The organism is Streptomyces sp. AK08-02, from assembly GCF_033795085.1.
GTDB lineage: Bacteria > Actinomycetota > Actinomycetes > Streptomycetales > Streptomycetaceae > Streptomyces > Streptomyces echiniscabiei.
Genome location: NZ_JARAZV010000015.1, coordinates 1 through 57,671, shown reverse-complemented (window position 1 = coordinate 57,671; position 57,671 = coordinate 1). Strand labels below are relative to the sequence as shown.

47 protein-coding genes and 1 rRNA gene (1 of these 48 running past the window's edge) are annotated in these 57,671 nt (G+C 68.3%); 27 read left to right on the top strand and 21 right to left on the bottom strand.

What is annotated here, in order from left to right; genetic code table 11:
• The 4 genes from PV734_RS29715 to PV734_RS29700 form a co-directional block, all read left to right on the top strand.
• On the top strand, positions 1–994 hold the 3' portion of the coding sequence (locus tag PV734_RS29715; RefSeq protein ID WP_319097104.1) for a S1C family serine protease. The gene continues 143 nt to the left of window position 1, outside the view; 994 of the gene's 1,137 nt are visible here — the last part of the coding sequence; its start codon lies off the left edge, out of view; its stop codon occupies positions 992–994.
• Between the two features lie 28 nt (positions 995–1,022).
• The gene (locus PV734_RS29710) at positions 1,023–1,232 is read left to right on the top strand and encodes a hypothetical protein (RefSeq protein WP_319097103.1); all 210 of its coding nucleotides are present in this window, start codon (positions 1,023–1,025) and stop codon (positions 1,230–1,232) included.
• Between the two features lie 82 nt (positions 1,233–1,314).
• The gene (locus tag PV734_RS29705) at positions 1,315–2,052 is read left to right on the top strand and encodes a response regulator transcription factor (protein WP_319292735.1); all 738 of its coding nucleotides are present in this window, start codon (positions 1,315–1,317) and stop codon (positions 2,050–2,052) included.
• Positions 2,049–3,500: a HAMP domain-containing sensor histidine kinase gene (locus PV734_RS29700; protein WP_319292733.1), complete on the top strand. Its 1,452-nt coding sequence runs from the start codon at positions 2,049–2,051 to the stop codon at positions 3,498–3,500. Before PV734_RS29705 ends, PV734_RS29700 begins: the two co-directional genes overlap by 4 nt.
• A 182-nt stretch (positions 3,501–3,682) precedes the next feature.
• On the opposite strand, the gene PV734_RS29695 is transcribed toward PV734_RS29700, so the two are convergent.
• Positions 3,683–4,669 carry an AraC family transcriptional regulator gene (locus tag PV734_RS29695; protein WP_319097100.1) on the bottom strand — a complete coding sequence of 329 codons (987 nt, stop codon included), beginning with the start codon at positions 4,667–4,669 and terminating at the stop codon, positions 3,683–3,685.
• Between the two features lie 140 nt (positions 4,670–4,809).
• On the opposite strand from PV734_RS29695, the gene PV734_RS29690 reads away from it, so the two are divergent.
• Positions 4,810–6,927, top strand: a complete 2,118-nt coding sequence (locus tag PV734_RS29690; protein WP_319097099.1) for a pectinesterase family protein — start codon at positions 4,810–4,812, stop codon at positions 6,925–6,927.
• A 117-nt stretch (positions 6,928–7,044) separates the two neighbouring features.
• On the top strand, positions 7,045–7,797 hold the full coding sequence (locus PV734_RS29685; RefSeq protein WP_319097098.1) for a response regulator transcription factor: 753 nt from the start codon (positions 7,045–7,047) through the stop codon (positions 7,795–7,797).
• A gap of 26 nt (positions 7,798–7,823) precedes the next feature.
• On the opposite strand, the gene PV734_RS29680 is transcribed toward PV734_RS29685, so the two are convergent.
• Positions 7,824–9,647, bottom strand: coding sequence for a bifunctional metallophosphatase/5'-nucleotidase (locus PV734_RS29680; protein ID WP_319097097.1), 1,824 nt, complete (start codon positions 9,645–9,647; stop codon positions 7,824–7,826).
• A gap of 190 nt (positions 9,648–9,837) precedes the next feature.
• On the opposite strand from PV734_RS29680, the gene mshD reads away from it, so the two are divergent.
• The 10 genes from mshD to PV734_RS29630 all read left to right on the top strand — a co-directional run bounded on the left by mshD (position 9,838) and on the right by PV734_RS29630 (position 20,038).
• Positions 9,838–10,773: a mycothiol synthase gene (gene mshD / locus PV734_RS29675; RefSeq protein WP_319292731.1), complete on the top strand. Its 936-nt coding sequence runs from the start codon at positions 9,838–9,840 to the stop codon at positions 10,771–10,773.
• A 100-nt stretch (positions 10,774–10,873) separates the two neighbouring features.
• Entirely contained in the window at positions 10,874–11,275 is a 402-nt protein-coding gene (locus PV734_RS29670) for a GntR family transcriptional regulator (RefSeq protein ID WP_319097242.1), read from the top strand.
• Positions 11,272–12,183 (top strand): ABC transporter ATP-binding protein, encoded by a 912-nt coding sequence (locus PV734_RS29665; RefSeq protein WP_319292729.1) that lies wholly within the window; start codon positions 11,272–11,274, stop codon positions 12,181–12,183. The genes PV734_RS29670 and PV734_RS29665 overlap by 4 nt, the downstream gene beginning before the upstream one ends.
• Positions 12,180–13,187 carry an ABC transporter permease subunit gene (locus tag PV734_RS29660; RefSeq protein ID WP_319292727.1) on the top strand — a complete coding sequence of 336 codons (1,008 nt, stop codon included), beginning with the start codon at positions 12,180–12,182 and terminating at the stop codon, positions 13,185–13,187. The genes PV734_RS29665 and PV734_RS29660 overlap by 4 nt, the downstream gene beginning before the upstream one ends.
• Positions 13,184–14,197, top strand: a complete 1,014-nt coding sequence (locus PV734_RS29655) for an ABC transporter permease (protein ID WP_319292725.1) — start codon at positions 13,184–13,186, stop codon at positions 14,195–14,197. The genes PV734_RS29660 and PV734_RS29655 overlap by 4 nt, the downstream gene beginning before the upstream one ends.
• A 391-nt stretch (positions 14,198–14,588) precedes the next feature.
• Positions 14,589–16,820: an RNA degradosome polyphosphate kinase gene (locus tag PV734_RS29650; protein ID WP_319097092.1), complete on the top strand. Its 2,232-nt coding sequence runs from the start codon at positions 14,589–14,591 to the stop codon at positions 16,818–16,820.
• A complete protein-coding gene (locus PV734_RS29645; RefSeq protein ID WP_319097091.1) occupies positions 16,801–17,919 on the top strand; it encodes a CHAD domain-containing protein in 1,119 nt (372 codons plus the stop codon). The genes PV734_RS29650 and PV734_RS29645 overlap by 20 nt, the downstream gene beginning before the upstream one ends.
• On the top strand, positions 17,916–18,344 hold the full coding sequence (locus PV734_RS29640; protein ID WP_319292723.1) for an NUDIX hydrolase: 429 nt from the start codon (positions 17,916–17,918) through the stop codon (positions 18,342–18,344). Before PV734_RS29645 ends, PV734_RS29640 begins: the two co-directional genes overlap by 4 nt.
• 325 nt (positions 18,345–18,669) lie before the next feature.
• On the top strand, positions 18,670–19,521 hold the full coding sequence (locus PV734_RS29635) for a hypothetical protein (RefSeq protein ID WP_319097089.1): 852 nt from the start codon (positions 18,670–18,672) through the stop codon (positions 19,519–19,521).
• Positions 19,522–19,855: 334 nt separating this feature from the next.
• Positions 19,856–20,038, top strand: a complete 183-nt coding sequence (locus PV734_RS29630) for a hypothetical protein (RefSeq protein WP_319097088.1) — start codon at positions 19,856–19,858, stop codon at positions 20,036–20,038.
• Positions 20,039–20,064: 26 nt separating this feature from the next.
• On the opposite strand, the gene PV734_RS29625 is transcribed toward PV734_RS29630, so the two are convergent.
• Positions 20,065–20,406 (bottom strand): metal-sensitive transcriptional regulator, encoded by a 342-nt coding sequence (locus PV734_RS29625; protein WP_319097087.1) that lies wholly within the window; start codon positions 20,404–20,406, stop codon positions 20,065–20,067.
• Between the two features lie 214 nt (positions 20,407–20,620).
• Here PV734_RS29625 and PV734_RS29620 point away from each other — a divergent pair, with 214 nt between their 5' ends.
• Both PV734_RS29620 and PV734_RS29615 read left to right on the top strand, forming a co-directional pair.
• Complete coding sequence (locus PV734_RS29620) at positions 20,621–21,241, top strand: DUF47 domain-containing protein (protein WP_055525739.1); 621 nt, start codon at positions 20,621–20,623, stop codon at positions 21,239–21,241.
• Positions 21,242–21,248: 7 nt separating this feature from the next.
• Positions 21,249–22,247 carry an inorganic phosphate transporter gene (locus PV734_RS29615; protein ID WP_319097086.1) on the top strand — a complete coding sequence of 333 codons (999 nt, stop codon included), beginning with the start codon at positions 21,249–21,251 and terminating at the stop codon, positions 22,245–22,247.
• Between the two features lie 77 nt (positions 22,248–22,324).
• Here the strand turns inward: PV734_RS29615 and PV734_RS29610 are convergent, their stop codons facing one another.
• From PV734_RS29610 to pstS, 5 genes are all read right to left on the bottom strand, one after another.
• Positions 22,325–23,761 carry a glycosyltransferase family 39 protein gene (locus tag PV734_RS29610; protein ID WP_319292971.1) on the bottom strand — a complete coding sequence of 479 codons (1,437 nt, stop codon included), beginning with the start codon at positions 23,759–23,761 and terminating at the stop codon, positions 22,325–22,327.
• A gap of 350 nt (positions 23,762–24,111) precedes the next feature.
• Entirely contained in the window at positions 24,112–24,888 is a 777-nt protein-coding gene (gene pstB, locus PV734_RS29605) for a phosphate ABC transporter ATP-binding protein PstB (RefSeq protein WP_319097085.1), read from the bottom strand.
• A gap of 71 nt (positions 24,889–24,959) precedes the next feature.
• Complete coding sequence (gene pstA / locus PV734_RS29600; protein WP_319097084.1) at positions 24,960–26,018, bottom strand: phosphate ABC transporter permease PstA; 1,059 nt, start codon at positions 26,016–26,018, stop codon at positions 24,960–24,962.
• Positions 26,015–27,025, bottom strand: a complete 1,011-nt coding sequence (pstC, locus tag PV734_RS29595; RefSeq protein WP_319097083.1) for a phosphate ABC transporter permease subunit PstC — start codon at positions 27,023–27,025, stop codon at positions 26,015–26,017. The genes pstA and pstC overlap by 4 nt, the downstream gene beginning before the upstream one ends.
• A gap of 122 nt (positions 27,026–27,147) precedes the next feature.
• Positions 27,148–28,272 (bottom strand): phosphate ABC transporter substrate-binding protein PstS, encoded by a 1,125-nt coding sequence (pstS, locus tag PV734_RS29590; RefSeq protein WP_319097082.1) that lies wholly within the window; start codon positions 28,270–28,272, stop codon positions 27,148–27,150.
• A 418-nt stretch (positions 28,273–28,690) separates the two neighbouring features.
• On the opposite strand from pstS, the gene PV734_RS29585 reads away from it, so the two are divergent.
• The gene (locus PV734_RS29585) at positions 28,691–30,247 is read left to right on the top strand and encodes an FAD-binding oxidoreductase (protein WP_319097081.1); all 1,557 of its coding nucleotides are present in this window, start codon (positions 28,691–28,693) and stop codon (positions 30,245–30,247) included.
• Between the two features lie 78 nt (positions 30,248–30,325).
• Here PV734_RS29585 and PV734_RS29580 read toward each other — a convergent pair whose 3' ends face one another.
• The 4 genes from PV734_RS29580 to PV734_RS29565 all read right to left on the bottom strand — a co-directional run bounded on the left by PV734_RS29580 (position 30,326) and on the right by PV734_RS29565 (position 40,847).
• On the bottom strand, positions 30,326–30,688 hold the full coding sequence (locus tag PV734_RS29580) for a hypothetical protein (RefSeq protein WP_319097080.1): 363 nt from the start codon (positions 30,686–30,688) through the stop codon (positions 30,326–30,328).
• Positions 30,689–30,722: 34 nt separating this feature from the next.
• Positions 30,723–37,070: an RHS repeat-associated core domain-containing protein gene (locus tag PV734_RS29575; protein WP_319292721.1), complete on the bottom strand. Its 6,348-nt coding sequence runs from the start codon at positions 37,068–37,070 to the stop codon at positions 30,723–30,725.
• A gap of 92 nt (positions 37,071–37,162) precedes the next feature.
• Positions 37,163–39,430 (bottom strand): LamG domain-containing protein, encoded by a 2,268-nt coding sequence (locus PV734_RS29570; RefSeq protein WP_319292719.1) that lies wholly within the window; start codon positions 39,428–39,430, stop codon positions 37,163–37,165.
• Positions 39,321–40,847 carry a hypothetical protein gene (locus PV734_RS29565; protein WP_319292718.1) on the bottom strand — a complete coding sequence of 509 codons (1,527 nt, stop codon included), beginning with the start codon at positions 40,845–40,847 and terminating at the stop codon, positions 39,321–39,323. The genes PV734_RS29570 and PV734_RS29565 overlap by 110 nt, the downstream gene beginning before the upstream one ends.
• Before the next feature lie 486 nt (positions 40,848–41,333).
• Between PV734_RS29565 and PV734_RS29560 the strand changes: the two genes are divergently transcribed.
• Positions 41,334–42,287, top strand: coding sequence for an IS481 family transposase (locus PV734_RS29560; RefSeq protein ID WP_319098790.1), 954 nt, complete (start codon positions 41,334–41,336; stop codon positions 42,285–42,287).
• On the opposite strand, the gene PV734_RS29555 is transcribed toward PV734_RS29560, so the two are convergent.
• From PV734_RS29555 to PV734_RS29540, 4 genes are all read right to left on the bottom strand, one after another.
• Positions 42,284–43,003, bottom strand: coding sequence for a phosphatase PAP2 family protein (locus PV734_RS29555; RefSeq protein WP_319098808.1), 720 nt, complete (start codon positions 43,001–43,003; stop codon positions 42,284–42,286). The two genes, PV734_RS29560 and PV734_RS29555, sit on opposite strands and share 4 nt — an antisense overlap.
• 303 nt (positions 43,004–43,306) lie before the next feature.
• The gene (locus PV734_RS29550) at positions 43,307–44,314 is read right to left on the bottom strand and encodes a bifunctional lytic transglycosylase/C40 family peptidase (RefSeq protein ID WP_319098791.1); all 1,008 of its coding nucleotides are present in this window, start codon (positions 44,312–44,314) and stop codon (positions 43,307–43,309) included.
• Positions 44,315–44,401: 87 nt separating this feature from the next.
• Positions 44,402–45,181: a trypsin-like serine peptidase gene (locus tag PV734_RS29545; protein ID WP_319098793.1), complete on the bottom strand. Its 780-nt coding sequence runs from the start codon at positions 45,179–45,181 to the stop codon at positions 44,402–44,404.
• An 89-nt stretch (positions 45,182–45,270) separates the two neighbouring features.
• A complete protein-coding gene (locus PV734_RS29540; RefSeq protein ID WP_319098794.1) occupies positions 45,271–45,888 on the bottom strand; it encodes a hypothetical protein in 618 nt (205 codons plus the stop codon).
• 346 nt (positions 45,889–46,234) lie between these two features.
• Here PV734_RS29540 and PV734_RS29535 point away from each other — a divergent pair, with 346 nt between their 5' ends.
• From PV734_RS29535 to PV734_RS29505, 7 genes are all read left to right on the top strand, one after another.
• A complete protein-coding gene (locus tag PV734_RS29535) occupies positions 46,235–47,602 on the top strand; it encodes a S53 family peptidase (protein ID WP_319098796.1) in 1,368 nt (455 codons plus the stop codon).
• 504 nt (positions 47,603–48,106) lie between these two features.
• The gene (locus PV734_RS29530; protein ID WP_006375688.1) at positions 48,107–48,415 is read left to right on the top strand and encodes a hypothetical protein; all 309 of its coding nucleotides are present in this window, start codon (positions 48,107–48,109) and stop codon (positions 48,413–48,415) included.
• A 236-nt stretch (positions 48,416–48,651) separates the two neighbouring features.
• Positions 48,652–49,539, top strand: a complete 888-nt coding sequence (locus PV734_RS29525; protein ID WP_319098797.1) for a hypothetical protein — start codon at positions 48,652–48,654, stop codon at positions 49,537–49,539.
• Positions 49,529–50,872 carry a hypothetical protein gene (locus tag PV734_RS29520; RefSeq protein WP_319292716.1) on the top strand — a complete coding sequence of 448 codons (1,344 nt, stop codon included), beginning with the start codon at positions 49,529–49,531 and terminating at the stop codon, positions 50,870–50,872. Before PV734_RS29525 ends, PV734_RS29520 begins: the two co-directional genes overlap by 11 nt.
• 14 nt (positions 50,873–50,886) lie before the next feature.
• Positions 50,887–52,428 carry an SCO6880 family protein gene (locus PV734_RS29515; protein ID WP_415924296.1) on the top strand — a complete coding sequence of 514 codons (1,542 nt, stop codon included), beginning with the start codon at positions 50,887–50,889 and terminating at the stop codon, positions 52,426–52,428.
• 13 nt (positions 52,429–52,441) lie between these two features.
• Complete coding sequence (locus tag PV734_RS29510) at positions 52,442–53,875, top strand: ATP-binding protein (protein ID WP_319098800.1); 1,434 nt, start codon at positions 52,442–52,444, stop codon at positions 53,873–53,875.
• A 4-nt stretch (positions 53,876–53,879) separates the two neighbouring features.
• Complete coding sequence (locus PV734_RS29505; protein WP_319292715.1) at positions 53,880–55,322, top strand: type IV secretory system conjugative DNA transfer family protein; 1,443 nt, start codon at positions 53,880–53,882, stop codon at positions 55,320–55,322.
• Between the two features lie 12 nt (positions 55,323–55,334).
• On the opposite strand, the gene PV734_RS29500 is transcribed toward PV734_RS29505, so the two are convergent.
• The 5 genes from PV734_RS29500 to rrf all read right to left on the bottom strand — a co-directional run bounded on the left by PV734_RS29500 (position 55,335) and on the right by rrf (position 57,632).
• A complete protein-coding gene (locus tag PV734_RS29500; RefSeq protein ID WP_319098802.1) occupies positions 55,335–55,658 on the bottom strand; it encodes a hypothetical protein in 324 nt (107 codons plus the stop codon).
• A gap of 46 nt (positions 55,659–55,704) precedes the next feature.
• Positions 55,705–55,920, bottom strand: coding sequence for a hypothetical protein (locus tag PV734_RS29495; RefSeq protein WP_319098804.1), 216 nt, complete (start codon positions 55,918–55,920; stop codon positions 55,705–55,707).
• 78 nt (positions 55,921–55,998) lie between these two features.
• The gene (locus tag PV734_RS29490; protein WP_319292713.1) at positions 55,999–56,661 is read right to left on the bottom strand and encodes a Crp/Fnr family transcriptional regulator; all 663 of its coding nucleotides are present in this window, start codon (positions 56,659–56,661) and stop codon (positions 55,999–56,001) included.
• 173 nt (positions 56,662–56,834) lie between these two features.
• Complete coding sequence (locus PV734_RS29485) at positions 56,835–57,383, bottom strand: GNAT family N-acetyltransferase (protein ID WP_319098807.1); 549 nt, start codon at positions 57,381–57,383, stop codon at positions 56,835–56,837.
• A 132-nt stretch (positions 57,384–57,515) separates the two neighbouring features.
• Positions 57,516–57,632: ribosomal RNA gene (rrf, locus tag PV734_RS29480) — 5S ribosomal RNA — on the bottom strand.
• Positions 57,633–57,671 lie beyond the last annotated feature (39 nt).

The window sequence follows — 57,671 nt, the reverse complement described above, 5'->3', positions numbered from 1 at the left end:
CGAGCCGCCGACGGTCCAGCAGCCCACCTACCAGGACCCGGCCCAGCCCCCGCAGGCCCAGCCCGCGGCCACGGCCACCCTCCTCGCGGAGCCTCCCGCCCACCAGCGCAGGAAGCGCGCGAAGGGCCCCTTCGCCCTCCTCGCCGCCGTGGCCATCGTCGCCGCGGCGATAGGCGGCGGCACGGCCTACGGCATCCAGGAACTGACCAACTCGGACTCCGCCGTCACCTCCAGCAGCACCAGCACCAACGTGGTGCCGTCGAGTGCCAAGGGCACGGTCTCCGGGGTCGCCGCGGCGGTCAGCCCGAGCATCGTCGAGATCAACGCGACCTCGAACGCGGGTTCCTCGACCGGGTCCGGCGTGATCATCACGACCGACGGCGAGATCATCACCAACAACCACGTCATCGCCGGCGCCTCTGCCATCAAGGTGTCCACGAGCGACGGCAAGACGTACACCGCGAAGGTCGTCGGCACCGACAGCAAGAAGGACCTGGCCCTCATCAAGCTGGAGAACGCCTCCGGCCTGAAGACGGCGACCCTCGGCGACTCCGCCGGCGTCCGGGTCGGCGACCAGGTCGTGGCGATCGGCTCCCCCGAGGGCCTGACCGGCACGGTCACCAGCGGCATCGTGTCCGCCCTCAACCGTGACGTCACCGTCGCCACGGAGGAGAGCCAGGGTCAGCAGCAGCAACAGCAGGGCGGCGGAAGCGGCGGCTGGCCGTTCGAGTTCGGCGGCCAGGAGTTCAACGGCGACACCGGTACGTCCACGACGACGTACAAAGCCCTCCAGACGGACGCGTCCCTCAACCCCGGCAACTCCGGCGGCGCGCTCATCGACATGAACGGCAACATCATCGGCATCAACTCCGCGATGTACTCGGCGAGTTCGGGCTCCTCGTCGGACGCGGGCAGCGCGGGTCTTGGCTTCGCCATCCCGATCAACACGGTCAAGTCCGACCTGGCGACGCTGCGCTCGGGCTCGACCAGCTGACGCATCAGAAACAGATGAGGGGTACGTCATGATCAAGCAGGTTTCGCACAAGCTGACCGCCGGCACGGCGGCCACCGGCCCGGCCTCCCTGGACCTCGCCCTCGGCGTGGCCTTCACCCTGCACCCGCCGACGGCGACAGCGACAACGACGACCAGGGCGGCGGAGGTCGCCACGGTCGCGCATACGGCCGCCGCCCGCAGGTCGATGACGCGCGCTCGCCGCCCCGCACTGAGCTGATCCTTCTTCTCCGCAGCAGCCCGGAAACGTGCGACGCTGATGGCGTCCGACACGTCCCACCGCACCCGAGGAACCCACGCCCATGAGCCCCGCCGAAGGCGACCGTGACACCCAGCGCATCCTGATCGTCGACGACGAGCCGGCGGTGCGCGAAGCACTCCAGCGCAGCCTCGCCTTCGAGGGATACGACACGGAGGTCGCGGTCGACGGCGCGGACGCCCTGGAGAAGTCGATCGCGTACCGGCCCGACCTGGTCGTCCTCGACATCCAGATGCCGAGGATGGACGGCCTGACGGCGGCCCGACGCATGCGCGGCGCGGGCACGACCACGCCCATCCTGATGCTCACGGCCCGGGACACGGTCGGCGACCGGGTGACCGGCCTGGACGCGGGAGCGGACGACTACCTGGTCAAGCCCTTCGAGCTGGACGAGCTCTTCGCCCGGGTACGAGCACTGCTGCGCCGCAGCTCCTTCGCGGCAGCCGCGGTCGCGGGCAGCCTCCCGGAGGACGAGGCCCTCACCTTCGCCGACCTGCGCATGGACCTCGCGACCCGCGAGGTGACGCGCGGCACCCGGGCGGTGGAACTGACCCGCACGGAGTTCACCCTCCTGGAGATGTTCCTGGCCCACCCGCGCCAGGTCCTCACCCGTGAGCAGATCCTGAAGGCGGTCTGGGGCTTCGACTTCGAGCCCTCCTCCAACTCCCTCGACGTGTACGTGATGTACCTCCGCCGCAAGACAGAGGCGGGCGGCGAGCCGCGCCTGGTCCACACGGTGCGGGGTGTGGGGTACGTGCTGCGTCAGGGCGGCGCGGAATGAGCCGAGTGGGACGCCGGTTCCGTACCCTCCCGATCCGGTCCCGACTGGCTCTGCTGGTCGCCGCGGCGGTCGCGTTCGCGGTGGCGGCGGTTTCGGTGACCTGCTGGTTCATCGTGCAGGGGAAGTTGTACGACCAGGTGGACCAGGACCTGCAGAAGTCGCTGACCGTGCCAAGGCTTCGGGAGCAGGCCGAGTCCGCGGTCAACAACTGCACCCAGCAGACCTCGAAAGATCTCGGCAACGGATTCCGGAACACCTATTTCCAGGTGGTCACGGAGGACGGAAAGGCCTGTGTCCTGCCGTTCTCCGCCGGCAGCATCAAGGTCACCCAGGGCGACAAGGACCTGATCAAGACGGGCAACACCGAGCGCGGTACCTACCGGAACGGCACCGACTCCGAAGGCAGAGACGTACGGGTCCTCACCCTGCCCATGTTCACCGTCGCCGACTCGAACACACAGACCACCTCCAACGCCGGTGTCGCCGTCGCCCTCCCCCTCAAGAACACCCAGTCCACCCTCAACGACCTCGCCCTGATCCTCCTCTTCGTCTCCGGAATCGGAGTGGTGGGCGCGGGCGCGGCGGGCTTGGCGGTGGCCCGCGCCGCCCTCCGCCCCGTCGACAAACTCACCGAAGCCGTCGAACACATCGCCCGCACCGAGGACCTGAGCATCCGCATCCCGGTGGAGGAGGACAGTGACGACGAGGTCGCCCGCCTCTCGCACTCCTTCAACTCCATGACCTCTGCCCTCGCCAACTCCCATGAACTGCAACAGCAGTTGATCGCCGACGCCGGCCACGAACTCCGCACCCCCCTCACCTCCCTCCGGACGAACATCGAGCTCCTCACCCGCAGCGAGGAGACGGGCCGCCCGATCCCGGAGGCCGACCGCAAGGCGCTGCTCGCCTCGGTGAAGGCCCAGATGACCGAACTGGCCGCGCTGATCGGCGACTTGCAGGAACTGTCCCGCTCGGAGGGTCAGCGGGGCGAGCGCGTCCAGGTGGTCGCTCTGGAGGACACGGTCGAGTCGGCCCTGCGCCGAGCGCGTCTGCGCGGCCCGGAGCTGACGATCACCGCGGACATCCAGCCCTGGTTCGTCCGGGCCGAACCCTCGGCCCTGGAGCGGGCGGTGGTCAACATCCTGGACAACGCGGTGAAGTTCAGCCCCGAGGGCGGCACGATCGAGGTCCAGCTCGCGTCCGGTGTCCTCACGGTCCGCGACCACGGCCCCGGCATCCCCGTCGACGAGATCGCCCACGTCTTCGACCGCTTCTGGCGCTCCCCGAGCGCGCGGGCGCTGCCCGGTTCCGGCCTGGGCCTGTCGATCGTCGCCCGTACGGTCCAACAGGCGGGCGGCGAGGTCACGTTGGCCCGCGCGACAGGCGGCGGCACAGTGGCCACCGTACGACTGCCTGGGGCGCCCACGCCTCCGCCGGAGACGACGTAGAGAACGCGATGAGACCGGGTTTCCTCGGTCGCGGAGCAGAGCAGAGGTTCCGCTCCGCGACCGAGATTTCCCCCGTTGCGGAATCAACAATGCCGGTTCGTCGCCCTGTTGTCCTTCGCAGCCAGTCCACAGTTACTTGGCGCTGCGTCTACTTCGGGCCAGTTCTGCTCCCGCACCCCGTCCTACTCCCCTCCCGCCAGGGCCCGTTGCCGGTGCTCCCGAGGTGATGTGCCGTAGGCCGCGCGGAAAGCCCGGGTGAAGTCGGAGGGGCGGGGGTAGCCCCAGCGGGCGGCGATCGTGTGGATCGGGGTGGTGCGCAACGAGCCGTCCGCCAGGTCCCGGTGGGCGTTCTCCAGGCGTCGGCGGCGGATCCAGGCGGCGACCGGTTCTCCGTGTGTCCGTTCCTGGAAGATGCGGTGCAGATAGCTGAGCGAGATGTTGTGGGCGGCGGCTATCACCGGCGGGGTCAGGTCGGGGTCGTGGAGGTTCTGGCGGATGAACGCCTGGACGCGTTCCGCTGTGGCCCGGCCCCGGGTCTCCGGCGACAACGAGGCTTCCGCTTCCAGCAGTTGGGCGAACCAGGCCGACATGAGGTCGAGGACGACCGTGCCGAGGCGAGGTCCGTCGGAGGGCTGAAGGGTGTCGGCCTGCAGGTCCAGTCCGACGACGAAGTCCGCCAGCAGGGCGCCGACCCCCTCCAGCCCCGGCAGCCGCCGGCCCAGCAACTCCCTTACCCGGTCCGGCGGCAGGGGCAGCAGAGCCTTGGGGAAGTCCACGGCCATCCCGGTGACGATCCCGCCCTGCCGGTCGTCGGCCGACCTGACGTCGTACGGCCGCGAACTGTCGGCCAGGTGCAGGTCACGGGAGGTGAACGTGCTCGCCCGGCCCGCGTGGTCGAGCGCCAGCCCGCCCTCGATCAGCAGCGTCAGGTGGTAGAACTCGGGGTCGGCCTGCCGTACCAGTTTCTCGGTGCGTCGGTAGCGCGTCGGGAGGAACGACATCCGGCTCACGGCCACCGGCCCCAGTTCCAACAGCCGCTGCTCCGCCCAGAAATCGGCGGCGTGTGTGCTGACGAGTGCGCTGGAGCGCGTCCGGCCGACCAGTTCCTGCCAGTAGTCGAACCGGTCTCCCACAGGCACGTCGTCCGTGCGGAACACCGTCCCGATCATTCCGTTTCCTCTCCGGTCCCCGCTGTTCGTCCACGTCCTGTCGGCACGGCAACCTTTCCCCTCCCGGCTGCGACAGCCAAGTGACCTGGTTCCCCCCACCAGTTAACCCCTGTCGACCCCTCACTTGATCGGAAGCCGCCGTGAGCGAAACCCGCAGCACACCCCGTGGTCGTAGCCGTCACCGCCGCCGCAGGACCGCCCTGGTCGTCGGGGTCCCGCTGGCCCTCACCTCCGCCGGTGCCATGGCCTACGGCGCCGTCTTCGGTGTGTTCGGCGCCGACGCGCAGCCGAAGGCGGCCGCGGCCTCCGCCACGACCTCCGCCAAGGCCACTTCCTCCGCCCTCGCCGGTGTCACCGAGGTCGCGAACGGCTTCGCCTCCGTCAACGCCCTTGGCCAGAACGGGACCTACGGCGGCCGGGACGGTCAGACCGTCACCGTGAAGACGCTCGCCGACCTGGAGCGATACGCGACGGCGTCCGAGCCGTACGTCATCGTCGTCGCGGCAACCATCAACATGAACCCGGTCGGCAAGGAGATCAAGGTCCAGTCCGACAAGACCGTCATCGGGTCGGGGACCTCCGGGCAGATCGTCGGCGGCGGGTTCTTCCTCGGGCAGGGCGTCCACAACGTCATTATCCGGAACCTGACGATCCGGGACGCCTACCAGGGCGTCTGGAACGACAAGGAGCACGACTTCGACGGCATCCAGATGGACGGCGCACACCATGTGTGGATCGACCACAACGACATCCGCCACATGGCCGACGGTCTCATCGACAGCCGCAAGGACACGACCTACCTGACCGTGTCCTGGAACAAGCTGAGCCAGGAGAACAAGGCGTTCGGCATCGGCTGGACCGAGAACACCACCGCCGACATCACGATCCACCACAACTGGATCCGCGAGACCGAGCAGCGCAACCCGTCCACCGACAACGTGGCCCACGCACACCTCTACAACAACTTCCTGGAGGACGAGGCGGGGACCACCATCAAGTCCTCGTACGGGAACTACTCGCGCGGCAAAACCAACATGGTCCTGGAGAACTCCTACTTCCAGGGCATGACCAACCCCGTCGTCCGGGACGCCACCGCCACCCTCGTCCAGCGCGGCAACGTCTTCTCGGGGACGACGGGCAAGAACGAGAGCGGGGGGTCGGGCGCGGCCTGGGACCCGAAGACGTACTACGCCTACACCCCGGACAAGGCGGCCGATGTGCCCGCCCTCCTCAAGTCCGGTGCGGGGCCGCGCAGTTCGGTGGCCAAAGCGAGCAGTACCGCAACCACCACGGCCGCCGCCGCCACGACCCTCACCGTCGCCGCCGACGGCTCCGGCCAGTACCGGACCGTACAGGCCGCCGTGAACGCCGTACCCGCGAACAACGCCTCCCGGGTGGTCGTCTCCGTCAAACCGGGCACGTACCGCGAGCTGGTCAAGGTGCCCTCGAACAAGCCGCACGTCACCATCCAGGGCAGCGGCGGCAGCCGCAAGGACACCACGATCGTCTACAACAACGCGTCCGGTACGCCGAAGCCCGACGGCTCCGGCACGTACGGCACCGGTGGCAGCGCCACCGTCGCCGTCGAGGCGGACGACTTCCAGGCCCGCAACCTGACCATCTCCAACGACTTCGACGAGGGCGCGCACCAGGACATCGCGAACCAGGCGGTCGCCCTTCGCACCTCCGCCGACAAGGTGTTCCTCGACAGCGTCATCGTCACCGGCGACCAGGACACCCTGCTGGTGGACACCGCGTCCAAGGACAAGCTGGGCCGCGTCTACATCACCAACTCCTACGTCGTCGGCAACACCGACTTCATCTTCGGCCGGGCCACCGCCGTGATCGACAAGTCGGTCATCACCCTGAAGAAGCGCTGGAACGGCACCTCGGCCGGCTACGTCACGGCTCCCAGCACCGCCGCGAACCGCAAGGGCATCCTCATCGCCAACTCCACGGTGAGCGGTGACGTCTCCGACCGCAGCTTCTACCTCGGCCGCCCCTGGCACGCGGGCGGCGACGCGACCCTCGACCCGCAGACCACCATCCGCAACACGACACTGAGCGCGGCGATCAGGACCACCCCGTGGACCGACATGAGCGGCTTCTCCTGGAAGGACGACCGTTTCGCCGAGTACAAGAACACCGGCGCGGGTTCGGGCGCCGCGAGCAGCGACCGCCCACAGCTGACCGACGCCCAGGCCACCGCCCAGGAGGTCGCGGACTGGCTGGGCGACTGGACACCCACGGCCGGCTGACCGTCGTACGGACCGACCCGGCACCTCCGGCTGGGGAGCGCGAGCCGGCGCCCGCTCCCCAGCCCCCGCACACCCCTTTCCCAGGCCCAGCACAGCCCCCGGCGCCACCTTGGGCGGATGGTTGCGCGGAAGATCCTGCTGGCCGACGACGACGCGGCCGTACGTGAGGGGCTCGACCGGGTGCTCAGGTTCGAGGGGTACGAGACGCTGCTCGCCGGGGACGGCCGTGCGGCTCTCGCCCTTCTGGCGGAACCCGGCCCCGCGCCCGATCTCGTGCTCATGGACGTCACCATGCCCGGACTCGACGGGCTGGCCGCGACCCGGCGGCTGCGGGCCTCGGGGTGCACCGTCCCGATCCTGATGATCACCGGACGGGCCGCCGTCGGAGACCGCATCGTCGCGCTCGACAACGGCGCCGACGACTACCTCGTGAAACCGTTCGCCACCGAGGAACTCCTCGCGCGTGTACGGGCGTTGCTGCGCCGCAGCCCACCGCGCGAGCCTCTCCCCTCGCCGCTCGCGGGGATCGGCTTCCAGGATGTCCGGCTGGACCCGCGGACCCGTACCGTCACCCGCGCCGACCGCCGGCTCGACCTGACCAAGACGGAGTTCAACCTGCTCGAATACCTGCTGCGCCGGCCCGAGAAGGTCCTCGCCCGGGTGCAGATCCTCAAGGACGTCTGGGGCTTCGACTTCGAGCCCGCCTCCAACACCCTCGACGTGTACGTCATGTACCTGCGCCGGAAACTGGAGAGCCGGGGCGAACCCCGGCTCATCCACACCGTACGGGGGATGGGTTACACCCTGCGGGCATGTCAAAGGGCCCAGGGCGAGATGCCCCGGGCCCTTCGGCGGACAACCGCCAGGTAACAGGTGAACAGGTGTAACAGGACTGACTACTGCACGACCGTGATCCGCTTCGCCGCCGGAGGCGCGATCGGCGTCGTCGGCGTGGAGTTGGCGGTCAGGTACTCCGCCAGCACCGCGAGGTCGTCCGCGCCGACCAGGTCGTTCGTGCCCTGGCCCAGCGTCGGGAAGCCGTCGCCGCCGCCCGCGAGGAAGTTGTTCGTCGCGACGCGGTAGGAGGCGGCCGGGTCGATCGCCGCACCGTTCAGCCTGACCGAGTCGGCGACCAGGCGCGCGGCGCCGGCCTTCGTCAGGTCAAGGGTGTAGGTGAGCCCCGACGACACCTGCAGCACCTTCGGCGAGGCCGCGTTCGTGCCACTGACCTGCTCCTGGAGTACGGAGATCAGCTGGGCGCCGGTGAAGTTCTGCAGGTTCACCGTGTTGGAGAACGGCTGGACGGTGAAGCCCTCGGCGTAGGTGACGACACCGTTGCCCTCGGCGCCCTTCGCCGCGAAGGTGAGCCCCGCGCGGATACCGCCCGGGTTCATCAGCGCGAGGTCGGTCTCCGGGTCGAGCTTCTTGCCGTACGCCAGCTGCGCGTCGGCGATGAGGTCGCCCATCGGGGACTCGGTGCCGGTGTTGTTGATGTCGCCGGAGATGTAGCCGATCGCACGGTTGCCGATGGGCGCCGCGAGGGTGTTCCAGCGGGCGATCAGGTCGGTCATGTCCTGGGCCTTGGCGACGGTCCGGGTGACCACGTGGTTCGCGGAACGGACGGCCGTACGGGCGATGTCACCCGTCTTGCGGTCGTACGTCAGCGTGGTGTCCGTGTACAGGCGGCCGAAGGACGCGGCCGAGGTGACCGTGCGCGGCTTGCCCGAGGGGTCCGGGATCGTGCAGGCGTACGCGGCGTGGGTGTGGCCGGTGACCAGCGCGTCGACCTTCGGGGTGATGTTCTTCGCGATGTCGACGATCGGCCCGGAGATACCGGAGCCGCCGCCCGCCGCGTCGCAGTCGTAGTTGTAGGCCGACGAGGCCGGGAGGCCGCCCTCGTGGATCAGCGCGACGACCGACTTGACGCCCTGCTTCTCCAGCTCCTTGGCGTACTTGTTGATCGTCTCGACCTCGTCCTTGAACTTGAGGCCCTTCACGCCCTCGGCGGAGACGACACCGGGGGTGTCCTCCAGGGTCACGCCGATGAAGCCGATCTTGACGCCGTTCTTCTTCCACACCCAGTAGGGCTTGAGGATCGGCTTCCTGGTCTTCTCGTCGAGCACGTTCGCCGCGAGGTAGGGGAAGTCCGCGCCCTTGAACTTCTTGCCCTTGACGTAGCAGCCGTCGGTCGGGTGACAGCCACCGTTCTGCAGACGGCCCAGTTCCCTGGCGCCCTCGTCGAACTCGTGGTTGCCGACCGAGGTGACGTCGAGGTCGAGGCCGTTGAGCGCCTCGATGGTGGGCTCGTCGTGGAAGAGGCCCGAGATCAGCGGGGAGGCGCCGACCATGTCGCCGCCGGCCGCCGTGATCGAGTACGGGTTGTCCCCGCGCGCCTCGCGCAGGTGCGTGGCGAGGTACTCGACACCGCCCGCGTCGATCGTCTTCGTCGTGCCGTCGGCCTGGAGTTCGGTGACCCGGCCGGAGGAGCCGGACGGCGGCTCAAGGTTGCCGTGCAGGTCGTTGAAGGACAGCAGCTGCACGTCCTGGTAGCGGTTCGGCTTGCTGTGGCCCTTGCTGCCGGCCTTCTGCGAGCTGTCTCCGGCGCTGGCCGGCAGAGCCGCGGCGGCGAGAGCGCCGACCGTGGCGATACCGGCGATGCCGGCGAGCAGCGCGCGCGTACGGCGTCTGCGGCGGTGGTACGGCTGGGGTGTGGCTGGCATGTGCCCCCCTGAAGTTCGTAAGAGGAGAGGAAGGGACGCCCGAGGAGGGCGTAAGAAGAACGTGAGAATTCAGTCCCGTCCCGGCGCAGCCTAGGGTCAACGCGCGTAGCACAACAGGGGTTCAGGGTTACGGAACGGTTGCCTCCCCGGGAGATTCACCATGAAACGGGCAGGCCTTACCCTCGTAGCCATGACCAGCGACGACACCGCGCCCCCCGTTCCCCCCGGCCTGTCTCGTTCCATCGACACCCTGGCCGCCCTCACCCCCGAGCAGGCCGACGCCGTCCTCGCGCTGCTCGCGGACGCCGCCCGGGCCGACGGACAGCAGGCGGTGTCCGAGCAGGGGCGGTTGCAGCTGCGCGGGGGTGCCCGTGAGGGCGTGTCGCACTTCCTCCTCACCGTGGGCGGCGAACTCGCCGGCTACGCACAGCTGGAGGACACCGACCCGGTCGAGGCTCCGGCCGCCGAGCTGACCGTCCACCCGGCCCACCGCGGCCACGGCCACGGACGCGCCCTCGGCTCCGCCCTGCTGGCCGCCTCCGGCAAGCGGCTGCGCGTCTGGGCGCACGGCGGCCACTCCGCCGCCCGGCATCTGGCCCAGGTCCTCGGTCTCACCCTGTTCCGCGAACTGCGCCAGCTGCGGCGGCCGTTGACCGACCTGGAGCTGCCCGAGCCGAAGCTTCCCGAGGACGTGACGGTACGGACCTTCGCCCCCGGCGAGGACGACGCGGCCTGGCTCGCCGTGAACGCCGCCGCGTTCGCCCACCATCCCGAACAGGGCTCCCTGACCCAGCGCGACCTCGACGACCGCAAGGGTGAGGCCTGGTTCGACCCGGAGGGCTTCTTCCTCGCCTTCCGCGACGGCGAACTCATCGGCTTCCACTGGACGAAGACGCACGCGGCGGAGCGCCTCGGCGAGGTGTACGTCATCGGCCTGCGTCCGGGTGCCCAGGGCGGCGGCCTCGGGCGGGCGCTCACGACGATCGGCCTGCGCCACCTGGCGGAGCGCGGGCTGCCCACGGCGATGCTGTACGTCGACGCGGACAACACGGCGGCGGTGAGCCTGTACGAGCGGCTGGGCTTCGAGACCCACGAGACGGACCTCATGTACCGCACGGAGTCCTGAGACAACTCCCCGAAACGCGTGATGGGGGCGGTGTGTTGACATCGCCCCCTCTCTTGGTTCACCCTTTCACTACTCAATTAGTGAAAGGGTGGTTGTACGAGTGGTCGAGTACCGCATCGACAGACGCACCGGCGTCGCCACCTATCTGCAGATCGTCCAGCAGACCAAACAGGCCATGCGTCTCGGCCTGTTGGAACCCGGCGACAAGCTGCCCACCGCCCGTGAGGTCGTGGAGGCCACCGCCATCAATCCGAACACCGTCCTGAAGGCCTACCGCGAGCTGGAACGCGAAGGCCTGGTCGAGGCGCGGCGAGGCCTCGGCACATTCGTCCGCAAGTCGCTGGGGGCCGCCCCGGCGGACTCCCCGTTCGGCGTCGAACTGGCCGACTGGGCCACCCGGGCCCGTACGGCCGGACTCGAACGGGACGACGTGGCGGCGCTGTTCACCTCCGTACTCGACACGCATTTCGCCGACACAAGACTCAAGGGGGACCAGGGATGAGCGACACCGCCATGGAGGCGGCCGGACTGGGCAAACGGTTCGGCTGGCGGAAGGACAGGGGCTGGGCGCTGCGCGAGTGCGCGTTCCGGCTGCCCGCCGGACGCGTCTGCGCGGTCGTCGGGCCCAACGGCGCCGGAAAGTCGACGCTGCTGGCCCACGCGGCCGGTCTCCTCAGGCCCACCGAGGGCACGCTCAGCGTCCTCGGCACCGGCCCGGCGGCGGCGCGCGAGCGGGTGGCGTACGTCGCCCAGGACAAGCCCCTGCACACCCACCTCACCGTCGCGGAAACCCTGCGCTTCGGCCAGGAGCTCAACTCCCGGCGCTGGGACCGGTCCGTCGCCGAGGGCGTCGTCGCGGACGGCGCCCTCGACCCCGACGCCAAGATCCGCGACCTCTCCGGCGGCCAGCGCACCCGGGTCGCGCTCGCCCTCGCCCTCGGCAAGCGGCCCGAACTGCTGCTCCTGGACGAGCCGATGGCCGACCTGGACCCGCTCGCCCGGCACGAGCTGATGGGCACCCTGATGGCCGACGCCGCCGAGAACGGCACCACGGTTGTCATGTCCTCGCACGTCGTGGCCGAGCTGGAGGGCTCCTGCGACCACGTCCTCCTCCTCGGCGCCGGCCGGGTCCGCCTCGCCGGCCCACTGGACGACCTGCTCGCCGCCCACACCCTGATCACCGGCCCGGCCGCCGACCTCGACGGCCACACGGTCATCGAGTCCCGTACGACGGGCCGCCAGACCACCGCCCTCGTCCGCTCCGGGGGCCGTCTCGCAGGCACCTGGCAGAGCGTCACCCCCACCTTCGAGGAGCTGGTCCTCGCCCACCTCCGGTCCCCGGGGGCACCGCCGCTGCACCTCGACGAAACCGACCCGGCCGCGTCCGCCTCCGCGGAGGCCGGCGTATGACCACCCTGACCGTCTCCGAGGCCCCGGCCCGAAAAGGGTTCCGCGGCTCGTACCGCCCCACGGGCCTCACCTGGACCCTGCTGCGCGTACACCGGGCCGCGCTCTGGTTCTGGCTGCTGTACGTCGTCGTGGTCGCCGCCGTGCTCCTGTGGACGTACGGGCCGGGCGCGACCGCGGCGATGGACGAGCTGGCGCGTTCGGGCTGCCGTGACGGCGGCATACCCAACCTGGGCTGCGACCAGCTGGGCCCGGCCGGATCCCGCTGGGACTCGGGCGTCGCCCTCGGCAGCTCCATGATCGCCCTCGCCCCGATCCTGATCGCCACCTGGGCGGGCGGCTCGCTCATCGGCCGCGAGCTGGAGGACGGCACGGCCCAGCTGGCCTGGACCCAGGCCGTGTCCCCCGCCCGCTGGCTGGCGGCCAAGCTCGCCGTACCCGCCGTACTGATCACCGCGGGCATGCTCCCGCTCACCCTGCTGCACCGACTGATGTGGACGACCGCCCCCGAACTGCGGCGCGACAGCTGGAACTGGTTCGACAGCCAGATCTTCAACGCCAACGGCATACTCGCCACCGCCTATCCCCTGTTCGGGCTGGCCTTCGGCGTCCTCGTGGGCATGGTCGCGCGCCGCTCGTCGCCCGCTCTCGGCCTCTCCCTGTTCGGCAGCGGATTCGGCCTGCAGTGTTTCCAGTCCCTGCGTCCGCACCTGTGGCCCGCCGAGACCCTGAAGGCCGCCGACGGCTTCTCCGACCGGCCCGGCATGACGGTCGCCGAGGGCTCCTACACCTCCACCGGCGCCCGCCTTCCCGACGTGCTGTGCGACGACGACAGTGCCAGGTGCATCGCCCGCCACGACATCGCCGGCGTCTACCGCGACTACCACCCGTCCTCCCACTTCTGGCCCCTCCAGCTCATGGAGACCGGCCTCCTCCTCGCCCTCGCGACGGTGGCCGTGCTGATCGCGTTCGCCGTCCTCAAGCGCCGCACGGGAGCCACCCGATGACCGACACCGCCACCACGCTCCCCACCCCCGCGAGACCGAAGCGCACCCCCACCCTTCCCACCCTTCCCGCGCTCCCCGGCCCTGTCCGGGCCACCCTCCGCCTGCACCGCTCGGCCCTCTGGTTCTGGCTGCTGCTGGTCGCCGTGGGTGCCGCGGCGACGCTGTGGATGTACGGCTGGGGGACCGACGCGGCCTACACCGAGTTCGTCCGCAGGGGCTGCGCCGACGCGGTCACCGGCGACAGCTGCCACTTCGGCGGCCCCGCCGCCGCCCGCTACGACACCGCCGAGGACATCAGCGGCGGCCTCATCAACTTCGTACCGCTGCTCGCCGCCCTCTGGGCGGGCGCCTCGCTCATCGGCCGCGAACTGGAGAACGGCACGGCCCAGCTGGCCTGGACACAGTCCGTGTCCCCCGCCCGCTGGCTGGCCGCCAAGCTCGCCGTACCGGCCGTCCTGCTCACCGCGGGCACCGGGTTCCTCGCTCTCCTGCACCATCTGGCATGGGGCGCGCACGCCGAGCTGTTCCGCGGGAGAGGCCCCCGGCAGTGGGAGGAGAGCGGCAACTACGTCGCGAACGGCCCCCTCGTCCCCGCGTACGCCCTGCTCGGACTGACGGTCGGCGCCCTGCTGGGACTGCTCGTACGGCGGTCCATGGCCGCGCTCGGCACCGCCTTCTTCACCTTCATGACCCTCGACTTCGCGGTCACGTCACTACGTCCGTACCTGTGGCCGGTCAAGACCCTGACCAGCGACAACGGCTACCCGGCCTACATCGGCATGGTCGTCGACGACGGCGCCCTGACCTCCACCGGAAAGCACGTCTCCGACCCGATCTGCGGGGACGGCGCCCAGTGCCTGGCCCACTACGACATCGTCGGCTACTACCGCGACTACCACCCGTCCTCCCACTTCTGGCCCCTCCAGCTCATGGAGACGGGAGTCGTCCTCACCCTGACCGCCGCCGCGACGGCGGCCGCCTTCTGGCTCCTGCGCCGCCGCACGGCCTGACCAACGCGTCCCGGCACCCTTCCAGCGCAGGCCGCACCCGCCAGCCCAGGCCCACATTTCCAGCCCGTCCGGCGCTTGAGGACAAGGCCCGTTCAGGGCCGGAGCGGGGGCCTGGGGGCGGCAGCCCCCAGCGACGCCCACACCAACCCCCCGCACCTGACGACCCACGCCAACCCCCGCGAGCCGCCCCCAGATATCCCGCACGTCATGTCCCCGTAACCAGTGATTCAGCCAGGCTTGCGAGGCTCACCCAATGACGCCCGCCGTGCCTGAGCCCTCGCCGCCCCCCGAGGGCACCAACGGGACCGGGGAGGCCCGGCAGAACCCCGCCGCCCTCCCACCCGCGCGCTCCGACGCGACTGTCCCGGCCCCGGCGCGGAACAATGGGGTCATGAGCCAGCCAAACGCCCAGCCGCAGGTCCAGCACGCGCAGCCGTCCGTCGGTTCTCTGACGTCCCACCGCCCGCACACGGTGTCGGCCGTGGTCTCCGACCTGGAACCCGACATCGACGCCGACCTCGACGAGTACGTGGAGGCCCCCTACGACGGCGAGCTGCTGCCGCAGGGCCGCTTCCTCGACCGGGAGCGCAGCTGGCTCGCGTTCAACGAGCGAGTGCTCGAACTGGCCGAGGATCCCAACACGCCCCTCCTCGAACGGGCTAACTTCCTCGCGATCTTCGCCAGCAACCTGGACGAGTTCTTCATGGTCCGGGTGGCCGGCCTGAAGCGCCGGATAGCCACCGGCGTGGCCACCCGTTCCGCGTCCGGCCTCCAGCCCCGCGAGGTCCTGGAGATGATCTGGGCCCGCTCCCGCGAGCTCATGGCCCGGCACGCCGCCTGCTACCAGGAGGACGTGGCCCCGGCGCTCGCCGAGGAGGGCGTGCACCTGGTCCGCTGGAGCGAGCTGACGGAGAAGGAACAGGCCCGCCTGTTCACCCTCTTCCGCCACCAGATCTTCCCGGTCCTCACCCCGCTGGCCGTCGACCCGGCGCATCCCTTCCCGTACATCTCGGGCCTCTCCCTGAACCTGGCCGTGATCGTACGGAACCCGGTGAGCGGACACCGCCACTTCGCGCGCGTGAAGGTCCCGCCGCTGCTGTCCCGCTTCCTGGAGGCCTCCCCGAGCCGGTACGTGCCCATCGAGGACGTCATCGCCGCGCACCTCGAAGAGCTGTTCCCCGGCATGGAGGTCCTGGAGCACCACGCCTTCCGCCTCACCCGCAACGAGGACCTGGAGGTCGAGGAGGACGACGCCGAGAACCTGCTCCAGGCCCTGGAGAAGGAACTCATGCGGCGCCGCTTCGGCCCGCCGGTGCGCCTTGAGGTCGAGGAGTCCATCGACCGTTACGTCCTCGACCTGCTCGTACGCGAACTGAAGATCACCGAGGCGGAGGTGTACCCGCTGCCCGGCCCCCTCGACCTCACCGGCCTCTTCGGCATCTCCTCCCTCGACCGGCCCGAGCTGAAGTTCCCGAAGTTCATCGCCGGCACCCACCGCGACCTGGCCGAGGTCGAGTCGTCGTCCGCGCCGGACATCTTCGCCGCCCTGCGCGAGCGGGACGTCCTGCTGCACCACCCGTACGACAGCTTCTCCACCTCCGTGCAGGCGTTCCTGGAGCAGGCGGCCGGCGACGACGACGTCCTCGCCATCAAGCAGACCCTGTACCGGACCTCCGGCGACTCCCCGATCGTGGACGCCCTCATAGAGGCCGCCGAGGCGGGCAAGCAGGTCCTCGTCCTCGTCGAGATCAAGGCCCGCTTCGACGAGCAGGCCAACATCAAGTGGGCGCGCAAGCTGGAGGAGTCCGGCTGCCACGTCGTGTACGGCCTCGTCGGCCTGAAGACCCACTGCAAGCTGTCCCTGGTGGTCCGCCAGGAGGGCGACACGCTGCGCCGCTACTCCCACGTCGGCACCGGCAACTACCACCCCAAGACGGCCCGCCTGTACGAGGACCTGGGCCTCCTGACGGCCGACCAGCAGGTGGGCGCGGACCTCTCGGACCTGTTCAACCGTCTGTCCGGCTACTCCCGCCGCGAGACCTACCGCCGCCTCCTGGTGGCCCCCAAGTCCCTGCGGGACGGCCTGATCTCACGGATCAACAAGGAGGTCCAGCACCACCGTGCCGGACGTCCCGCGTACGTCCGTATCAAGGTCAACTCGATGGTGGACGAGGCGATCATCGACGCGATGTACCGCGCCTCCCAGGCGGGCGTCCCGTGCGACGTCTGGGTCCGTGGCATCTGCGCCGTACGCCCAGGGGTCCCGGGCCTCTCCGAGAACATCCGGGTCCGTTCCGTCCTCGGCCGCTTCCTCGAACACTCCCGGGTCTTCTCGTTCGGCAACGGCGGCGAGCCCGAGGTGTGGTTCGGCAGCGCCGACATGATGCACCGCAACCTCGACCGCCGCATCGAGGCACTCGTCAGGGTCACGGACCCGGCCCACCGGGCCGCGCTCAGCCGGATGCTGGAAACCGGCATGTCCGACACCACGCAGTCCTGGCACCTGGGCCCGGACGGCGAGTGGACCCGGCACGCGACGGACGCCGAGGGCCAACCACTGCGGAACGTCCAGGAGATGCTCATAGACGCCCGGAGGCGTAGGCGTGGCACAGCGACAACTTGACCCGACCGACCCCACGACGGCCGGACCCGCCGGGCCCGTGAGCTGCGACGCTCTGGCGGACTACCTACGGGCGCAGGCGACGGAGTTCCTCCGCGCCCTGCGCCTGCACAGGGAGACCGGCACGGGCTCCGCCGCGTCTCCCGGGGAGGAGCCCGTGGACGCGGCCCGTTCCCTGCGCCACGCGGCCCGCCGCATCACCGGCACCCTGCACACCTTCCGCCCTCTCCTGGACCCCACCTGGGCGGAGGCGATGCACCCCGAACTGGCCTGGCTCTCCGGCACCCTGGCCCGCGAACACGCCTACGCGGCCCGCCTGGAACGCCTGCTACTGGCTCTCCAGCGGCTGTCGGGGGCGACGCCGATCCCGGCGCAGTCCGTTGCGGGCGGTCGGTTGGCCGGGGCGGGCACCGTCCCGGCGAAAGCGACGGCCACCGGCAGCGCCGGCCCCCCGAACGCCCAGCCGGTCGGCGCCCAGCTCACCCTGGGCGCCGCGAAGGCGGGCGCCCTGCTGGAACGTCAGCTCACCCTCGCCCGCACCCGGGCCCACTCGGCGGCCCTGCAGGCACTGGGCTCCTCCCGCTTCCACGCGGTGGCGGACAACGTCGCGGTCCTCGCCAGCGAAGTCCCCCTCACCCCCGCCGCCTCCACCACCCCCACCGACCTGCGCCCGCTGGCCGCCGCAGCCCACGAACGCCTGTGCGACGCCGCCACCGCCCTCCCCCTCCTCACCGCCGGCCACCCCTACAACGCCGAGGCCCTCGTCCACGGCCTGTCCTTCGACCCGGCCCCCCATCCCCAGGACGCCCCCTGGCACCACGTACGCCTCCTCCTGCGCCTGCGCCGTTACGCACACGAGGTCCTGGAGGGCGCCGAAGCCCGGGCCGACGTACGGATGCTGACGGCCGGCACGGCACTCAACCGGCACCGGGACGCGTCCGAGGCCGCGGCGGCGGCGGCAGCGGCGGCACGCACCCCCCGTATCGCCCCGGCGACGGCGTACGCGCTCGGCGTCCTCCACGCCGACCAGCGTCACGAGGTGGAGGCGGCGCGGTTCGCGTTCCAGCAGTCCTGGGAGAAGAAGGCGATGAGTACGAGGTGACCGACCGCTCGAGCGAACCCTCGGACGCCGTCCTGGCCGCGGGCTGCGTCCTGTGGCGCCGCTCCCCCGTGGACGACGGCCTGGAGGTCTGCCTCGTCCACCGGCCGAAGTACGACGACTGGTCGCATCCGAAGGGCCGACTGAAGCGCGGCGAGGAGACACTCGCCGCGGCGCTGCGCGAGGTCGAGGAGGAGACCGGCTACGAGGCCGCCCCCGGCGCTCCGCTCACCACCTCCCACTACGAGGTCAACGGCCGCCCCAAGCAGGTGAGTTACTGGGCGGCGGAGGCGGTGTCCGGCGCCTTCGCCCCCAACGACGAGGTCGACCTCGTCCTGTGGCTGCCCCCGGCGGCGGCCCGCGAACGCCTCACCCAGCCCCGCGACAAGGACCTCGTCGACGAACTGCTGGCCCTGCGCCAGGTGTAGGCGGGGCCAGGGGCGGGCGAGCACTACTGGGGTCTGTCGCCGCCCTCGTGTCCCTTGCCGTCCGTCCGGGCCAGACTGCGGGCCCGACGGGCCGGCCCGCGCCACCCGCAGACGCATCTGGCGAAGCAGAACGGCCCGTGCTCGATCATGGAAACGGAGTGCTCTTCGGGGAACTGCGAACGTTCGCTTCGGTCCTGCTGCGCCACACCCCAACGGTACCCACCCCCGGGCAAAGCACTGCCATCGGCGTGACAACCGCCCCCACCCCTCGTTAAGCGGAAGGACGCGGCCGTGGACCGACGGCCCGGCTTGGGGGTGGGCGGCGATGGAACGGCGGCGACACTGGCGCGGCGGCGGGACGGCCGTCACGACAACGGCTCTCCTGACGACGAGTCTCCTGATCTGCGCCACCGGTTGCACCGCCACACGCGAGGCCGCCGTCGAGGACGCGCGTCCGGCCACCGACGCGGTCCGTGTCCTGCACGGCGCCGCCGCGACGCTGGTCGACGCGGGCACGTCCCGGACCACCACCTCCATGGAGATGGCCACCGGCGGCACCCGGGTCACCATCCGGGGCGAGGGCGTCTACGACTACAACAAGCGGCTCGGCCGTCTCAGGTTGCTGCTCCCCCAGGACCCGGCGGGCGTCAGCCCGCACCGCCCGATCACCGAACTCCTCGCCCCCGGCGCCCTGTTCATGAAGAACCGGGGTGCGGGCGTGCCCGCCGACAAGTGGGTACGGGTGGACACGGCGACCCTGTCCGACGGCAACCTGGTGACGGGCGGGGCCACGGACCCGTTCGCCGCGGCCGAGGTGCTGCGCGGGACGCGCGAGGCGACGTACGTCGGCCGGGCCCGGGTCGCCGGCACCGAGGTACGGCACTACCGGGGCACGGCCGACCTCGCCGACGCCGCGAGGAACGCCTCGGCCGGCAACAGGGGCCCGCTGGCCGCGGCGGCGAAAGGGTTCGCCACAGCCAGGGTCCCCTTCGACGCCTACCTCGACGACGAGGGCCGGATCCGCAAGCTCCTGCACCGGTTCAGCTTCGTCAACGGGCAGCAGAAGGACACGGTCGCGGTCGCCTCGACGACGCTGCTGTACGACTTCGGCGTCCCCGCGCACGTACGGCTGCCGCGACCGGCGGACATCTACGCGGGCCGTATCGCCGAGCAGTGAGGTCCGAGGCGCCAGGTCCTGTCTGACAATTCCCGTCGTCGCCCGGAGGGCGGCCTCGCGGCGTCAGGTGCGTGCTCTCGGTGTGCCGGGCGTAGACCCTCGTACTGGACGTACTTGGGTCTGCGCCCGGTGCGGCGAGAGGGCGTGCATGGCGTCGCGAGGCAGACGGGAATTGTCAGACAGGGCCTGGGGCCGGGAGGAGCAACCCCGCATGCCCCGGCTGCGTCCGCCGTCACGCAAGGACTAGCCCGTCCGTGCCATGCGCGGTGTGTAGACCACTCCCTACTCTGGGAGGCGGACAGTGAACCGGTGACGGCAGAGAAGAGGTGAGCACGTGGCTCCGGTCGGCGGTACGGCAGTTCAGGACTACGTGGCCCTCGCCGAGATCGAGCTGTGCGGAGACCTGATCATCGCGGCCTCGGCGGCCGACGAGGAGCGCCTCAGCCTGGCGAGCATCGACGAGGTGCTGCGGGTGGCGGAGGAACGCGAGGGACGCAAGCTCACGCCGGGTGGCTGAAAACCACCGTTCGCGGCGGACACCCCTCAGGTACGCAACAGACGACCGATCGCCTTGGTCGCCTCCTCCACCTTCGCGTCGATCTCGGTACCGCCCTTGACGGCCGCGTCCGCGACGCAGTGCCGCAGATGCTCCTCCAGGAGCTGGAGCGCGAAGGACTGGAGCGCCTTGGTGGAGGCGGAGACCTGGGTGAGTATGTCGATGCAGTAGACGTCCTCGTCGACCATCCGCTGGAGCCCGCGAATCTGCCCCTCGATCCGGCGCAGCCGCTTCAGATGCTCGTCCTTCTGCTTGTGATAGCCGTGCACACCCCGGTCGTGGTCGGTCACGACGTCGGGCGTCTCAGCACCGGCCTCGGTGGTCGTCATCGCGTCCTCCCGTTGAACAATCTTCAGACACAAAAGCGTCAATATACCCCTGCCGGGTATATCGTAACCGTCTTCGCTGGGTATAGGGCCGGTGTAGACCACCGTGCAGTCCACTCTGGCTGATGGGCGACACTGGGGGGCGACCCGTTAGCCGTGGCCGGATGTTGCGCCTAGCATCAGCCTGACCGAATCCGAAGGACTCCGAGGACCTCACGTGCGATTTCGTCTGACCCCCAGGGAGACGAGCTTCTACGACATGTTCGCCGCGTCAGCGGACAACATCGTCACGGGCTCGCGACTCCTCATGGAACTGCTCGGGGCGGACGCCTCCGGCCGGGCCGAGATCGCAGAGCGTATGCGGGCCGCGGAACACGCCGGCGACGACGCCACGCACGCGATCTTCCACCAGCTGAACTCCTCGTTCATCACGCCGTTCGACCGCGAGGACATCTACAACCTCGCCTCGCTGCTCGACGACATCATGGACTTCATGGAGGAGGCCGTCGACCTGGTCGTCCTCTACAACGTGGAGGAGCTGCCGAAGGGCGTCGAGCAGCAGATCGAGGTCCTGGCGCGGGCGGCGGAACTGACGGCGGAGGCGATGCCGAACCTCCGCACGATGGAGAACCTGACGGAGTACTGGATCGAGGTCAACCGGCTGGAGAACCAGGCGGACCAGATCCACCGGAAGCTTCTCGCCCACCTGTTCAACGGCAAGTACGACGCGATCGAAGTGCTGAAGCTCAAGCAGATCGTGGACGTGCTGGAGGAGGCGGCGGACGCCTTCGAGCACGTGGCGAACACGGTGGAGACCATCGCGGTCAAGGAGTCCTGACCCGTTCATGGAGACCTTCGCACTGATCGTGACCATTGGCGTCGCGCTCGGATTCACGTACACGAACGGCTTCCACGACTCGGCGAACGCGATCGCCACGTCCGTGTCCACCCGTGCGCTCACGCCCCGCGCGGCACTGGCGATGGCCGCGGTGATGAACCTGGCCGGCGCCTTCCTGGGCAGCGGCGTCGCGAAAACGGTCAGTGAGGGCCTGATCGAGACGCCCAAGGGCTCCCACGGCATGGCGATCCTGTTCGCCGCGCTGGTCGGCGCGATCACCTGGAACCTGATCACCTGGTACTTCGGCCTCCCCTCGTCCTCCTCGCACGCGCTGTTCGGCGGCATGGTGGGGGCGGCACTGGCGGGCGGGACGAAGGTCTTCTGGGACGGCGTCCTGGAGAAGGTCGTCATCCCGATGTTCGTCTCCCCGGTGGTGGGCCTCCTGGCCGGCTACCTGGTGATGACGGCGATCATGTGGATCTTCCGGCGCGCCAACCCGCACAAGGCGAAGCGCGGCTTCCGTATCGCCCAGACGGTGTCGGCGGCGGGCATGGCCCTTGGCCACGGTCTCCAGGACGCCCAGAAGACGATGGGCATCGTGGTGATGGCCCTGGTCATCGCGGACGTCGAGGACTACGGCGACCCGATCCCGGTCTGGGTCAAGATCGCCTGCGCGGTGATGCTGTCCCTGGGCACGTACGCGGGCGGCTGGCGCATCATGCGCACGCTGGGCCGCAAGATCATCGAACTGGACCCGCCCCAGGGCTTCGCGGCGGAGACCACGGGCGCGTCGATCATGTTCGCCACGGCGTACCTCTTCAAGGCCCCGGTCTCCACGACCCACGTGATCACCTCGGCCATCATGGGCGTGGGCGCGACGAAGCGCGTGAAGGCGGTGCGCTGGGGCATCGCCAAGAACATCGTCATGGGCTGGTTCATCACCATGCCGGCGGCGGCGCTGGTGGCGGGGGTCAGCTTCTGGGTCGTGGACCTGGCGGTGCTGTGACGGGAGCGGGGATGGTGTGAGCCTTGCTGGGGGCTGCGCCCCCAAGCCCCCGCTCCGGCCCTGAACGGGCCTTGTCCTCAAACGCCGGACAGGCTGAGGACGCGGGCCGGTGTCGACGGGAGTCGCTCGTACACCGTCACTCGTCGGCCGCGGACCTGCTCGTCTGCCACTGCCCTGAAGTACTTCGTCAGCACGGCGATCTTCGTCCTGTCCCGCTTGGCCGACACCGGTCTCGCCACCCGCGCCGCGTCCGTCACCAGCAGGATCCGCCGCTGGGCCAGCATCGCGGCACGGATACGGGCGGAACTCGCCTCGACGCCCTTCAGGGTCCCGGACTCCACCGGCCCCTCAGCGAGAGCGATGTCCCGCAGGCCGTCAAAGGCGCTCGGGGAAACGGACTTGGTGTCCCGTCGCGCCGCCGGGACGAAGAGCACCGCACTCCCGGGCTCCTTCAGCCGCCGCACGTCGGACGCTATCGCCATGACGTCGTCCACCCGGCCGGCCGGGGACCGCTCGGCCAGCGACTGCGGCAGCAGCGCCACCGCCGCCACGGCGATCACCACAGGCAGAACCCACGTCGACGCCCTCGGGTGCCAGGATCTGACGGCCCGCACGGCGGAGCCGACGACCGAACCGATCAGCAGTGCCAGACCCAGCAGAGCGAAGAGGACGTACCGGTCCAGAAACAGCGGCTGGATCAGGGAAAGACCGACAAGGCCGATCTGCGGCACCGCCAGCAACGGCAGCCCGACGGCCGCCACCGACGGTCGGCCCACCCGGGGCCGGTCCAGCAGGGCACCGACGCCCCCGATGGCCAGCAGAATCGCGGGCCCGATCAGCATGTGCCAGGTCAGCGGTGGTATCCAGGCCACCTGCTCGGACTGGGTCCGGCTGAAGAGGGCCAGCGGCAGCACACAGACGACGGCGACAGCGGAGGCAGTGGTCCAGCGTGTCCACACTCGGCGCCGGGGCCGGATCCAGACCAGAGTCGCCAGGTGTGCCGCCGGAATCATCAGCGAGAGCCAGTTCAGCAGCCCGCAGATCACGACGGTACCGCCGTAGGCGGCCCAGTGGACCGTCCGGTCACGCCCCTGGAGGGCGCTCACCAGCAGCAGCGTGGAGATCCCGGCGCCGGCCGCGACCAGAGCGTACGGCCGGCCCTCCTGAAGGTGGAACTGCACGGCCGGAAGGAGCCCGAACGCCATTCCTCCCGCCGGCCCCACCCACGTCCCGGCCAGCCGTCGGCCGGTGACTGCCACGCAGGCCGCCGCCACCGCCATGGCCAGTACCGAGGGCAGCCGCAGGGTGGTGGTGCTGGGCCCGAAGCACTCGAACAGGCCGTGCATCAGCAGGTAGTAGCAGCCGTGCACGACGTCGACGTTCCCCAGCATGTGCCAGATCTCGGCCGTGGAGCGCTGGGCCACCTGCCAGGTCGCGGCCTCGTCCCGCCAGACGCTGCCCTGTCTCGACAGCCCCCATATGCCGAGCGCGAACGTCCACAGCGTCGGGACCAGCCAGACGAGAGCACCGCGGTACTGAGGTAATCGATATAAGGAGCGACGTAACGACCGACGTAAAGAACGCTCCGAAGCACGTTCCGAGGAACGTTCCGAAGCACGAAAAACCTGGTCAACAAACACGAAACGCGTTCACCGTAACCCCCGTTACGCGGCTCCCCCCTGAAGCCGACGCGATCAACCCTGCCATACGACGACGGGCCCGCCCCCGGAGTTATCCAGGGGCGGGCCCTATTCGGCCTCGCGGTGGCACCGCCATGCAGCACCGCGAGGGGTCTCGAAAATCCAGTGACCGGATCGGAACGAACCGATTCGGCACGAACTAATTCGATATGAACCGACTCGGCTCAGCCGAAGCGGCCCGAGATGTAGTCCTCGGTCGCCTGGACCGACGGGTTGGAGAAGATGCGCTCCGTGTCGTCGATCTCGATCAGCTTGCCGGGCTGGCCGACCGCCGCGAGGTTGAAGAACGCCGTCTTGTCCGAGACACGTGCCGCCTGCTGCATGTTGTGCGTCACGATGACGATCGTGAACCGTTCCTTCAGCTCACCGATCAGGTCCTCGATCGCCAGCGTGGAGATCGGGTCGAGGGCCGAGCACGGCTCGTCCATCAGCAGCACCTTCGGCTCGACGGCGATCGCCCGCGCGATGCACAGCCGCTGCTGCTGCCCGCCCGACAGACCCGAACCGGGCTTGTTGAGGCGGTCCTTGACCTCGTTCCAGAGGTTCGCGCCCTTCAGCGACTTCTCCACGATGTCGCTCAGCTCGGACTTCTTGTACGAGCCGTTCAGCCGCAGCCCCGCCGCCACGTTGTCGTAGACCGACATCGTCGGGAAGGGGTTCGGACGCTGGAAGACCATGCCGACCTCACGCCGTACCGCCACCGGGTCGACCCCGGCGCCGTACAGGTTCTCGTCGTCGAGCATGACCTTGCCGTCGACGCGCCCGCCGGGCGTGACCTCGTGCATGCGGTTCAGGGTGCGCAGGAAGGTGGACTTGCCGCAGCCGGAGGGGCCGATGAAGGCCGTCACCGAGCGCGGCTCGACCGTCATCGAGATGTCCTCGATCGCGCGGAAGGAGCCGTAGTAGGCGCTGAGGCCGCTTACGTCGATTCGCTTGGCCATGGGTATCACTGCTTCTTTCGAGGGGGCGGGCGGCCACCTGGCCGACCACAGGTCGCTGTCGGACGGCCGCGTCAGCGACCTGTCTTCGGAGCCTTCCAGCGGGCGATACCGCGAGCTCCGAGGTTGAGGATCATCACGAAGGCGATCAGCGTGAGCGACGCCGCCCAGGCGCGGTCGTACGCCGACTCCGCACCACCACTGTTCGCGTACTGCTGGTAGATGTACAGCGGCAGCGAGGCCTGCGCACCCTCGAACGGGTTGTTGTTGATGAAGGGGTTGCCGAAGACCAGGAGCAGCACCGGAGCCGTCTCGCCCGCGATACGGGCGATCGCGAGCATGACGCCGGTGGTGATGCCGCCGATGGCGGTCGGCAGGACCACCTTCAGGATGGTGCGCCACTTCGGGATGCCGAGCGCCAGGGACGCCTCACGCAGCTCGTTCGGTACGAGCTTCAGCATCTCCTCCGTCGAACGGACGACCACCGGCATCATCAGGATCGCCAGCGCCAGCGAACCGGCGAAGCCGAACGGCTGCATGTCGAACTGCAGCATGAGGCTGAGGATGAAGAGGCCCGCGACGATCGACGGGATGCCCGTCATGACGTCCACGAAGAACGTGACGCTCTTGGCGAGCCTGCCGCGCCCGTACTCCACCAGGTAGATCGCGGTGAGTACGCCGATCGGCGCGCCGATCGCGGTGGCCAGGCCGACCTGCTCCAGGCTGCCGATGATGGCGTGGTAGATGCCACCGCCCGGCTCGCTGTCGGCGACGACGCCCATCGAGTGGGTCAGGAAGAAGACGTCGAGGACCTTCACACCGCGCGAGACGGTCGTCCAGAGCAGCGAGATCAGCGGCACGAGGGCCAGCAGGAAGGCCACCCACACCAGCGAGGTCGCGATACGGTCCTTGGCCTGCCGCCTGCCCTCGACGCGCGTGGCGATGACGTACGTACCGCCGACGAAGAGGATCGCGGCGATCAGGCCCCACTGGATGTTGCTGTCCAGGCCGGCGGCGAGGCTGATGCCGACCCCGAGGGCGACGGACCCGCCCGCGAGGGCCCAGGGGAACCACTTGGGGAGCCTGGCGCCCTGCAGGGTGCTGGGGCGCTTCTCGGCTACGACGGTGCTCATGCGTTGGCCCCCGAGTACTCGGCGCGGCGGGCGATGATCGCGCGGGCCGCTCCGTTGACCACCAAGGTGATGACGAACAGGACCAGACCGGAGGCGATGAGCGCGTCACGGCCGTACTCCGACGCCTCACCGAACTTGGCGGCGATGTTCTGCGCGAAGGTGCCGCCGCCCGGGTCGAGCAGGCTGGTCTGGATGAGGAAGCTCGGGGAGAGGACCGTGGCGACGGCCATCGTCTCGCCCAGCGCGCGGCCGAGGCCGAGCATCGACGCGGAGATCACACCGGAGCGGCCGAAGGGCAGCACCGACATGCGGATGACCTCCCAGCGGGTGGCGCCGAGGGCCAGCGCGGCCTCCTCGTTCATCCGCGGGGTCTGCCGGAACACCTCACGGCTGACGTTCGTGATGACCGGGAGGATCATGATCGAGAGCAGGATGCCCACGGTCAGCATCGAGCGGGGCGCACCCTCTTCCCAGGAGAAGACGCCGGTCCAGCCGAGGTAGTCGTTCAGCCAGCCGAACAGGCCGTTCATGTTCGGCACGAGGATCATCGCGCCCCACAGGCCGTACACGATGGACGGTACGGCGGCGAGCAGGTCGATCACGTACGCGATGGGGCCGGCGAGCCGGCGCGGGGCGTAGTGCGTGAGGAACAGCGCGATGGCGACGGCGACCGGGACCGCGATGGCCATGGCGATGATCGAGGAGATCACCGTGCCGAAGGCCAGGACCGCGATGCCGAAGACCGGCGGGTTGAGGTTGGCGTTCCACTCGAAGGTGGTGAGGAAGTTGCCGTCGTCCTTGCTGATGGCGAGGAACGCGCGATAGGTCAGGAAGATCGCGATCGCGGCCATGATCGCCAGCAGCAGGATGCCCGAGCCTCGGGAGAGACCGAGGAAGATCCGGTCACCGAGGCGGGTGGCGCCGCGGGCGGCGCGCTTCTCCTCGGCCGTGGGCGGCTCGGGGGCGGCGGGTGGAACGGTGTCTGCGTTCTTGGTGGTTATGTCCATCGGGTTCTCCGGTCTGCGGGGCCGCACCCGGGGATGCGGCTCCTGGCGGCGGTGCACCGGACGGTGCGGTCGGGTCCCACCGGCAGCCGAAGCCGGCGGTGGAACCCGACCGCACACTCAGATCAGGCCAGGCTCTCGACGGTGGTCCGAACCTTGGCGATGATCTCGGCGGGGATCGGCGCGTAGTCGATCCCGCTCAGGATTCCCTGGCCCTCTTCGCTGGTGATGTAGCGGAGGAAGGCCTTCGTGGCGGGCAGGGTGTCCGCCTTGTTGCCCTTGTCGCAGGCGATCTCGTACGTGACGAGGGTGATCGGGTACGCGCCCTCGGCCTTGGACGTGTAGTCCAGCTTCAGGGAGAGGTCACTGCCGGTGCCGACGACCTTGGCGGCCGCGATGGCCTTGGTGGCGGAGTCGGAGGACGGCTTGACCGGGGCGCTGGCGCCGGTGTTGATGGCGACCGTGGACAGCTCCTTGGCGTACGAGAGCTCCATGTAGCCGATCGCACCCTCGGTCTGCTTGACCTGCGCCGCGATGCCGCTGGAACCGGAGGCCGCCTGGCCGCCCTTCGCCTGCCAGGCCTTGCCGCCCTCGTACTTCCAGTTCTCGGGGGTGGTGGCGATCAGGTACTTGGTGAGGTTGTCCGTGGTGCCGGAGTCCTCGGAGCGGTGGAAGGCCTGGATCTTGGTGCTGGGCAGCTTCGCGGTCGGGTTCAGCGCCTTGATCGCGGCGTCGTCCCACTTGCTGATCTTGCTGTCGAAGATCTTCGCGAGGGTGGGCGCGTCCAGGACGAGGTTGTCGACACCCGGGAGGTTGTAGGCGAGCGCGATGGCTCCGCCGACCGTCGGGAGGTCGATGCCGGTGCCGCCGGTGCAGACCTGCTTCGAGGCCGTGACCTCGTCGGGCTTCAGCGCCGAGTCGGAACCGGCGAAGGCGACGGTGCCCTGCGTGAACGCGGTGACGCCGGCGCCCGAGCCGCCGCCCTTGTAGTTGATCTGGACGCCGGGGCAGGCGGCCGTGAAGGCCTTGACCCAGGCGTCGATCGCGTTCTTCTGCGCGGAGGAGCCGTCGGCCAGCAGCTGACCCTTGGCGTCGTCACACTTGATGGAGCTGGTGCCGGTGGAGGCGCCGCCACTGGCCTTCGTGTCAGTGCCGGTGTCGTCGGAGCCGCACGCCGTGAGGGCCAGGGCGCCGGAGACGGCGAGAGCACCGAGGGTGAGGGCCCGCCGGTTCATGCGCTGAAGCTTCACTGTCTGGTGTTTCCTTCCAGGAGCCGCCGTCCTGAGATCCGGCGGCGTGCGAGGTCGCGAAGTATGGGTGGTGCCAGGCGCCCGGGAGGGCACACGCAGCACCGGTAAGGCCGAAAGTAGGCAGATCAGGTGAAGCCACCTACGGGCGCGGGTGAACGGCGGGTGAACCCCTGCGGTCGGTGCGGTGAGGTCACGGAATGCTCACGGGGAGAACACGTGTATGTCCCGACCCGGGGATCGGCCCCGGCCGATCGACTTCTGCTGTACAAGCGCTGCGCTGATCCGGAACCCATCCTTCCCCTCTCTCGGTGAACGCGCCCGCCGAGGGAACCCATGTTCCATGGATCTCGTCTCGTTCAACGGAAGCCCTCGCGGGCTCAACCGGGGGACTGGGACAACCGTGACACCGAGGAGCACCATGCAGCGGCGTACGTTCATGGGAGGCGGCGTGGCCGCCCTGGCGGCGATGACGACGACGGCGTGCACGGGCTCGAAGGGGAGCGCGGAGAACACGACCACCACGACAACCCGCGGAACGACCTCCCTCACGGCGACGAGCGCCTCGGTCCCGGCCAACTGGACGGCCCTCGGCCGTGACCTCGACGGCCCACTCATCCGCCCCGGGGACGCCTCGTGGGCATCGGCCCGCCAGCTCTACAACACCCGCTTCGACGGCCTCAAGCCCGCCGCGGTGGCGTACGTGGCCCACGCGGACGACATCCGTACGGTCCTCTCCTACGCCCGCGCCCACTCGGTCCCCGTGGCGATCCGCAACGGCGGCCACTCGTACGCCGGCTGGTCCTCGGGCAACGGCCGCCTGATCGTCGACGTGTCGAAGCTGAACCGCGTCCGCGCGTCCGGCGGCACAGCGGTGGTGGGAGCGGGCTCGAAACTGATCGACGTCTACCGCGCCCTGACGGCGAAGGGCGTCACGATCCCGGCGGGCTCGTGTCCGACGGTGGGCGTGTCGGGCCTGACCCTGGGCGGCGGCCACGGCGTGGTGTCCCGGGCGTACGGCCTGACCTGCGACAGCCTCACCCAGGCAACCCTGATCACGGCGGACGGCCGCCAGCTCACAGCGAACGCCACCACGAACAAGGACCTGTTCTGGGCCCTGCGAGGCGCGGGCAACGGCAACTTCGGCATCGTCACGGAACTCCAGTTCCGCACCCACCCCGCACCGCAGGCGGTGGCCGCGTACATGACCTGGCCGTGGCGAAAGGCGGCAGCGGTCATGAAAGCCTGGCAGGAGTGGGGCCCGACGCAACCGGACGAGATCTGGTCGTCGCTGCACGTGGCGAACACGGCCGGCGGCACCCCGACCATCTCGATCTCGGCGTTCTCGCTCGGCACCTACACGGAACTGCAGAACGCGGTGGACCGCCTGGCGGACAGAATCGGCTCCCCGGCGAGCAGTGTCTCCCTCAAGCGCCGCTCCTACGAGGAGGCGATGGAGGTGTACGCGGGCTGCTCGTCCTTCGCGACGGACGCCCAGTGCCACCTCCCGGGCCGCACCCCCGGCCGCTCCCCGCAGGGCGCCCTGGGCAGGGAGACCTACGCGGCCCGCTCGGACTTCTTCGACCGCTCACTGTCCGCCGCCGGGATCCAGACGCTCCTCTCCAGGATCACCTCGGTCCAGGGCGGTGCGGGCAGCATCGCGTTCACGGCACTCGGCGGCGCGGTGAACCGGGTCGCGCCGACGGCGACGGCGTTCGTCCACCGCCGCAGCAGGATGCTGGCCCAGTACATCGTGTCGTGGCGGGCGGGCACGACGGGCAGCACGGCCCAGACCTGGCTGAACTCGGCCCACCACGCGATGGCCCCCTACGCCTCGGGCGCCGCCTACCAGAACTACACGGACCCGACCCTGACGAACTGGCGCAAGGCGTACTACGGCGACGCGGCGACCCGCCTCCAGCAGCTGAAGCACCAGTACGACCCAACCCGCATGTTCACATTCCCGCAGGCGCTGTAACCGGCCTCGCCGCCCCCATACTCGGATCCCAAGATCCTCTTCAAGAAATGTCGCACCGGAGACACCCGATCCGCGGCTTCACCCTTCAGGCCGGACCGCACGCCAGGCAGTCTCCAGGGCAACCAGGAAATCCGCCTGAGCCGAGCGCTGGAACCAGGTGAAAAGGATCGCTTGAGGCTGCCCCCCGATCTTCGTCTTCGGCGGATCTGCCCAATAGCTCAGGTGCGCGGGGTCAGCATCCGTCGCCAGATACACGTATCCGTTGAGCCACGCGGTGGGCGGCTTGGACAACGGCTTGACGAGATCGACCAAAGCAACGACCGATCCCTTGGCCCCACCGATCGCGGCAAGCCGGTCCCTTTCAATCTCGACCCGGTCGTCATACAGCGTGACCTTGGCATTGAAGCCCTTGAACGTCCGCGGGTTCACGATCTCCTCCAAGTATGGCCAGGGCAGGGAAAGTAAAAGCGTGGCATCACCAGAACTTCACCGCCTCCCAGGTCGACCTCGCCGCGCTGCCGATGGATGAACGGATCCCGCTCGTCGCGTTCCAACCCGACCTGATGCCGCTCCAAGCTGTCGAGAAGGAACCAGCACTGACCAAGCCGCCGAGACCGGTGCTCATACCGACGACACCGAGGGCGCAACCTCCCCAGTCTCCCGTCGTGCAACTGTCGTACGTCAATATCGCGCCTCCAACCGCGACGCCGATGCCGACGAAGGCGATCGTCGTGGCCCCGCAGAGAGGTGTGCCCGCGCCGAGGGTTGATAGCTCGCAGACGCCCAACCAGGCCGCACCACCAGCGGTGCTCCAGCCAATGACCTGCTTGGCCGTCTTGTTGAGGCCGCCCTCGTCCTCTTCTTTTTTCTCGGCCTCCGACTCTTTGGCCGCTTTGGTCTTCGCGGTACGCATGCAACTCGACGCGGACGCGCTGCCAGACCGCATGCAGATGTCGAACTCGATGGCTCTGTCGCGGTTCGCGCCCTTCAAAGAATTCAACCAGTTCCGATACTCCCCACCGGTCAACTTGCTGTAGTTCTTGCTGCCTGTGTACTGAAGATCCTTCTCCAGCCAGTCGTACGTCTTCTCGTCCATCGGAGGACTGCTACCGCCGGAAGCCGCGCCGCTGCCGCCGCTCTTACTGTTGCTGGCCTGGCCGCCGGGATCATCAGTTTGTGCGCCCCGGTGCTTCGACGGTCCCGGACCACACGCGTCCCAACCTCCAACGCACTCGGCCAGCCGCAACCCGGTGGGGTCGGCGTAGGTGACAGGGTTGTTGTTGCTGTAGCTGTAGCCGTTGATCTGCTGCGGATCCTTGAGGTCCATGATGGGGTCGAGAGAGAGAAAGCGTCCCGTCGACTGGTCGTACTCGCGGGCCCCGAGGTGGGTCAGACCCGTCGTCGTGTCATTCGTACCCCCGACGAATCCCTTCGTGCCCGGCCAGGCAACTGTCGCATTGTCGCGTTCCTCGCCGAAGGGGGTGGTGCGGCGCTGCTGGAGTGTCTGCGTCGAGGCGTCGACGGCGAGTTGGCCGGTCCCCTGGTGGTCTGGGACGACGAAGGAGACCTTATTGTCGTCGGTACGGACGGCCTGGAGGCCGTTGCCAAGGTCGTAGTAACGCGTCGCCTTGGTTTTGGTGGCGGCCTTGGGCAGCACGATCTCGGTGTTGCCCAGATAGAGCGTGGTCTCCGTGTTCGTCCGCTGGATCAGCCGGTTACCCTCCGGGTCGTACAAGTACGACGCCGTCTTGGTACCGCCGCTGCCGTCCGGTTCGGTGACCTTGGCCAGGCGGCCCTCAGAGTCCCAGTCCAGGTCCTGAAGGACGCCCTTGACAGTCCGGGTGTCGGCGTTCCCGATCTCGTCGTAGGTGTAGGAGTTCTCGGACGTAACGCCATCGGGGCCGGTGGTGTCAACTTGCTTAAGCGCGTGGGCTTTCACCGCACCGGCGGGCGGATATCTGTAGGAGCTCCTGACATCCTTGGTCGTGTCACCCGTCGAATCGTGCTCGACCTCGGTGGCCCGGTTACCGACGGATGCGCCGTTTGACTCCTTGTCGTAGGTATACGAGTTCCAGTACGGGGCCGGACCGCCCAGCAACGAGGCCGCCGGAGTCTCAACGCAGCCCGTGGCCCCTTGGGCCCATGCCTCGGTCAGGCGTCGCAAATAGTCATAGGCGAAGCACTGTTGGTCAGTGCCGTGGCGGGAGACGTCCGCGACCGAAAGGACGTTGCCAGCCTCGTCGTAGCCGTAGGTTATGCCGCGGTCAACACCGACGATATCTTCACGGTCCACCCGCGAGGTCTTCAGTCGCTGCGTACCCCACTCGTAGGTGTTAGAGACCTTGGTGTACTTCCCACCAGTTGCGGCCATCAGTAGTTGCAACGGCTTGCCCGTATGGCTGTAGTTGACGTCCGTGAGGTAAGAGGTCGCTCCGGAGACCTTGATCAGCCGATGAGTCGCGTCATAGGTGCGTCCCAGGGCTTCACCGGGCAGTGAACCCGCCGCAGGGTAGGAGGCACTCATCAACGTGCCGTCAAGATTGTACGGCGTGTTGATCTGATAGGAGCCTTGCAGCTCCTTCTCGGCTGCCGGGATGACAGACGTGGTGCGGGTTGCTCGATACAGGCCGTCGTAGGCGTTGACATTGGTCGTGTACTCGTTGGTGCCGTCGTACCGCGTCGACGATCCCAGCTGGCCCTTGGCCCCGGAGACCGTGTCGTAGACCCACTTCGCCAACAGGGCGCCGGTAACACTGTCCTTTCGCAACTCGGTCTTTCGCCCGAGGTCGTCGTACGTATATGAGAGCGTGACCTCGCGGTCGTCTGTCACGGACGTCAGCTGCCCCCGGTCGTCGTAGTGGGAATCGACTGTGCCCTTGTCGGGGTCAGTGGTCCTAAAGGGTCGGCCAAGCTGGTCGTGCTCGTACGTCCACTCGTTGCCAACTGGATCGGATACTTTGGACAGTTGGCCCGCAGGCGTGAAGTCGTAGGAGGTCACGTCGTAAGCGCCGGTGGGCGCGTTACTCCGGTACTGCCGCAGTTCCCGTGTCTGTCCTCGGGCATCGCTGATGGTGGTGGTGGCGGGGGCGCCGTTCGGCGGAATGATCGTGACACGGTCACCGCCGTAGGTGGTGACCGTGGTGGACAGGAGCGTGCCACCGTCCCCGTTCCCGGCGACCTCCTTGCGCTGTGTCTCCCGGCCGAGGCCGTCGTAGGCATACCAGGTTTGCGTCTCCACGCTGAGCGCGTCGTCCAGCTCAAATGGGACTGTCACAGGCACGCCGATTGTGTAGTACGTGGCGAAGGTCTTGGCCGTCAGCCCACGTTCGTCATAGAAAGTGTCCGCGATCAGGCGCCCCCCGTCCGGTCCTGGGTCCTGGGTCTGGGTGGGGCGCAGGAAGCCGTCGTACAGGTCGTAGGCCGTCTCCTGGCTACCGTCGTTGTTCAGGGTCTTGGTCCCGACAGCTACCGCCTCTGCGGCGATGGTGTACGTGAACTCGTAGTTCGGCGTCTGGCTGTTGGTCTTGGAGCGGTTGGGCAGCCAGATCTTGAGTGAACGGCCGAGCGCGTCGTACGTGTAATCCGTGCGTTTGCCGTTGGTGTCCACGACCGCCGTGCGGACACCACGTACCGGGTCGAGTGTGCTGGTGCTCGTCTGGGCCGTTGACGTGTCACCGGTTTTGGCCGGCGGGCTCGTGACCTTGCTGCTGGTAGGGATTCCGGTAGTTGGGGAGTAGACAGTGGTCGTGCTCCGGCTGTCGGTACGCGCTGTGCGGGACAGCGTGCCGGAAGCATTGGCCGTCACGTCCGCGGTGAGGTCCGTCGTGCTCACTGTGCGGCCGTAGGTGTCGTAGGTGCTGCCCTTCTCCAGGTAGGTGGCCATGGTCCCGCTGTGGGACTTCAGCGTGGCGACATAGCGCGCCTCGCCCTTGCTGGGCTGGGCGCTGTAGTCGGCCCCGTCGTAGGCGGTGCGCACGTCAGAGATGACCTGAGTGGCTCGTTTGGGAGTGGTGTCGCAGTCGACGGAAACCGTCTCCACCCGGGAAACCAACGAGTACAGGTTCGCGGTGGCGTTGTCCGCATAGGTGTTTCGCGTACAACGGTTGTCCTTGGAGACGTCGACCTGACCAAGGTCGTTGACCTGCTGAGGACGGCCGGTGGAGTCATCGTGCGTGGTGTAACTGCTGGTCTCACGCCATTTGGCGCCTGCGCCGCCGTCGAGTGAGGTGAAGGTGCGGGTTGAAGCGGTTCCGCTGAAGTTGGCAGTCGTGGTGCCCCAGGTGCGGGAGCGTTTGGCCGTCTCGTGGAACCAGCCGTGGTTGATGGTCTTCCCGAGGATCGTGCCACCAGGAGCCGAGTAGTTCTCGGTTCGGTACTCGAAGCCCTGGAGTGCCTCGGAGTCGGTCAGCAAGGTGTCCTCACCGTCTCCCAGCGTAACGATCTTAGTACCACCAGACTTGTTCAGCCGGTCACCGTGCATGCCGCGCACGTAGTAGTGGTCCGACTGCGTGCGCATCCCGGAGGCGCCTCCCGTCTGCACCCGCACGTGCCGGTAGCCACGCCACTGCGACCAGGTCTTGTACCTCTCCTTTGTCAGCCCGTCATCGTCGTTATAGTGCCAGGCCGCCCCATCCAGGTACGAATATTGCGTAATCGTTTCAGGTGATTGGCCGGTGCGGTCGGTCTGCGTCACTGACGTCACCACGTACTTGTTGAACCACTGAAGCGTCGGGTCCGCGTCGCCGGAAGCCGTGAAGTACAGCGGATAGCAACGAGTGGTGTTGGTCTCAGGAGACGGCAGACTGTCCCAGGAACAAGGTGCAGCCGAGTAGTTGATGTCTATCTGGCCGCCGGACTCGTCAATGACAGTGGACAGACGATGCTTGATGAACGGCGCCGTGCCATCGCCGGTCTTGTCGAGACGGTTGGCGTCCTGGTGATAGCCGAAGGTGACCTTCGGCAGCACGATGGCAGGGGTGGCGGACTTACCTGTGTGCTGGACTGAATCCAGGAGCAGCGAGTAGTCGATGTCGGCCGTACCCCAGCGCTGGGTCAGGCCCCAGGAATCGACGTCGGCGTAGGTACCGTCCGACTTCAGCGTCTGTGTCTGCACCTGGGACAGGCGCTGCCGCGTCCAGAACGTCGGCGAATACTCGCCAGTGCAGTCTGTGCTCGTCTTGCAGTTCAGGTCCCAGGGCGTGTCGTACCAGTAGAAGGACTTGTCGTCGATTGTGTCCGCGCCACACGTCGCTCCAGTCTCCGGTATGCACCGTTCCTTGGAGGTGAAGTCGACCTTGGCCAGCGCCTTGGCGGAGTAGAGCGTGTCGCTGCGCAGGCCGTACTCGATGCGATCGAGCGTGCCACCGCGATCATACGGAGTGTCGTCAGCGGCCTTCAAGGCCCGCCCGTAGTTGTTGGTCTCTTTGTCGTAGTAGTACGCGATGGCGTTGCTGTGGGTGTCGACGACGTAGTCGAGGTTCCACCGCCAGGCCTGCTGGCACCAGGAGCTCGCGAAAGTGCTGGCATGGCACGGCTCATTGGCATCGTCACCGTAGACCGGCACCGTCCATGTGGAGTCCGTGGTCTCCTTTCCCGATGACCAGCCCGGCAATTTGTGGTAACCGAAGAAGTACTGGGTACCGTCGGTCGTAGTGACCTTCCAGTACTCCTGGTCATCGTCGTCATTGTTCCGTGGATCCGCCGTCGTACCTTTCAGTTTCTCGACGCGGGTGCCGTCGTCGTTCTTCAGACGCCACTTGTTGTCCGAGGACTGGATCAGCTCGCCACCCTTGCCGTTGAAGCTGAGCGTGGCGTTGTCGTAACCCCAGCACAGATCACCCGGCTTGTTGCCGTCAACGGTGATCTCGTCATCGGCGCACGGCTTGTAGGAGCGCTCGATGAAACCCGGCCACAGGTCGAATCCATCACCGGCCCAGGATGCCTGATTGTTGGATGTGGTCGTCCTGCCATCGATAGAGCCCGAGGCATAGGTCAGACCGACCTTGGGCACAAGGCCGCCGGGGATGTCCGGCACAGCCATGTCGTACGACCAGGAGAAGTCGCCGGTACTCAGCCCCGTCTGCCAAGTAGCCGACGGCGAAAGGCTGGTGGCCTTGTAGTCACCCCCGCTGCCCGAGGCCGCTGCGGTCACCGCCAGGAGCGTCGCTGTGTCTGCAGACGACGACGGCACACTCACAGTGTCTGCCGACAGGGTGCGGTGCGCAGTGTCGTTGACGGCCGCAAGCGGCTCTGCGGTACGACAGGACGGCTGATCAGGTGTGGTCAAAGCACAGGTTGGGAGTCGCACAAGGTTCAAGCGGGAGCTGTAACCGCCGCCGTATGCCTCGGCGAAGCGGGCGTAGTCGATCTCCAGACCTACTTTGCCTGCTCGCGTACCCGCATCGGCACGGTCGACGGCCAGGAGCAACCCGTCGCCCACCCCCACAAGCTGTGCCGCCTCGCGGTCCAGTACCCGGACCCGCGCTTCCTCAACAGCATCCTGGGAGGATCTCGTCGACGTCTTCGGCGCTCGTACGGCGATGGGAAGCTTGCCTGCGCGGGTACGGGCAGGCAGGCCCCCGGCCGTCGTACGAGCATCGGGCACGGCCACCGTCGCCTCACCCGAGGTTGGCCACGCCGCCGCAGGGTCGCCCTCCGGCGTCAGCGGCGCCATCGAGCGCTTGCGCTGCTTCGCCTTGGCGTCGTGACCCGACATCGGCTTGTCTTGCTGGACAGCCGCCTTACTCGCATTACCCGAGTCGACGGCTACTGCCGACTGGGCAGTCACCGCTTGGACGAGGGAACCCACCAGCGCAGACACCACAATCAGTACCGTGCGTCTGCGGGCATTTCTCCGCCACTGCCTCATCGCTGCCCCTCCCCGTTGCCTGCCACCGTGTGTGTCGTGCACCGTCATTAACCTGCGGTTCCGCTGCCGGGCACCGTGGTCGGAGCGTCGGCAAGACCGTTCGCCAACTGCTGAATCTGCCCCTGGTCAAGCGCACCCTGGAACGCCCACACGTCGTCAATGGCGCCCGACCAGTTGTCCCCCCACACACCTGCCGTCTTCGCCCGGCCCAACTCCAACGTCTTGGTCGCGTTGAACCCAACCGTGTTGTCCGCCCAGGAGACGTGATCCGTGCACGCCGGATCGTCCTGGGTACCGTCCGCGTTGTCGTCGGCGCAGACGAACTGCTCCAGTTGGCCGTTGACGTAGAGCTTCACCTGGTCGGCGAACGCGTCGTATACCAGGGCCAGGTGGTTCCAGCCGTTCGCGCTGTATTCGTCGAGGAGCGTGCTGGTCACCGTGGCTTCACCAGCCGAGGTCGTATCGGCGTCAGGCATGTTGATCCGCCAGCGTCCGGTGGTGATCGGTGTCGACGGGTCGCCGTCGTCCGGGCCCGGTTCATAGCCGACAGTGAAGGCACTGTTCACTGCGCCCGCCTGGCTGAGCACGACGCCGGCCTCCTGAGGCCGGCCGGACGGGGCCAGCGCCCAGGCCGTCACTGTGAAGCTCTGGCTCGTGTCGATCGGAACGGAACCGGTGGCCGCGTAGTCGTTGTCTCCGTCGAGGACGAGCGCGCCCGAGTCCACCCAGGCCTCGCCCGTCTTCGCCCCGTTGTAGAAGGTGACCGGTCGGTTCTGCGCCGAGGAGTCCGGTGAGGTCGCCGGAGAACCGGAAGCGGACTCAAAATTCCACCGACCTTTTACCACCGGGTGTTGCTTGAAGAGCGCCCGGACTTCGTCATCGGAGATCACCCGGTCGTACATCCGGACATCGTCCAGGTCCCCCTTGAGAAACCCACCAATACCGTTGGGGTACGCGGCGGCACCCAGGGCGACCGGCCCGCGCGCCATCCACGTCGAGGTGAAGGGCTGCGTTGCGCGCAGAACTCCGTTGACGTACAAGCGCATCTGCGCGGCATCGATGTCGTAGACACCGACGACGTGCGCCCACTCCCCCAGCTGCCCTGCCGAACAGTTGGTGTTGGCGGAGCAGGCGGCGTACGTGGCTCGGACCACCGAGGCGTCCGTGGTGTCAGCGACTGCCCGCTGGAATACCCAGCCTCCCAACGCCGAGGAGTGGTAGAGCTCGAAGCCCCGCTGGTTGTCGCTTCCCTGGGAGGCGGCGACCATCGCCCGGGCTTCCTTGTCCTTGGGCAGCCGCGCCCACAACGACACAGCGAAACTCTGGTAGGTGTCCAGCAACGGCTGGCCGGTTACCGCATAACCGTCTGTGCCGTTCAGGTTCACTGCACCGCCATCCACGCCCGCCCCGCCCAACGCCGTGCCCCCGTGGAGCGAAGCGCTTATCTTCTGCGCCCGCCCGCTGACCGTGTTCGCGGGGGACACCTCGTCCAGCGACCAAACAGCCTTGGCCGGTCGCCCCGCATTCTCAACCGGCTTCTTGTCATGCAGCGTAGCCACCTGAGCATCTGTCAGCTGGTAGTCGAACAGTTGGGCCTCGTCCAAGTCACCTGCGAAGAAGTAACCTGCGGTTCCGTTCAGGGCGTTGGCCCCCAGGTGCAGCCCGGCGCGCGAGTCCCAGGCGCCGGTGAACGCCGTCGTGGCGACGAGTTTCCCGTTGACGTACAGACGCAGTTGGCCAGCAGTGTTGTCGAATACACCGACCAGATGCGTCCACTGCCCGAGTCGAGCCGCCGTACAGGCTGAATCCCCTGTCCCACAGGCCGGCTGAGTGGCACGCGCCACGGCGGCCCCGCTCGACACGTCTGCAGAGTGGCGAAGGAAGGCCCAGCCTCCGAGGGCCGAGGAGTAGTAGATCTCAAAGCCGCTCGTATGATGGCCCGCCTGAGCAATAGCCACCCTCGCCCCGCCCGGGTCGGCCCCCGGAAGCTTGGCCCACAACGACACTGAGAAGCTCTTCGCCGTGTTGACCACGGGCGACACAGTCGCCGCCTCGCCCGAGGCTCCATCCAGATGCAATCCCGTGCCCGAAATCCCCTCACCACCAACAACTGTCCCGGTGACGGAGAGAACAGCTGGCCATTCGCTGCCCTGTCCGCTCACCGCACCCGCCCCGGTGCCTTCATCCAAGTCCCACGTTGCGCGGTCAGGCTGCCCGGACCGTACCCGAAAGTAGTAGGTGGCCTTGGAACTGTTGTTTCCTGCGGCGTCGAAAGCCTGAGCAGTGATGAAATTGACGCCGGACTTCGTCGGCATGAACTTGATCGTCTTCGCGCCGCCGCCGGACGTGGTCAGCGTGTGCGCGTTCGTCGGGTCCGTATTGATCCCGAACCAGTACCTCGTCACATCCGTCGCTCCAGCCCTTCGCCTCACTGCGCGTCTGCAACAGATCAATCCAATAGCCGTCCGCCGACTGCGAGTTCCACGTGGTCGACTTGGATATGCCCTTGGTCCGGTACAACTGCACGTCCGTCTTCTCACAGCTGTAGGAGTGGGTCTCCTTGACGATGAACTCGGCCGACAGAATCTTTTTGCCCGCAAACCTCGACGTGGGAATGGCATAGAACAGTCGTTTGACATCTTCGGGAGCGCATCTCGCGTCGCCGACGCAATAACCCATGCCCGCTTCCGCGTCGCCGTTGAAGCGCCACTGAGGCGAGGAGGCCCAGTAGCGGGACACCATCGTCCAGTTGCCCGCCTTCGGCGTGTACCACTGCGGATCTATGTAGACCGGGTAGGTCGCATCCTCAAGCAGTTCCTGGTCCGGAGTGAGCACCAACTCGTCCCCGCCTGCGGCAACCTCAACCTCGATCGGGGCCACCTGCACCGACTCCCCGGGGCCTGGCAACGCTTCTGCGTCCGTCGCGACGCTACTCAGGGCGGTCTTCCGAGGGACCGACGCGACCGGCTGATCGGCAGTACTCGAATCCCACATGAGCGGCTGAGGCGCCTCAAACACCTCACCACCCGCACCGGAGTCGGTCGCGGCCAGACCGCCGTCCGCCGTCTCACTCACCGCCATGCCCTGGGCATCCATCTTCAACCGCAGCTCGTCCAGCTTCGGATTCGCGGCCGCCTTCGCGGACTTGACGATCAACAGCTGTGAGACACCATCGATGTCGGCACGCACCTGAAGATCCACATCCGGCAAAACGGAGGAGTATGTGGCCGTAGGCCCATCGAGTACGGGTGCCGGTAGCACGGTTGGCCAGGACAGGGACAGTTCGCGACCTGCCTTTTCCAGTGTGATCAGCGGCTGCTCGCCCCCACCTGAAAAGGAGATCTCCACCGAAGCCGCCACTGGGGCGACCGTCCCGTCCGCCTGCTTCCGCAACGAGAGGTCGATGTCCTTCCAAGCACCGTCGAGACGTGTACGCACCGGACGCAGATGCTCCGCCGCTTCCAACACACCGCTGGGTTTCGCGTAAACCTCGCCGGTCTCGCTCCGCAGAGCGGTGACCTCTACATCCTTGCCGGTTCGCTTGGCCTCGGCTAACGCTGCGTTCTCGGTCCCGGCTTCGTCAGGCGAGTCGCCAGCAGCCGACCGAGGTGTTGCCGACGCCGACGATGCGTTCACCACGGGCAACGATGTCATTAGCCCAGCGACAAGCAGCGAACTCAGCACACCCCCGAAACCGCGCAACGCCAGACGATTGCACAGACGTCTCCCCATGGCTCTTCCTCCCCCGTGTCCCCGTGCGCCCCGTACGTCGCGAACGCCACGGAAATCTACGAAGCTGCCATGAGCACGTCCAGTACACCAAGCCGATACAAACCCGCTCTACCGACCTAAACCGGGGATCACCTCAGGTGATTCACGTCACAAATGAAGGGTTGGCGTCGCCGTGAGCATCGCCAACCCACCACACCCGCAAGTCCGGAGCATCTTGAAGGCCGCATAGGGCCCAGGAGACAGACAGGGCCCGCAGGCGGAACCAGGAGGGACGCACCCCCTCCACCAGGGGCAACAGAGCCCCAAGATGGCCATACCAAAGGGACGTGGTGGGTAAGGGTGACGGAAGCGGAGGCTTGCCCACTAGGTCTTCTGTCCCGGGAGGTTGTGGACGGGTGAGCCAGGTCTCGGCTGAGGGATCTTGAACAGGTGAGGGCCTTCCGGTTCGGTGTGGATTGCGACGTCTACACCAACAGAAAGGCCCTCGTGCCCCACCGTAATGCACCCCTGACCGAGACCGGCCGCCTGCGTCTGGCCCGCTGCGTCGTCGAGGACGGCTGGACTCTGCGCCGGGCCGCCGAACGCTTCCAGGTCTCGCCGACCACGGCCCGGCGGTGGGCGGACCGCTACCGGGAACTCGGCGAGGCAGGCCTGAGCGACCGTTCCTCCAGACCGCACCGCAGCCCGCGCCGGACCCCGACCCGCACCGAGCGGCGGATCATCAAGGTCCGTCTCCTGCGCCGCTGGGGACCGGCCCGCATCGCCTACCTGCTGCACCTGAACCCCTCCACAGTGCACAGGGTCCTGGCCCGCTACAGGCTCGCCCGCCTCGCTCACCTCGACCGCGCCACCGGACGCGTGATCCGCCGCTACGAACGGTCCGCGCCGGGCGAGCTGGTGCACGTCGACATCAAGAAGCTCGGCAACATCCCCGACGGCGGCGGCCACAAGACCCTGGGCCGACAGGCCGGCCGCAGGACCCGCTCCGGCGTGGGCTACAGCTACCTGCACAACGCCGTCGACGACCACTCCCGACTCGCCTACAGCGAGATCCATACGGACGAGAAGAAGGAGACCGCCACCGGCTTCTGGACCCGCGCCCAGGCGTTCTACGCCCAGGCCGGGATCACCGTCCAGCGGGTGCTGACCGACAACGGCTCCTGCTACCGCTCACGCGACTGGCGCGACTCCCTTGCCGCAGCCGGGATCACCCACAAGCGGACCCGGCCCTACCGGCCGCAGACAAACGGCAAGGTCGAGCGCTTCAACCGCACCCTGCTCGACGAGTGGGCCTACGCCCGCCCTTACCGAACAGAGGCCGAACGACGCGACGCGTTCCCCGGCTGGCTGCACACCTACAATCACCACCGCGGACACACCGCACCGAAGGGCCAACCACCCGCCAGCCGCGTCCCCAACCTCGCAGGGCAATACAACTAGGCCGCCAAATCCCGCTCCCCGGACCCAGCCCCGGCCTCGGCCGCCCGAGCCCCCGGAACCACAGCAGCCCCACCACCCACACCCGAGCCCGCCCTCCGAGCCCGAATCAACACCCGGCCCCACCCCGACCCCTCAACCGCCCGGGTAACCGGAGTAAGCATCGCCATGGCCAACGGCGACAACAGCAACACCACCGCCGTCCCGAGCGCGAACCCCCCCACCACATCCGTCGGGTAGTGCACCCCCATGTACACCCGGCAGAACCCCTCCACCAGCGCGAGCCCTATCCCCACCAGCCCGAACCTCCGGTTCGCCACGAACAGCCCGACCCCCATCGCCATGGTGATCGTCGCGTGATCGCTCACGAACGAGTAGTCGGTCTTCCCGGAGACGAGTACCTCAAGCCCCTGATGATCGAGAAAAGGACGAGGCCGCTCCACGAACCCCCGTATCGGAATGTTCACGAGTACGGCGATCCCCGCGGCGAGCGGCGCCCAGATCAACGCGGCCACGGACCCGGCCGCATCGTCCCCGCCCCGCCGCCGCACACTCCACCAGCAGCACAGCACGACGAGAACCATCGCCGCCAACAGCCCGTACTCGCCCACGACCTCGACGACCCGGTCGAACCACCGGGGCGCGTCCTTGGCAAGACCGTTGATGTCGTAGAGCAGGTCGACGTCGGGGTTCGACCCGGTTTCGGCGAGACCAGCCATGGTGCTGCGGCCCTTCGTCGTCATTTCCAGAGCGCACTGGTTTCCGTGCGCCGCTCCTGCTCAACCGTGGCGTAGGGACTCACGCACCGCCTTCACTTGACACGTGCCACAGACGCAGACGCAGACACGACACAAGCAACAAAAGCAGCAAACCCGACGCCCGAACCGGGCGCCGACGAATCCACTACAGGAACAGGAACGCACGCTCTCCGTTTATACGTTCCACTCTCCACCGAATGATCACGCAGACGTTATCGAAGAGAGACGCATTGCCGCAGCTCAGGGCTTGGTTTCACGCTGCGCTCACACCGCCGTGGGCAACGCTTTCGCGCCATCTTCGGTGACCCGCGTCGCCCCGAAGTAATCGGCACCGTCGATCGGATCGAACCGGATGACGGCACCGGTGCGGGGTGCGTCGATCATGTATCCGCCGCCCACATAAATCCCCACATGATGGATGGCCCGCGAGTTGGTGGGATCCTCGGAGAAGAAGACGAGGTCGCCCGGCAGCAACTCCTCCCGGGAGGGATGCGGCCCGGCGTTGTACTGGTCGTTCGCCACCCTCGGCAACTCGATGCCCACAGCCGCGTACGCGGCCTGGGTGAGCCCGGAGCAGTCGAAGCGTCCTTGCTGCTCAGCGGTACCGGTGCCGCCCCAGAGGTAGGGCGTGCCCAGCTTCCCCTGGGCGTAGGTGATAGCCCCGGCCGCCTGCTGGGAGGGGTCGACGCGGCCCACAGGCGCGGCAAAGCTGGCCTGCAGCGTGGTGATGGTCTTCACATAGTTCTGGGTCTCCGAATACGGCGGCACGCCCCCGTATTTGATGACGGCGTACGCCCCCGCGTTGTAGGCGGCGAGCATGTTGTGCGTCGGGTCCCCGGGCGCGTCCTTCACGTAGGAGGCGAGCTCGCAGTCGTACGACGCGGCCGATGGAATCGCGTCATTCGGGTCCCACACGTCGCGGTCGCCGTCACCGTCGCCGTCGATTCCGTGCGTGGCCCAGGTTCCGGGGATGAATTGCGCTATCCCCTCCGCTTTCGCCGGACTCTTCGCGTTCGGATTGAATCCGCTCTCCTGGTACAGCTGGGCGGCGAGCAGGGCGGGATTGATGGCGGGGCACAGATTGCCCCACTTCTGTACGAGCGCCGAATACGCGGCCGGCACAGCCCCCTTGGCGAGCGCGCCGCTCCCGCTCCCGACCCCACCGGCGACGGTCCCGGCGACAAGGTAGACGCCCACGACGAGCAGCATCACGAAGCTGAGGGTGCCTCCGACGGCGACGCTCACCACGATCCATGCCTTACGCACCGTCAACCGCCCCTCACCGCCAGGGAGTACGCCCACGTCAGTGTAGAGGCGCTACCCACCCCTCGGGGTGATCATGACGAAAACGCGCCGCCCTCAAGCGGACCCGGAAGCCTCCCGATAGAGAGCGGCAGCCGCAGTCCCCAGCACAGCGCTGTAGGACACGTCGTCGGTCGCCCCACCCTGCTCGAACCCCCCGAGCACCCCGACCACCTCCCCTTCCCCCTCCGCGTCCACATGCACCCAGGGACTCCCACTCGTACCGTCGGTGAACGCGGGGCACTCGATGCGCTGTTGCGTACGACTGTGCGCGGTGGGCCGGTTGGTACAGCTGAGCGGCGCGTCCCGCACGTTGGGATACCCGGTGACGACGACGGTCGTGGCCCCGGTGGGCCGACCTGTGACAAGGACGTTCGCCCCCACCGCGTCCTCCAGGTCCCGCCCGTTCTTCGGGGCGACGGTGGCGAAGGCGAAGTCGCTGTCCTCGTCGGAGCGATCGCTCCAGGCCCCGGGCACGAAAGTCCTCGTTATCCGCCACAGCCCGTACGGCGCCCGGCCGTCCCGATACCCGGGCGCGAACACCACGTCGGTGTCCCCGTCCCCGCTGAGACAGTGCGCGGCGGTGAGAATCACGTCCCGTCCCCCACTGCGCACGACGGACGCCGTACAGAAGTGCCCGCCCTCCAGGTCCCCGTCGAACAGCGCCCCCACCCGAGCACCGCGCGGCGCCGCGGCCCGAGCCGCGACGACAGCACCGAGCCGCCCCGGGACGGCATGCCCGGGGGCCGCACCGGAGACGGAGGTGAAGGCGAGCAGCGCGATGACGGAAAGCAGCGCGTGCCGCCGGTTGCCAGGGGGACGAGTGGGGCGCTTCATCAGGGGCAACTGTGACGGCCGAACGCAAGAACGGGTACGGCTCCCGGCTGAGAATTTCCCGTGAACCCGTAAAAAGACAGCCCGCCCGGCTAACCCCCTTCGGGCTCGCCCAACTCCCCCACTTCCCCCGCCTCCCCCAACTCCTCCCGCACCCGAGCCCACGTACGACTGTCCAGGCTGTCGAGCGGACCGATCCGGGACAGTTCGACGCCGTCCCGGTCAAGGGCCACGATGTCGGGCCGGTACCCGCGCCTGATCTGCGGCCCCTTCCAGACAGCGACAACCCGGCGCCCTTCCGACACGTCGAACCTGCGGTCACCCACAAGAACGTGGTCGATGTCCCGCCCCGTGTACACCCGGACGCAGGCGATCCACAGAGCCGCTTCGACGGAACGCGGCGGATCAAGGCGACGGGTGAGGCTGAGCGAGCCGGCACCCCCGCGAACCTCGATCCCGTCGGCCTCCACCTCGACCGGATCGCCCACGAAGGAGCCGACACCTCCCAGGGACCTCCACCGCCCCTCGTGCCACTCGACGAATTCGAGGTGCTCCCGCGACACCGACTCCCGCGAGGCCCCCGGACGCCACACCATCCACACCACACCGACACCGGCCTCGTCGTCCACATCGGCCGACACCACCGTGAGCAGGCGCCGAGGCAGCCACCGAGGCTGCGCCTCGCCACCGCCGAGCACACGCCTCACCACCCCCGGCAACAAACGCGTCACCAGCCCCGGGTGAACCTCTGTCAAACCCCGAACCACCGCGCACCCCCACCCTCACTTTTCTGTGCACAGGCTGTGGATCATCTGTGCCCAGGGTCAAGTCACGCCCTCCCCTCACCCATCACCGCGTCAGTGATCGGTAACCCGGCAACCCCCTTGGGTCATGCGGAAGTCAGGATTCCGCAACCCGTCTTGTTGTCACGTACTCAACAAGCGATGGTCATCGCGGGCCGCCAACCCGCCGCCGGGGAAACCGAACCGGCGGCCGACAACCCCCCACGTCACCACCCGCACCGCCCCTGCCAACCCCCTAACAGGAGGCTGTACGTTGCGTACGTCACCCCCCAGCAGCCAGTCCACGCACAGCAGATGGCGCCGCACAGGCACCGCCGCCATAGCCACGGCCGCGCTCGCTCTCGCCGGACTCGGCACCGCGGCCCAGGCCGGCGCCGCCACCCCCACAACCCTCAAGGTCACCCCGAAGGTCACCGCCAGGACCATCGCCGCGCAGGTCGCCAAGGCCCACGTCAGCTACACCAGCCAGTGTGACGCGACCCCGGCGAAGGGCATCGCGTCCTGCAACGCGCTGCGCGTCACCGGCGGCACCACCGCGTTCCAGGAGGAGCAGGCCGCGAAGAAGGGCGTCGCCCCCGCGACCATCAAGCCCAACGCCACCGCCGCCACCCCCACCGGCTACGGCCCCAGCGACATCCAGTCCGCCTACGGACTGGCCTCCGCCGCCTCCTCCAAGGGCGCCGGCGAGACCATCGCGATCGTCGACGCGTACGACGACCCGAACGCGGCGGCCGACCTCGCCGCGTACCGCACCTACTACGGCCTCTCCGCCTGCACCGTGGCCAACGGCTGCTTCAAGAAGGTCAGCCAGAGCGGCTCCACGACCTCCCTCCCCGCCGCCGACAGCGGCTGGGCCGGTGAGATCTCGCTCGACCTCGACATGGCCAGCGCCACCTGCCCGAACTGCAACATCCTGCTGGTCGAGGCCACCTCCGCCACGATGGCCAACCTCGGCACGGCCGTGAACCGCGCGGTCACCCTGGGCGCCAAGTTCGTCTCGAACAGCTACGGCGGCTCGGAGTCGTCCTCCGACACCGGCTACGACACCTCGTACTTCAACCACCCCGGCGTCGCCATCACGGTCAGCGCGGGCGACGCGGACTACGGCGCCGAGTACCCGGCGGCCTCCAAGTACGTCACCTCCGTCGGCGGCACCAAGCTGTCCACCGCCTCCAACACCCGCGGCTGGACCGAGACGGTGTGGAAGACCAGCAGCACCGAGGGCACCGGCTCCGGCTGCTCCGCGTACGACGCGAAGCCGACCTGGCAGACCGACGCCACCTGCACCAAGCGCATGATCTCCGACGTCTCCGCCGTGGCCGACCCCGCGACCGGCGTCTCGGTCTACGACACCTACGGCGAGTCCGGCTGGGTCACCTACGGCGGCACCAGCGCCGCCTCTCCCATCATCGCGGGCGTCTACGCCCTCGCCGGCACGCCCACCTCCACCTCCTACCCGGCGAAGTTCCCCTACGCGGTGGCCGGCACCTCGGCGCTCAACGACGTCACGTCGGGCAACAACGGCACCTGCTCCACGAGCTACTACTGCACCGCCGGGACCGGCTACGACGGCCCGACCGGCCTGGGAACCCCGGCGGGCCTGACCGGCTTCACCGGCTGACCCGACATCACCGACTGACCTGGACCCACCAGATCCAGCCAATACACAACCCATCACACAAACGCCACCGGAGATCGTGGGGATCACCGGCGGGCACTGGGGAACGGGCCGCGGCTACCAGCCGCGGCCCGTCGCCATGTCCGGAACCGGGATAACCTGCACCTGACGGCCGCGCCCGGAAACGTCGGACGGACCGTCAGAAACGCTTCATGACCGCTTAGGTGGCCAACGACGGAACCACACCTCAGGTTCCGCCCACACCTCATTGCCCGGCGTAACCTGTCGTGATACACAGAGTGACCATACGATCCGTTCAACCCCTCGCACACGTCCCGCGCTCCCCCCATAGGGTGCCGCGCGGGCCGACGGCAAGGTATTCGTACGAAACCCGCCAATGAATGACCGCAAGTCGACATCCGACAGCGTCATTGTCGGCGAGAATGGACCTGACCTCTGCACTGCGGCAGGGGCGCGCGGAACTACCCGACAGGGGCGGTGACTTACATGTGGCTTGCGGCCGAAAAGGGCGACATCAACACCATCATCGGCGGGATCGCTCCGGACTGGGGCCCCTTCGGCAGTCTGGGCACCGAGGCGAAGACGATGGTCCAGGTCGTGATGGCCGTGGCCATCCTGATGTGCCTGGGTATCGCGATCTGGGGTGCGGCCAAGCAGCGTATCGGCGCCACGGCCCTGCGTGACACCTTCAGCGCGGAACAGGGCAAGGGCCTCATCGTCGCGGGCCTGACGGGCGTGTTCATCATCGGCTCGCTCGGCACTCTCTTCACCATCGTGTACGGCATGGCCGTGTAACCGGCGGCTCCCCGCGCATGGCGCACCTCATCAGTCGGACCGCCGGGCGCGCTCGGTTCTTCCCTCCACCATCCACCCACCCGTCGTGCCCACCGACTGAGGTTGCGTCTCCCTGATGCCGAGTCATAACACCGCGCCCGCGCGGGGACCAGCACGGCTACCGTCGTACTGTCACGCGTACCCGTACGCGTGGATTCGACACGAGTCCGGCACGAGTTCGAGGGGGCGGGCGCGCAATGAGCCTTGGTGACAACCAGAGCGACGGCGACTTCACGCGCCCCGACGACGGCGGATACGGCGGCACCGGCCAGACCCGGACCCGCTACCACGACCAGGCGAACGGCGGCGTCTACGGCGGTGCCCGGCGCACCAGGTCCTCACGGGGCACGGTGACAGCGGTCGGTGTGGTCGTCCTGCTCATCGCGGCGATCGCCTTCGCCAACCGCGGCGGAGACGATTCCGCCAAGTCCGACACCGCTTCCACGCAGGGCAGCGGCTCCGGCACCACCAGCGGCAGCGCCGGCCAACCAGACACGGCCGCCACGGCCGCCTCCGGCGAACAGCCGGTCACCAAGAAGGCGGCGAACATCCCCGCCGGGTTCGCCCACAACCGCCAGGGCGTCCAGTCCGCGGCGGCGAACTACGCGGTGTCCCTCGGCTCCACCGGCATGTTCCGGAAGGACAGCCGGAACGCGATCGTCGACGCCCTCTTCACCACCGAGGCAGCTGCCCGGCTCAAAGCCCCCCTGGACAAGGCCTACTCCGCGAACCTGCTCACCAGACTCGGCCTCGACGCGGGCGGCAACGCCCCCGAGGGCAGCACGTTCGTCTCCCGCGTGACCCCGGTCGGCACCAAGACCGTGGCGTACGGCGGCGCCACCGCTACCGTCGAGGTCTGGTACGTCGGACTGAGCGGCATCGCCGGCGACAAGTCCACCAACCCGGTCACCTCGTCCTGGAACACCTGGACCTACGACATGAGCTGGTCGGGCGGCGACTGGAAGATCGTCTCCTACTCGGAGAAGGACGGGCCCACCCCCGTCCCCGGCGACGACAGAGCCGCCGCCTCGGACGAGATCAGCAAGGCCATCGACGAGTACGGAGGGTTCACCTATGCCCGGTAAAACACCAGCTGGGCCCACCCTCGTGCTCAAGCTCGCCGGCGCGCTGACAGCCGTACAGACGGCGGCCGTTCTCCTGGCGTCCCGGGCGTACGCGGCCCCGACACCGTCCCCCACGCCCACCCCGTCGGCCTCGGCGACGGCCGGCAATCCGGACTGCGCACTCCTCCCCGACCAGGCGAAAGAGGTCTGCGAGGGCGCACAGAACACCGGCGGGACAGGGACCGCCAACCCCACCGCCACCCTCGACCCCCTGTCCTCCCTCGCCAAGGGCTGCGCCGACGCCGCCTCCTGGACCGTCGACAAGCTCAGCGAGGCCGTGAAGGCCACCGCGACCGTCGACTTCACCAACACCAAGTTCCTCCAGCAGTACGCCGTCGTGTTCGCCGCGTCCACCGTCCTGACCCTGGTGCTGTGGCTCCTCGCGGTCGCCAAGCGAGCCATGCGGGGCGTCCCCCTCACCACGGCCATCTCCGAGGCGATCGGCTTCCTCTGGCTGACCGTCCTGGCCTCCGCCTTCACACCCCTGATCCTCTACACCGTCGTCTCGGCGACCGACGGCGTCACCGAGGTCCTCGCGAGCGCGACCGGCGACCAGACCGACACGTTCTTCGGCACCTTCTCCGGCGCCCTGAACAAGGGCGAGGACATCGGCGGCGGCCCGATCATGCTGATCGTGGTGTCCATGGTGTCGATCCTCGCCGCCGGAATCCTCTGGCTGGAACTCGTCATCCGGGCAGCCCTGCTGTACGTAGGCGCCCTCCTCGGCACGGTCGTCTACGCCGGGCTGGTCGACAAGAACCTGTGGGGCCACGTCCGCCGCTGGGCCGGCATCATGATCGCGGTCATCATGGTCAAACCGGTGATCGCCATCGTCCTCGGCCTCGCGGGCGCACTGTCGACGAACGACGGCCCGGACGCCTTCTCGGCGGTCGTCTCCGGCCTCTCGATCATCCTTCTCGCCATCTTCGCGAGCGCGATGATCTACCGCTTCGTCCCCGGCTTCGGCGACGAGATCGCACACTCCCGCAACAACCGCATCATGCAGGGCGCCGAAGGCAAGGCCGCCGCGGTCATCAGCTCCCCGGCGACCCTCGTCGCCCAGGGCATCAAGACCCACAGCAGCCGCGCGGACAACAACGGGGGCGGTGGAGGCGGCGGCCAGTCGTCCTCGGCACCGCGCCCCGCCAACCCCGCGTCCGGCGGCGTGGCCGCGCACAGCTCGCGGCCCTCGGGCGGCGGCGGATCTGTCCCCTCCGCCGCACCCCCGCCGCGCAGCAGCCCGCACGGCGGCAACAGCAACCGATCCAACCGCCCTGGAGGTGAAGGGCGTTGACGACGGATTCCCAGATGGCCCATGTGATCTCGCCCCGCCGTACGTATCTCATCGGCCGTGCCCGGCCGAACGCGATCGTCGGCCGAAACCGCGAGTCCGGCGAGATCGCGCTCATCATCGTGGGCGCCTTCCTCGGCATGGTGTGCGGCCTGGTCGTACCCGTTCTGGCCCTGCGCATCGTGCTGCTCACCGGCTTCCCGATGCTGGCACTGGCGGTGGTGTACGTCCCGTACAAGCGCCGCACGTTCTACAAGTGGTTCGAGATCAACCGCAGTTACAAGAGAGCGCTGCGCCAGGGCACCGCCTACCGCAGCTCCGTCATGGAGGCCGGCACCCAGATCGACGGCCACGAGGTCGAGATCGGCCCGCCCCCGGGCATCGGCCGCATCAACTGGCTCGCGGCCCCGTTCGGCCCGGACGAGATCGCCGTACTCCTGCACGCGGACCGCCGTACGGTGACGGCCGCGATCGAGATCGAGGGCCCCGGCGTCGGCCTGCGCGACAGCGAGGACCAGGAAGCCCTCGTCGACCGCTTCGGCACGCTCCTCAAGCACGTGGCGAACGGCGACGGCTTCGTCACCCGCCTCCAGATGCTCGCCCGCACCCTCCCCGCCGACCCGGACGCCCACGCCAAGGACGTGGCCGTACGCGGCGACGAGAAGTCACCTCCATGGCTGCAGCACTCGTACGACCAGCTCCAGTCCATGGTGTCGACGAGCAGCGAGCAGCACCGCGCCTACCTCGTCGCCTGTATGCACTTCAACCGCGAACTGGCCGCCGAGGCCCACACGATGGCCCGCGCGGCCCGCCCCCACGGTGGCCGGAAGGTCGACCGGGACGCGGGCCTCGCCGTGGTCATGGCCCGCGAGCTGACCGACATCTGCTCCCGCCTCCAGGAGGCGGACATCCGCGTCCGCCAGCCCCTCGGCCAGGGCCGGCTGGCCTCCCTCATCCACTCCATGTACGACCCGGACCACCCGATCGACCACCTCCAGGCGATGACGAAACGGAACGCCTGGCCGGCCGAGCTGGACGCGATGGAGCCGACGTACCTCCAGGCGAAGACCCGCGAGTCGTCGACGCGCGCCCCCTGGTGCCACTCCACCGCCTGGGTGAAGGAGTGGCCGATGACCCCGGTGGGCGTCAACTTCCTGGCCCCCCTCCTGGTCCACACCCCGGACGTGATCCGCACGGTGGCGGTGACGATGGACCTCGAACCCACCGAGGTGGCCATCGAACGCATGCTCACGGAAAAGACGAACGACGACGCGGAAGCAAGCCGGGCCGCCAAGATGAACCGCACGGTCGACCCCCGCGACGTGGCTTCCCACAACCGCATCGACCAGCGCGGCGAGGACCTCGCGAGCGGCGCCGCCGGCGTCAACCTGGTCGGCTACATCACCGTCTCCTCCCGCTCGCCCGAGGCCCTGGCGCGCGACAAGCGCACGATAAGGGCGTCGGCCGGCAAGTCGTACCTGAAGCTGGAGTGGTGCGACAGAGAGCACCACCGAGCGTTCGTCAACACACTCCCGTTCGCCACCGGAATCCGAAGGTAGGGCTGATGCGCTGATGCGGGACCCGCTGACCGCCCTCACCGACACCTTCACCTCCTTCCTCTTCGGCAAGGTCGAGACGACCCGCCTCCCCGTCCGCACCTCCACGGGCCAGGCCCAGGCCGTCTACCTCCCCACCGCCGCCCCCGGCCTCGGCGACTCCGGCGTCATCATCGGCCGCGAGGTCTACTCCGGGAAGGGCTACATCTACGACCCCTTCCAGCTGTACGGCCAGCAACTCCCCGCCCCGCACTGGCTGGTGCTCGGCGAGTCGGGCAACGGCAAGTCAGCGCTGGAGAAGACGTACGTCCTACGTCAACTCCGCTTCCGGGACCGCCAGGTGGTCGTCCTCGACGCGCAGGGCGAGGACGGCGTCGGCGAATGGAACCTCATCGCGGAGGAGTTGGGGATAACCCCCATCCGCCTGGACCCCATGGCCGCCCTGGACATGGGCATCCGCCTCAACCCCCTCGACCCCGCGATCACGACAACGGGCCAGCTGGCTCTCCTCCGCACGATCATCGAAGTGGCGATGGGCCACGGCCTGGACGAACGCTCCGGCTTCGCCCTGAAGGTCGCGCACGCCTACGTCAACGAGACCATCGTCGACCGCCAGCCGGTCCTGACGGACATCGTCGAGCAACTCCGCCACCCCGAACCGGAGTCGGCCGAGGCGATGAACGTCGCCATAGACGACGTACGGGCCTGGGGCCTGGACGTGGCCCTGGTCATCGACCGCCTGGTCGACGGCGACCTGCGAGGCATGTTCGACGGCCCCACAACCGTCGGCATCGACCTCGACGCCCCGCTCATCGTCTTCGACCTGTCCCACATCGACCGCAACTCCATCGCCATGCCGATCCTGATGGCGATCATCGGCGTCTGGCTGGAGCACACCTGGATCCGCCCCGACCGGAAGAAGCGCATCTTCCTGGTCGAGGAGGCCTGGCACATCATCAGCAGCCCGTTCGTCGCCCAGCTCTTCCAGCGCCTGCTGAAGTTCGGCCGCCGTCTGGGCCTGTCCTTCGTGGCGGTCGTCCACCACCTGAGCGACGTGGTGGACGGAGCGGCGGCGAAGGAGGCCGCGGCGATCCTGAAAATGGCCTCCACCCGAACCATCTACGCCCAGAAGGCCGACGAGGCAAGGGCAACGGGCCGCGTCATCGGCCTGCCACGCTGGGCGGTGGAGATCATCCCGACCCTGACACCGGGCATCGCCGTCTGGGACGTCAACGGCAACGTCCAGGTCGTCAAACACCTGGTCACGGAGACGGAACGCGCCCTCGTCTTCACCGACCGCGCGATGACGGAGTCCTCCCGCGACCGCGACCTCCAACTGACCGACGACGCCCTGAGAGCCGCGGAACTGGAGGCGGAGGAACGCGCGGCGGCCTTCGTCGAACAGCACCTCAGCGACCTCGACGACTCCTCCGAGTCGACGGTGGCATGACCCGATGAGACCGGACGAACGGCAACGGAGCGAACGCGGCGTCTCCGACGGCCTGTTGGTCGGCCTGATCGCCTTCCTCCTCGGCCTGACGCTGCTGGTCTGGTCGGCAACAGGCCTCGCCGCCGTCCTCTCCCACGGCGCCTGGCCCCAGGGCGTCACGTTCACCCGCACCCCGGAGGCACTGCGCCACCTCGCCACGAAGCCGAGCGACGTCCCGGGCGCCTGGCCGACGACTCCGGCGGTCCAACTCTCCGGGTGGGGCCTGTTCTGGGGCCTGTTCATCGGCCAGCTGATGGTCCTGTTCGTCCTGACGATCTTCGTCGTGGGCACACTGGCCCGCTGGAAGGCCGTAAGGACGGCTAGAAGGACCCCGCACGAGGTCCCGGTCCAACGCACGGAACGCCCACCCGAGACACAGCCGGAGCCGGTGCCGGAGCCCACCGAACTGCCACCGCCACCGGAACCGTCAAAGGTGTTCACGACAGCACCCGTGGCAGCAGACGGTAAACGGGTGGGTGGGTGGGAGAGCATCTTTTTCGGCACCCAAGACACCCGCACACCCCCCGCAACCCAAGCCATCCAGAACGCAGAGGGCCCCGCCCTCATCCTCACCTCCAACCCCACGCTCTGGCAGGAGACCAAGGACGCCCGGGCCAAACTCGGCCCGATCCTCCTCTACGACCCCACCCACCTCTGCGACACCCCGGCCCGCCTCCACTGGCCCCCCACCACCGGCTGTGAGGACAAACCCACAGCGGCCGCGAGAGCAGCCGCCCTCCTCACCCCGGTCCGTCCCACCGCGAAGATCGACCGGACGACGGCGGAAACCGCGGAGACACTCCTCCGCAGCTACCTCCACGCCGCCGCCATAGACACCCGCACGATCCGCCACGTACACCGCTGGGCACAGGGCACCAACGTCCAGGAAGCCGTACGCATCCTCCGCACGAACCCCAAGGCGGCCCCCGGCGCGGCCGGCGAACTCGAGGCCGCTCTCACCGCGCACCCCGAACGCCGCGACATGGCCCAGGAGTTGACCAGCCGAGCCCTCGCCGCACTCTCGACGGTGAACATCCGCGAGGCATGCACGGCGAACCGAAGTGACGCCCTCGCGCTGGATTCCTTCATCGCTGAAGGGGGCACGCTTTATGTGGTCGGTGAACCGATCGAGGACCCCAGAACAAACCCGGGCGCGATGCCCCTCCTGACCGCACTGACCGCAAGCGTGGTCGAGCGCGGCCGGCGCATGGCCGAACGGTCATCCTCCGGTCGCCTCGACCCACCAATGACCCTCGTCCTGGACGACGTCGCGGCGGTCGCCCCGCTACCCCAGCTCCCGGACCTGCTCACCACCGGAGCAGACCACGGCATGCCCACTCTGGCCCTGCTCCGCTCAAAGGAACAACTCCGAGCACGATGGCCCGACCACGATCTTCCGGTCCAGTAACCGGACGACAGATCAGATTCCGTACCTGTCCTCGTACTTGGCCAGGATCTGGGATGCCTGACCCTTCATCCGATGCTCGGCACGAGCGCGGGTGATCTCACCGATCTCGGCCGGTGTGTGACCGAGCCAGCGCATCACATTCAGCGCGACACTCATGATGTCGACCACCTCACGCGCAGCCGCCTCCCGGTCGCCGGCATCGAGGTGTTCTTGCAGTTCGTCGAACTGGATGTCAGTGGCCCGCCGGAAGTGAGAGAGCGGCTTGCGGGCGATCTCGTCGTGCGCTTCCTGCCAGGCATCCCAGATATCCTGGAAAGGTCCGAGTTGTTCTTCCACGTCGCCACCCTCTACATTTCCGCTACGCCCGTGCCACCCTGCACGTTCACCGCTCGATCGATGTGGACCCTTGTGCCGTCGGCGGGGCCGACTCCATGACCTGGCCGATGGCCAGATCCGTTCCCAGAAACAGAAATCCCGCGAAAATCAGGGCGGCCATCCGCCGCTGGGACATACGCGGTATCTCCACCTCGTTGATCTTCAACCCTCCGCCGATGATCGCGACGGCGATGCAGAGAGCACCCAGCACTTGCAGACTCATACAGTCCCCCTAGGACACCGAAAAGTTCAGCACGCTTATATGTAATTTTCCATACTGCTTGCCGGGTGTCCATACGCACTACAAGGTGAATCTCCTCAGTGCTTCGAGGTCGTGCAAGGTGATCTGCTGACGACCCGTACTGACCAGCTTCTGCTCGCGAAGCTTGCGCAGCTCTATGGCGACAGCATCGCGCGAGGCCCCGATCCTGCTGGCCAGGTCCTGCTGGGACATCGACACAGCCAGAACCCAACCCTCGTCCGTCCGCTCACCGATCTCGTTGGCCAACTCCAGCAGCCATCGGGCGAGTCGGTTCCTCACCCCGAGGCGCGCCAACAGCGCCTGCTGGTCGGACTGCCGTCGACGCCGCACGGCGGCTTTGTACATCGTCGGCCACAAGGACCGCTCCTCGACGAACCTCAGCAGATCGTCCGCCGCGATGTCCACACCCACGACCTCCGTGATGGTGGTGACCGTCGCGGACCGGGGCTCCTCCATCAACACGCCCTCATCCCCCATCACCTCACCAGGCCCACGAACGGCCAGGATGACCTCGGCACCATCGCCGGCGCGCTGCGTCACCTTCACGTGGCCATCCTCGATCAGGAGAACGGAGTGAGAGGGCTGCCCCTCCCAGAAGACCACTTGCCCTTCCGGGAACCGCACCACAGAACCCTGAGCCCGAAGCGCCTCCCGCTGCTCGTCCGGCAGCTCATGGAAAATGGACTGAGTGTCGTTCGCCATGCAGCTGAGTGTACTAATCAACATTGCTCTGGAGGGTAAACCGCGAAGCAGAAGCCTTGAGAACCGTGGCTGCGACCTTCGGCAGTGGGCGCGTAGTACGCATGAGCGAGGAGCTCGGTCTCCGTCCTCGGCTTGGCGGCCGCCGACGAGCATCGCTCCGACCGAACCACCCGTCACGCCCGGTCGATCACCAGCTCCAGCTCCTGCCCGCCGACCCCCTCGGGAGCGGCCGCCGTGCGTCCGCTCTCCAAGAAGCCCACCCTGCCGTAGAAGGCTTTCGCCCGTCCGTTGTCCTCGTGCACCAGAAGCCGTACGCGTTCTGCCCCGACCGCCCACGCCCACTCAAGCGCCTCGTCGAAGAGCACCTCGGTCAATCCGCATCCACGATGCTCGGGCCGCATGTACACCCCGACGACGTGCCCTTGTTTCCGCTCGGCCGAAAGCCCGGCCCAGTCGGTCGTACCAGCCTCCTCGATCAGTACGACCACGCTGCCGACCCACTCTCCGTCCGGGCCCTCGGCAATGACCTGCCGTCGCTCCTGTTGCCCCTCGGCGGCCCCGGCCACGCGTTCCTGCCAGAAGGAGTCCGGCCTGGCGGCAGCCTCCTTGTAGGTCTCCAGAAAGGCGAGGGGCGCGACGGGATCTTCAAGCGCGGCGAGGCGAAGCTCCTTGGCCGCGCGCCACTCGTCCGCCCTCACAGGTCGGACCACAAAGCTACTCATGCGGTCACGGTAGTACCGGTCCCGACCACTCGCGTACCGCTTTTCGCCGGCAAGGCGTCGGCCTTCGCACTGACTCGGAAACGCAGAAAAGCCCCGTACCGGTATCCCGGTACGGGGCTTTTCGCAATATTTGTTCGGCGGCGTCCTACTCTCCCACAGGGTCCCCCCTGCAGTACCATCGGCGCTGTGAGGCTTAGCTTCCGGGTTCGGAATGTAACCGGGCGTTTCCCTCACGCTATGACCACCGAAACACGGTGAAACACATATCAACCGCACCACACCCGGTGG

Coding starts and splice junctions, on each gene's coding strand:
- PV734_RS29710 (WP_319097103.1), top strand. CDS start 1,023: ATGATCAAGCAGGTTTCGCACAAGCTGACCGCCGGCACGGCGGCCACC.
- PV734_RS29705 (WP_319292735.1), top strand. CDS start 1,315: ATGAGCCCCGCCGAAGGCGACCGTGACACCCAGCGCATCCTGATCGTC.
- PV734_RS29700 (WP_319292733.1), top strand. CDS start 2,049: ATGAGCCGAGTGGGACGCCGGTTCCGTACCCTCCCGATCCGGTCCCGA.
- PV734_RS29695 (WP_319097100.1), bottom strand. CDS start 4,669: ATGATCGGGACGGTGTTCCGCACGGACGACGTGCCTGTGGGAGACCGG.
- PV734_RS29685 (WP_319097098.1), top strand. CDS start 7,045: ATGGTTGCGCGGAAGATCCTGCTGGCCGACGACGACGCGGCCGTACGT.
- PV734_RS29680 (WP_319097097.1), bottom strand. CDS start 9,647: ATGCCAGCCACACCCCAGCCGTACCACCGCCGCAGACGCCGTACGCGC.
- mshD (WP_319292731.1), top strand. CDS start 9,838: ATGACCAGCGACGACACCGCGCCCCCCGTTCCCCCCGGCCTGTCTCGT.
- PV734_RS29665 (WP_319292729.1), top strand. CDS start 11,272: ATGAGCGACACCGCCATGGAGGCGGCCGGACTGGGCAAACGGTTCGGC.
- PV734_RS29660 (WP_319292727.1), top strand. CDS start 12,180: ATGACCACCCTGACCGTCTCCGAGGCCCCGGCCCGAAAAGGGTTCCGC.
- PV734_RS29655 (WP_319292725.1), top strand. CDS start 13,184: ATGACCGACACCGCCACCACGCTCCCCACCCCCGCGAGACCGAAGCGC.
- PV734_RS29650 (WP_319097092.1), top strand. CDS start 14,589: ATGAGCCAGCCAAACGCCCAGCCGCAGGTCCAGCACGCGCAGCCGTCC.
- PV734_RS29635 (WP_319097089.1), top strand. CDS start 18,670: ATGGAACGGCGGCGACACTGGCGCGGCGGCGGGACGGCCGTCACGACA.
- PV734_RS29625 (WP_319097087.1), bottom strand. CDS start 20,406: ATGACGACCACCGAGGCCGGTGCTGAGACGCCCGACGTCGTGACCGAC.
- PV734_RS29615 (WP_319097086.1), top strand. CDS start 21,249: ATGGAGACCTTCGCACTGATCGTGACCATTGGCGTCGCGCTCGGATTC.
- pstB (WP_319097085.1), bottom strand. CDS start 24,888: ATGGCCAAGCGAATCGACGTAAGCGGCCTCAGCGCCTACTACGGCTCC.
- pstA (WP_319097084.1), bottom strand. CDS start 26,018: ATGAGCACCGTCGTAGCCGAGAAGCGCCCCAGCACCCTGCAGGGCGCC.
- pstC (WP_319097083.1), bottom strand. CDS start 27,025: ATGGACATAACCACCAAGAACGCAGACACCGTTCCACCCGCCGCCCCC.
- PV734_RS29585 (WP_319097081.1), top strand. CDS start 28,691: ATGCAGCGGCGTACGTTCATGGGAGGCGGCGTGGCCGCCCTGGCGGCG.
- PV734_RS29570 (WP_319292719.1), bottom strand. CDS start 39,430: ATGCCGACGAAGTCCGGCGTCAATTTCATCACTGCTCAGGCTTTCGAC.
- PV734_RS29565 (WP_319292718.1), bottom strand. CDS start 40,847: ATGGGGAGACGTCTGTGCAATCGTCTGGCGTTGCGCGGTTTCGGGGGT.
- PV734_RS29555 (WP_319098808.1), bottom strand. CDS start 43,003: ATGGCTGGTCTCGCCGAAACCGGGTCGAACCCCGACGTCGACCTGCTC.
- PV734_RS29545 (WP_319098793.1), bottom strand. CDS start 45,181: ATGAAGCGCCCCACTCGTCCCCCTGGCAACCGGCGGCACGCGCTGCTT.
- PV734_RS29530 (WP_006375688.1), top strand. CDS start 48,107: ATGTGGCTTGCGGCCGAAAAGGGCGACATCAACACCATCATCGGCGGG.
- PV734_RS29525 (WP_319098797.1), top strand. CDS start 48,652: ATGAGCCTTGGTGACAACCAGAGCGACGGCGACTTCACGCGCCCCGAC.
- PV734_RS29520 (WP_319292716.1), top strand. CDS start 49,529: ATGCCCGGTAAAACACCAGCTGGGCCCACCCTCGTGCTCAAGCTCGCC.
- PV734_RS29515 (WP_415924296.1), top strand. CDS start 50,887: ATGGCCCATGTGATCTCGCCCCGCCGTACGTATCTCATCGGCCGTGCC.
- PV734_RS29510 (WP_319098800.1), top strand. CDS start 52,442: ATGCGGGACCCGCTGACCGCCCTCACCGACACCTTCACCTCCTTCCTC.
- PV734_RS29505 (WP_319292715.1), top strand. CDS start 53,880: ATGAGACCGGACGAACGGCAACGGAGCGAACGCGGCGTCTCCGACGGC.
- PV734_RS29495 (WP_319098804.1), bottom strand. CDS start 55,920: ATGAGTCTGCAAGTGCTGGGTGCTCTCTGCATCGCCGTCGCGATCATC.
- PV734_RS29490 (WP_319292713.1), bottom strand. CDS start 56,661: ATGGCGAACGACACTCAGTCCATTTTCCATGAGCTGCCGGACGAGCAG.
- PV734_RS29485 (WP_319098807.1), bottom strand. CDS start 57,383: ATGAGTAGCTTTGTGGTCCGACCTGTGAGGGCGGACGAGTGGCGCGCG.